Below are 53,789 nucleotides of genomic sequence, written 5' to 3'. Positions count from 1 at the left end.
CTCTTCCTCCGTCAGGGCCAGATAGCGCCAGGCGCGCACCGCCTCGGCCTCGGCCGCGGGCGCGCGGCCCGCCTCGGTCAGCGCCGCCATCAGCGCGAGGCTGCCGGTGCCGGTCTGCGGCGCGCCGGCCGCGAAGAAGGCAAGGACATCCCCGGCCGACTCACCCTCCAGAATCGTCGCCTCGGCCTTCTTTCGCAAGAAGGTCAGCCCGGGCCAGTCGGGGCGGCGCTCCAGAAACGCGACATAGTCGGCGAAGGTGACACTGCCGGTAGCCGCGCGCAGGCGCTGCCATTCCAGGATGTCGGAGGAGATCGGCCCCGCCACCCGCGCCTGCCCCATCGCCACCGGCCAATCCCCCTGCGCCGCGGCGATCAGCGCCTGCCCGAGGGCGGCGGGATCTTCGGCCGAGCGGGTGATTTCCAGCACCAGCGCGGGAGAGGGAGGCGCCGCGGGCGGCGGCAGCGCGGCCCGGGTGGGCGCAGTGCTGGCAGCGGTCGAGGAGTTGGGCGGCGCAGCGTCCTGCGCCTGCACCGCTGGCACGGCAAGGCCAAGCGACAGCGTCGCGGCAAGGACATGGCTGCGGGTCACGGCGGTGCGGATCATCTGAACTTTGGCTGCTGCTTCTTGGTTTGGCACAATCCTACCGGGCACACCGCCAGCCACAACACACAAACTTGGCAAGTGCGCGCCGGGTCGCTAGGTTCCGCCGCGATCTCACCCGGCCGAGTCAGCGACTGACCCGGCCCAACCATATGGAGCGTGTCATGTTCAAAGGGTCCATCCCTGCCCTGGTCACGCCGTTGAAGAACGGCGCAGTGGACTATGACACGCTCAAGAAGCTGGTCGAATGGCATATCGCCGAAGGCTCCAGCGGCCTTGTGCCGGTGGGCACGACCGGCGAGTCGCCGACGCTCACCCACGAGGAACATGGCGCGGTGATCGAGGCAGTGGTCGAGGCGGTGGCGGGCCGCATCCCGGTGATCGCCGGGGCCGGGTCCAACGCGACAGCCGAGGGCATTGGCCTGATCCAGCACGCCGAGGCGGTCGGCGCCGATGCCGCACTGGTGGTGACGCCCTATTACAACAAGCCGACGCAGCGCGGGCTGATTGCGCATTACACCGCGATGCATGATGCCAGCGCCCTGCCCATCATCATCTACAACATCCCCGGTCGGTCAGTGGTGGACATGTCGCCCGAGACGATGGGAGAGCTGGCCAAGCTGCCGCGGATCGTCGGCGTCAAGGACGCGACCGGCAAGCTGGAGCGGGTGAGCCAGCAGCGCATCACCTGCGGGCCGGAGTTCATCCAGCTGTCGGGCGAGGATGCGACGGCGCTTGGCTTCAACGCGCATGGCGGGGTGGGGTGCATTTCCGTCACCGCCAACGTCGCGCCGCGGCTTTGTGCCGAGTTCCAGGCGGCGACGCTGGCGGGCGACTATGCGCTCGCGTTGGAGTACCAGGACCGGCTGATGCCGCTGCACGAGGCGATCTTCATCGAGCCGGGGCTGGTCGGCGCGAAATACGCGCTGTCGAAGCTGGGCCTGTGCAGCGAGGAGGTGCGGCTGCCGCTGACCGGCCTCTTGGATGCGACCCGCGCCCGCATTGATGCGGCGATGCGCCATGCGGGGCTGATCTAGCGGCGGGCGGGGACGCGGGGGGCCAGCCCCCCGCACCCCCCGGCCGGGGAGGGGCGCGCCCCTCCCCGGCACCCCTCTGCGGATATTTGGACCAGAACGAATGGGGAGGGGCACTGGACAGGGAAGCTGTCACCCCCTATCTCGGGCCGATCATGGCCGTACAGCACGATCCAAACTCCAAAGTCATCGCCGAAAACCGCCGCGCGCGGTTCGATTACGCCATCGAGAGCGATCTCGAGGCCGGGATCATGCTGCTTGGGTCGGAGGTGAAATCGCTGCGCAAGGGCCAGTCGAACATCGCCGAGAGCTACGCCAGCGTCGAGGGCGGCGAGCTGTGGCTGATCAACAGCTATATCGCGCCCTATTCGCAGGCCGGCGTCTTCGGGCATGAGGAACGGCGGCGGCGCAAGCTGCTGGTCAGCCGCAAGGAGCTGTCGCGGCTGTGGCAGGCCGTGGGGCGCGAAGGGATGACCCTGGTGCCGCTGGTCATGTATTTCAACGACAAGGGCATGGCCAAGCTGAAGATCGGCGTCGCCAAGGGCAAGAAGCTGGCCGACAAGCGCGCGACCGAGGCCAAGCGCGACTGGGACCGGCAGAAATCCCGGATCATGAAGCAGGGGCATCAGTGATCCGGCGGCACCCGTGATCCGGCTGGCCGGATATCGCTACAGCATCTACACAAGGATCGCCCGGCTGGCCCTGATCGAGAAGGGCGTGGCGCATGAGCTGGCCGAGACCGACCCGTTCGCCGACCCTCCTCCTGCAGACCTGCTCGCGCTGAACCCGTTTGGCCGGGTGCCGGTGCTGGAGCATGAAGGCTTCACGCTCTACGAGACGGCGGCGATCCTGCGCTATGTCGATGCGGCCTTTCCCGGCCCGGCTCTGGTGCCGTCTGACCCGCGCGCCGCGGCGCGGATGGCACAGGTGATCGGCATTGCCGATGCCCATGCCTACTGGCCGCTGGTGCGGCAGGTCTATGCGCAGCTGGTGTTCCGGCCCTATGAGGGCCTCGCGCCTGACCCGGCCGAAGTGGCGGCAGGCCTTGCCACCGCCGGGCCGGTGCTGGAAGCGCTGGAGGCGATTGCCGCCGAAGGGCTGCAACTGGCGGGCGGGCCGCTGTCGCTGGCCGATCTGCATCTGGCGCCGATGATCGCGGCCTTCGCCTCTTCGCCCGAAGGGGCGGCGCTGCTGGCGGCGCGGCCGGCGCTGGCCGGATGGTGGCAAACGATGGCGCAGCGGCCAAGCATGATCGCCACCCGCACCGGGCGCTGAGCCCGCCCTCCCCGCTTGCCCGGCAAAGCCTCCCGCGATAGACGGGAACGGATTTCAGGACCAAGTGACGGGAAGGGCAAGCCATGGACGATCCGAAGACTCTGGTATCCACCGACTGGCTCGACGCGCATCTGCGCAATCCCGATCTGCGCATCCTCGATGCCTCGTGGTATCTGCCGGCAATGGCGCGCGATGCGAAGGCCGAGTTCGGGGCCGGCCATATCCCCGGCGCGCGCTTCTTCGACATCGACGAGATTTCCGACCAGCGCTCGGAACTGCCGCACATGTTCCCGCCGGTGGAGAAGTTCATGAGCCGGATGCGCGCGATGGGCATCGGCGACGGGCATCAGGTGGTGATCTATGACGGCGCTGGCATCTTCTCGGCGCCCCGCGTGTGGTGGACCTTCCGGCTGATGGGCAAGACCGATGTCGCGGTGCTGGATGGCGGGCTGCCGAAATGGAAGGCCGAGGGCCGGATGATCGAGGATCTGCCGCCCTTCGTGCGCGACCGGCACATGACCGTGCAGCGCCAGGCGCAGCTGGTGAAGGATGTGACGCAAGTCGCCGCTTCCTCGAAGCTGGGCGATTGGGAAATCATCGACGCCCGCAGCGAAGGCCGCTTCCGGGGCGATGAGCCCGAACCGCGCGCCGGGCTGCGGCAGGGGCATATCCCGAACTCCAAGAACCTGCCCTTTGCCCGCCTCATGAACGCCGATGGCACGATGAAGGCCCCCGATGCGCTGAAGGCGGAGTTCGTGGCGGCGGGGGTCGATCTGAAGAAACCGGCCATCACCAGCTGCGGGTCGGGCGTGTCGGCGGCGATCCTCAATCTGGCACTGGAGCGGATCGGGCACCGGGATCATGCGCTCTATGACGGCTCCTGGGCCGAATGGGGCATGTATGGCGACCTTCGGGTGGCGAAAGGATAGCGGATGCTCTCGAACCTCAAGCCGCAGGCGGCGGACAAGATCCTGGCGCTGATGGGCCAGTTCAAGGCCGATGAGCGCGCCGGCAAGATCGACCTTGGCGTCGGCGTCTACAAGGATGCCACGGGCCTCACGCCGGTGATGCGCGCGGTGAAATCGGCCGAGCAGCTGCTGTGGCAGGCCGAAACCACCAAGACCTATGTGGCGCTGGCCGGCGATCCGGCCTTTGGCGCGGCGATGGCCGGGCTGATCCTGGGCCCGGACTATCCGGGCGCGCGGCTGGCGGCGGCGGCCACCGTCGGCGGCACCGGCGCGATCCGGCAGGCGCTGGAGCTGATCCGGCTGGCGAACCCGCAGGCCACCGTCTGGCTGTCGGATCCGACCTGGCCGAACCATCCCTCGATCATCTCCTATCTGGGGATGAAGCAGGCCACCTACCGCTATTTCGATGCCGAGACCCGCGGCGTGTCCTTTGCCGCGATGCTGGAGGATCTGGGCCGCGTCGCCCCGGGTGATGTCGTGCTGCTGCATGGCTGCTGCCACAACCCGACCGGCGCCAACTTGACCCTGCCGGAATGGGCCGAGGTCGCGAAAGTGCTGGAGCGGACCGGGGCGATCCCGCTGATCGACCTGGCCTATCAGGGCTTTGGCGACGGGCTGGAGGCGGATGCCGCCGGCACAAGGCTGATCGCCGAGGCGCTGCCCGAAGTGCTGATCGCCGCCTCCTGCAGCAAGAACTTCGGCATCTACCGCGAGCGCACCGGCGTGCTGCTGGCGCTGGCGCCGGACACGGCCGTGCGCGACCTGACGCAAGGCACGCTCGCCTTCCTCAACCGCCAGAACTACAGCTTCCCGCCCGATCATGGCGCGCGGCTGGTGACGATGATCCTGGGCGACCCGGCATTGCGGGCCGAGTGGGAAGCAGAGCTGGAAGAGGTGCGGCAGGCGATGCTGGGCCTGCGCGAGGATCTGGCGCGCGAGCTGCGGGACCGCTCCGGCTCTGACCGCTTCGGCTTTCTGGCGCAGCACCGCGGCATGTTCTCACGCCTTGGGGCGACGCCCGAGCAGGTGGAGCGGCTGCGGGCCGAGCATGGCATCTACATGGTCGGCGACAGCCGCCTGAACATCGCCGGGCTGAATGCGGCGACGGTGCCGGTGCTGGCGCAGGCGATTTTGGACTGCGGGATCTGAGAGCTGCCTTCATCTGAATTGCAAAGGGCCATCCGTCGGGATGGCCCTTTTGCTTTCCTCTGCGGCACGAAAAAAGGCGGGGCCGAAACCCCGCCTTCAGGAAGCGCGCAGCGGGAGGAGGTGCCGCGCGGGAGTATCTGGCCGGCCCGGCACAAGGCCGGGCCCGCGCGATCAGCTGTGATAGGCGCTTTCGCCATGCGAGGTCTGGTCCAGACCCCGACGCTCGTCATCCGCCGAGACCCGCAGGCCGCCGGTGAGCATCTTGGTGATGTAGAGCAGGACCAGCGAACCGACGCCGCTCCAGACGATGGTGATGACCACGCCCTTGATCTGCGCCATGACCTGCGAGCCCATCGTGCCGGCTTCGGTGATGAAGCCGGTGCCGCCCAGCGATTCCGCCGCCAGGATGCCGGTGCCGATGGCGCCGACGATGCCGCCGATGCCGTGGATGCCGAACACGTCGAGGCTGTCGTCATAGCCGAACTTGTTCTTCACGACCGCCACGAAGAAGTAGCAGGCGCCGGAGGCGACGAAACCGAGGACCATCGCGCCCATCGGGCCGGTGGTGCCACAAGCCGGGGTGATGGCGACGAGGCCAGCCACCAGACCCGAGGCAGCGCCGAGGCCAGAGGCCTTGCCGCGCGCCATGACTTCGATCAGGCACCAGGCCAGGATCGCGGCGGCGGTGGCCAGGAAGGTGTTCAGCACGGCCAGCGTCGCGCCGGCAGTCGCCTCGAGGTTGGAGCCGGCGTTGAAGCCGAACCAGCCAACCCACAGCATCCCGGCGCCGACCATGGTCAGCGTCATCGAATGCGGGGCCATCATGTCCTTGCCGAGGCCAAGACGCGGGCCAACGACGATCGCCGCGACCAGTGCCGCAATACCGGCGTTGATGTGAACCACGGTGCCGCCGGCAAAGTCGATGGCGCCCATGTTGAAGATCAGGCCCGCAGCATCCCAGACCATATGCGCGACCGGGAAGTACACGAAGGTCGCCCAAAGTGCCGAGAACAGCAGCACCGCCGAGAATTTGATCCGCTCGGCAAAGGCCCCGATGATCAGAACCGGGGTGATGGCCGCGAAGGTCATCTGGAAGGCAATGAAGATGTATTCCGGCAGCACGATCCCGTCAGAGAAGGTGGCGGCGGTGCTGTCCAGCGTGACGCCGGAGAGGAACATTTTCGCCGTGCCGCCCCAGAACGGCGAGGTGCCGCCGCCGAAGGCGAACGAGTAGCCGTAGATGACCCAGATCACCATCATCAGCGCCGCAACCACGACCGACTGCATCAGCACCGACAGCATGTTCTTGGTGCGCACGAGGCCGCCGTAGAACAGCGCCAGGCCGGGCACCGTCATGAACAGCACCAGCACCGAGGAGATGATCATCCAGGCCACGTCGCCCTTTTCGATGATCGGCGCGACTTCGGCCACCGCTTCCACGGCGGCTTCCGCGGCGGGGGCCGCGTCCTGCGCAAAGGCAGGCAGGGCCGCGCTCAGCGCAAGCAGCGCCGCCAGGCCCGAAAGTTTCTTGAAGTTCGACATCTTGTTGCTTCCCCTGTTCCCTGGCTCTCAGAGCGCGTCGTCGTTGATTTCGCCGGTGCGGACGCGCACGGCCTGTGCCACGTCGAGCACGAAGATCTTGCCGTCGCCGATCTTGTCGGTCTTGGCGGTCTTCTGGATCGTGTCGACGACCTGATCGGCCAGGGCATCGCTGACCACGATCTCCAGCTTGACCTTCGGCACAAAGTTCACGGCATATTCGGCGCCGCGGTAAATCTCGGTGTGACCGGATTGCGAGCCGAAGCCCTTGACCTCGGTCACCATCATGCCGCGCACGCCGATAGCGGTGAGCGCTTCGCGCACCTCCTCGAGCTTGAACGGCTTGATGGCTGCGATGATGAGTTTCACGTTCGTTATCCCTTCCTTTGGCAGCGCCTCGTCGGGAGGCGCCAAGGCCAACCCACGGCCGCAGAAGGCCGCTTTCACGCCGCCGTTACAAGGAATCGCACTGCCTGCGCGGGGTGCGACACAAGCGTATTTGCACAAAATTTGCACAATTTATGCGAAGCGGTGAAACTTTGTGCAGAACGCAAACCGAATCGTGAAGCCAAACCGCTCCACAACCGGGCGCGCTGCCTGTATTGTCCGAGGCAAAGAAACGACAGTCGGGCCCAGCCCGGACTCGTATAAAGTGAAGGCCGGGCAATCGCCCGCGCGTGGCAGAAGTATCGGGCAGGTGGGCGCAAGATGACGGGATCGGGCGGGAAGAAGCCACCATTGGTGGCAGACCGGCGTTATGGCGCGGTGCGGGGCACGGCCGCGAAGCCGACTGCGAAGCCTGCAGCCAAGGCGCCTGCCAAACCGGCGGCGCAAAAGGCACGGACCCGGGCGTCAGCGCGGCGGCGGTCCTCGAATCCCGTTGTGCGGCTGGTCGGCGGGTTGTTCCGAACGGTCTGGCGGGTGATCTGGGGAATCGGCTGGCGCGTCACCGCCCTGGTGGCGGCCGGGCTCGGCATCGTCACCTGGTATCTCTACACCCAACTCCCCCCCGTCGAAACGCTTCTCGATGCCCGCGCCCGCGGCTCTGTCACCATGCTCGACAATACCGAGCAGGTCTTCGCCTGGCGCGGCGAGACGTTCGGCGGGCAAGTCACGTCTGACACGGTCTCGAAGCACCTGCGCAACGCGGTGATAGCAACCGAGGACAGGCGCTTCTACCGGCATTTCGGCATCAGCCCCCGCGGCATCGCCAGCGCCGTCCGCATCAACCTGTCCGAAGGCCGCGGCGCACTGGAGGGCAATGGCGGGTCCACCATCACCCAGCAGGTTGCCAAGCTCCTGTGCCTCGGCGTGCCGTACGACGCCAGCCAATGGGAGTCGGAAGCCGCCTATGAGGCCGACTGCCGCGACTCCACGGTCTGGCGCAAGCTCAAGGAAGTGCCGTTCTCGATGGCGATGGAGGCGAAGTACGGCAAGGCCGACGTTCTGACCATCTACCTCAACCGCGCCTATCTGGGCGCCGGTGCCCGTGGCTTCGAGGCGGCGGCGCAGCGTTATTTCGGCAAGTCGGCGGCGAATGTCACCCCGGCCGAGGCGGCGATGCTGGCGGGCCTTCTGAAGGCGCCCTCGCGCTATGCCCCCACCGCCAACCTGCAACGCTCGCAGGAGCGCGCCAACCTGATCATCGGGCTGATGGAGGATCAGGGCTACCTCACCAAGGCCGAGGCCGATGATGCCCGCGCCAACCCCGCCCGCCTGTCCGAGGCGGCGGCGCAACAGGCCGGCGGCTACTTCGCCGACTGGATCATGGAATCGGGCCCCGATTTCCTGACCCGCGACACGACCGAGGACGTGATCATCCGCACCACGCTCGACAAGCGCCTGCAATCCGCAGCCGAAGGCGCGCTGGCCTACGTTTTCGAGACCAAGCTCAAGGAGGGCTCCAACGCGCAGGCGGCCATCGTGGTGATGTCGGCCGATGGCGCGGTCCGGGCAATGGTCGGCGGGCGCAACACCGCCGCTGCCGGCAGCTTCAACCGCGCGACGCAGGCCAAGCGGCAGACCGGATCAACCTTCAAGCCCTTCGTTTATGCCGCCGCGCTGGAAATGGGCTACCCGCCAAGCTCGACCGTGATGGACGAACCGCTGACCATCAACATCCCGGGCTCTGGCCCCTGGTCACCGCAGAACTACGAAAAGGGCAAGTATCGCGGCCAGATCGACCTGCTGACCGCACTGGCGCAGTCGGTCAACACCTCGACCGTGCGCGTGCAGGAAGCCGTGGGCCGCGACCTCGTGCGCAAGATCGCCACCGACCTTGGCTTTGCCCATGACCTTGCCGACGGGCCGGCGCTGGCGCTCGGCGCCTCGGAATCGACGCTGATCGAGATGACCGGTGCCTATGCCGGCTTCCTGAACGGCGGCACCGCGGTGAAGCCCTACGGCATCCTGGATCTGCGCCTGAAGGACGACGAGGTGCCGCTGATGGGCCAGGATGGCGGCTTTGGCCAGCGGGTGATCTCGGAAACCGCTGCCCGGCAGCTGGTCTACATGATGAGCCAGGTGATCGAGCGCGGCACCGGCGGGCGCGCCAATCTGGGCGACCGCCCGGCAGCAGGCAAGACCGGCACCACCTCGGCCGCGCGCGACGCGTGGTTCATCGGCTTCACCGCCGATTACGTGACCGGCGTCTGGATGGGCTATGACGACAACACCCCCCTGTCGGGCGTGACCGGCGGCGGCCTGCCGGCCGAGATCTGGCGCGAGGTGATGGTGCGCGTGCATGAGGGCCTGCCGATCCATGAACTGCCGATGGACCGGCCGACGCAGGCCTACGGCCAGGCCCCCCAAACCCCCGCCCCCGACCAGCAGCCTGTCCCGGGCGCCGAATGGCAGGCCCAGACCGCGCCGATGCCGCAGCAGCAACCCCAGCCACAGCGCCAGCGAGAGCCGGATGTGGCAGAGCAGATCCTGATGGAGGTTCTAGGGGGGCTTCTGGGGCGGAACTGAGGGGCGGGCAGAGTGTCAGGGTGCGGAGGGGCTATACGCCCGGCACCGCCAGCGACTAGGATCCTTAGCCGGGGCCCTTGGCGAGGCAAGCGGGCGCGCCCATAGTATTCTGGACTGCATGGTCGGCTAATGGGGACAAAAGATGCCCACATCTCCTCCGTCCCTCAAAGTCGAACCGACCGGTGAAAGCGCCGTGTATTGCGATTGTTGCGGCAATCAGAGCCGCACCATCTGGGGGTTCGTCCACGAAGGCGAAGGCGCCATTGCAAGCTACTTCCTCCAGTGGACGGTTGGAGCACCGCTTTCGACCCACCCCGCCAACTTCGACCTGATCTATGGCGCTTGGGGCGAGGGCGAGGGCGAGGGCGCCAGCAAGATGGACCGATACGCGGTGTCCATGGTCTACTTCGAGGGTGATTCGGGACCGGCCATTTCGGTCATCGATGCGGCCGACCGCCCCGTTGCAAAAAGTGAGCTCGTAGGCACGGTGCTCAGCCGCGATTGCATCATCGGAACCCCGCTGGCGCAGCGTGTGTTCGCAATTTTCGATGCGGTCCTGCTGCAGGACGAGCGTCTAGGCGGACATTGAGGGGGGCTTCTGGCCCCGGAAGGCTTGTCCACGCCCGGTCCTTCATGCACGAGGATCGGCATCCAGTTGTGACACATCGCCTCGTAGATCTGCACGGGAACCATGCCCCACCCCGCGCGTTTCTTGCCGACACCTTCCGGGGCCATGACCGGCCGGGTCTTCCTCGGCCTTATCCCCTGCCTGATGCACGATCGGCCCTTCGTGCAGGGCGTCACCGCCTGCGCGAACACTGCACCGCGTCGGCGCCGGCGTGGTGTTCTCAAACCCTGGGCAGGCAAGGAGCGACCAATGGCCAAATTCGTGATCGTGATGGGCGCCGCGCCCCATATGAAGCTCCTGGCCTCGGGCGAGGACTTCTCGACCTCCGGCACCCCGATGGCCTTCGACAGCCATGACGCGGCCTATGCCTACCTGCTTGAGCATACCGAGGATGCGCCCCTGAAAGGCGTCCGCGGTGAGATTGTCGAAGACCTGTCGCTGGAAGCCCAAGCCCCCGAATAGCAAAGGGCGGAGGTCACCCCCCGCCCCGCAGATCCGTCAAGCCAGTGCCGTCACCCCATCGCGGGCAGGTCGGCGATCAGCTGGTCGAGATTGCCGCGCCGCGCATCCAGCAGCGCGCCGATTTCGGTGCGCTCCGAGGCCAGCATGTTGACGCCCTCGATGATGATGTTGAAGAACAGGTCGCGCCCCGAGCGGTCCGACACCTGGAAGCGCACCTCGAACGGCGCCTCGCCGCGCAGATAGGCGGTCGAGATGACCTCGTAGAAGCTTTTCACCTGCTGCGCGCCGGTGACCTCGATCTTGCCGCCGATGAACTCGCGGAACCGCCGCCCGTACTTGCGCGAGATGTAGGTCTGGAACGCCTTGGTAAAGGCCGCCATCTGCGCCGGGCTCGCCTGCCGCGCCGCAACCCCCAGGGCGCTTTGCGCGATGATCGCCACATCGGCATAGCGCGCGAAGATCTGCTCGAACGAGGCGAACATCGCCGTCTCGCTCTGGCCCGAGTTGATCACGCCATTGATCTCGCCCACCGCGCGGTCGATCATCGCCCGCGCTTCGGCGGTGTTCAGCGCCAGCGCCCCACGCGGCGCCAGCGCCGCAAAGGCCACGCCGCCAGCCAGCAGCACCATCACCGAGCGCCGGGTCAGGCTGCGGGGGGCATCATTCCTGGGCATTGATGTCATCATAGGGATCATAGCTGTTGCTCTCTGCCTCGGTGCCAAGCTCGAACCGGCGGTTCTGAAGATACAGCAGCCGGGCCTGCGCATAGCTATCCGCACTTTCGTACAGAAGGGAGTCGATGGTGTCCGAATAGCGGTAGCGATCACCGACAAGTGAAAGACCCTTCGCGCCCAGAACATAGTCGGATTCGGGGCTGTTGATCGCCGCACCGACCGGGTCGAAAACGAAGTCCACCACCGCCCCGATCGTGTCGCGCACCGTCGAGGGCCCGCGCAGCGGCGTTTCCATATAGGGCCCCTCGCCGACCCCCCAGACATGCAGCGTCTCGCCGAAATCGGTGTCGTCCTCAGCCAGTCCCATCTCGGTGGCCGGATCGAGGAAGCCGGCCAGCCCGAAGGTGGAGTTGACGAGGAACCGGAAAGCGTTCTTGCCCGCAGGCTCGATCCGGCCCTGCAGCAGGTTGTTGGCAACCGCCGCCGGCAGGCCCAGATTGTCCGAGAAGTTGCTGATTCCGCCACGCACCGGCCCCGGCACCACTGTGCCGTAGACCTGCGAGGCGGGACGCAGCACCACCCGGTCCACGCCCTTGTTGAACCCATGCACCCGGCGGTTATGCGCCTCGGCCGGGTCGTTGAACCCGGCATCGCGGCTGGCAACCTCGGCGCCTCCGCAGGCGGACAGCGCCAGCGCCGAGGCCAGAACGACGGCCAGCACGGCCGGCTTGCGCCCGCGCCGCGCAGCGGGGTGTCCAGCGGGGGCAGTGCCGCGGGTCAGGGCGGCATCGGCGAAGGGGGGCAAACTGGTCAAAGGAAATCTCAATGCATTGGAGGGCATGTTCGCAAGATAGTGGCAGATACGGCGAAGCCCAGCCCCAGCCGCCGCATTGCAGCGGCGCTTGTGGCAATCGGGTGACAAACCCGGCGACCTTTCGGCGGATCGCCGCCGGATCGGGCAGGCACTGGGCGGGGCGGCAAGGCGTTCGGATGGAGCGGGGCAGCATGGCAGAGGAGGCAGCACCGAAAGGGCCGGGTGCGGCATTGGCCGAAAGCCGCGGCGCCCTGACAGTCGCCATGCTGTTCTCGGCTGCCGGCAACCTGCTGCTTCTGACCGGGCCAATCTTCGTGATGCAGGTCTATGACCGGGTTCTGGGGGCGCAATCGGCGGAAACGCTGGCCGCGCTCGGCCTGATCGCTGCGGCCTGCTTCACCGGGATGGTGGCGCTGGAGGCAGCGCGCGGCCGGATCATGGCCCGCATCGGCGCCAGGCTGCGCGCCAGGCTGGAGCCGGGGGTTCTGGGCGCCGCACCCGGCGCCGCCGCCGATCTTGAGGCATTGCAACGGGCGCTGTCGCTCCCCGCCGCCGGGGCGCTGATGGACCTGCCCTGGGTGCCGATCTTCCTCATCCCGCTCTTTGCCTTTCATCCGCTACTGGGGGGCCTCGCGATGGCCGGCGGCGCGCTGCTCGTCGCCATTGCCGTCAGCAACCGCGCCGCGATTCGCACCCCCCTCGCCACCGCCCAGGCCGATGCCGCGGCCGAAGCGCAGATGGCCGCCCGTCTTGCCGCCGAGCCCGAAACGCTCGCCGCGCTCGGCCTGCGGCCCGCGGCGCTGGCCCGCTGGCAAGGCGCGCGCGACACGGCGCTGCGCAGCGCGCTGCACCTGTCGGACCGTGCAGGGTTTCACGCCGCGCTGGCGCGGGGCGCCCGGCAGGCGATGCAATCGGTGCTGCTGGCCGCCGCCGCCTGGCAAGTGCTGCGCGGAGAAATCGGCGCCGGCGCCTTGTTCGCAAGCTCGGTGCTGACGGCGCGGGCGCTGGCCCCGATCGAGCAGATCGTCGCCGGCTGGCCCGCCCTGCAACAGGCGGCCGAAGGCTGGGCCCGGCTCTGTGCCGCCCCGCATCCGGCCGCTCTCGCTGCGCCGCCGATGGTGCTGCCCCGCCCCCCCGCCACGCTCGACGTGCGGCAGCTTGCCGTGGTGCCCCCAGGTGAGCCCGGCCCGGTGCTGCGCGGCGTCTCGTTCCGGCTCGAACCGGGGCAGGCGCTCGGGGTGATCGGGCCTGCCGGCGCGGGCAAGACCACGCTTTTGCGCGCGCTGACCGGCGCCTGGCCCGCCGCCGCCGGCTCGGTGCAATTTGGCGGTGCCACGCTGCAGCAATACGGCCCCGACCTCGCCAGACTGGTCGGCTATCTCTCGCAGCGCGTCCCCCTCTTCGAAGGCGACCTTGCCGCCAACATCGCCCGGCTCGATCCGGCGCCGGACCCCGACAAGGTGATCGCCGCCGCCCGCCGCGCCGGCGCGCATGAGATGATCCTGGCCATGCCCCACGGCTATGACACACAGGTCAAGGATGGCGGCGCGCCGCTGTCTGGCGGGCAGATCCAGCGGATCGCCCTCGCCCGCGCGATGTTCGGCAACCCGCTGCTCCTGCTGCTGGACGAACCCGATGCCGGGCTCGATGCCGATGGCGAGCAGGCCCTGACCGCCGCGCTCCGCGCCCATCGCGCCGCGGGCGGCATTGCCGTTCTCAGCACCCACCGCACCGCCGCGATCCGCGAATGCGATCTGCTGCTGGTGCTGGAACATGGCATCCCCCGCGCCTTCGGCCCACGAGAGGCTGTCCTGCGACAGGCGCTGGCAAAGCCGACCTCCAAACGCGCTGCGGGCTCTGCAGCATGAGCCGCAATGACCGCGCCCGTGCCATCAGCGGCGCGTTGAAGACGAGCACTGTCGGCGCCTTGTCCCCGCCGGCTCAGGCCGCCGCCGTCATTGCCCCCGGCCGGGCCGAGGGGCAGCAGAGCCCGCAAGTAGGGGCGCATCCCGGCGGCGGCATCCTCGCTGCGATGTGGGCCGAACCGGCCAGGATCGACGCTTGCACCGGGCCCCGCCCCGCCGTGATCCACGATCTGGAACAGGTGCTGAAGGCGGTGCTGATGCGCGCCTTCAGCCCGTGCGAGGCGGCGCTGCGGCAGACACTGGCAAGGCCACTCCCCCAGATTCGCCGAAGGCCTCGCAGCATTGGGCGCGGCCAGCCCACCATCCCCCACGGCCCGGCGCGGGCCGGCGGGCTGACGCTTGTGCCGCCGGCGCCCGGTTTCGCCGCATGGCCCACGCCGCCCCGGCACTCCGGCGCCATCATCGGCCTTTGCCGGGTCGAGTCGCGGCGACGTCCACTCTTGCCGCAGCAAGGCGTCATCACCCCGAACCTGCTGCCAAGGGCGATCCCGGTACGGCCGCGGCGCCACGCGCTCACCCTGCCACCGCACAGGCGACTCAGCGGACTTGCACCGCCGAGAGCCGCTGCTGCAGGCCTGTCAGCCCGCGCGCGCCCGCACCCTCCAGCCCCTCCCACGGCAACCGCTGGCCCGAGGCTCCTCCCGCGAACAGGGGCCCAGCATGAGGCGCGATGACCCTGCCCTTGCCATCCGCGGCGCGGTGCTCTCTGGCGTACTGGTGCTGGCGCTGCTGGCCGGCAGCTTCGGTGCATGGTCGGTGCTGGCACCCCTCTCGGGCGCGGTCATCGCTCCCGGCCGGGTTGAGGTGCAGCAGCGCCCGCAGGTGGTGCAGCATCCCGATGGCGGTGTCGTTGCGGAGATTCTGGTGGCCGAGGGCGATAGGGTAGCGGTGGGCGCGGTGTTGATCCGCCTCGACGGCGCCGCCCTGCGATCCGAGCTTGCCATCGTCGAGGCGCAATATGTCGAACACCTCGCCCGCCGCGGCAGGCTGGAGGCAGAGCGCGCAGGCGCCCCCACCCTCACCATGCCCGCTGAGCTTGCCGCCCTCTCCCGCCCTGACCTTGCGCCCCTGATTGACGGCCAGTCCCGGCTCTTCGCCGCCCGCGCCGAAACCGCTGCTGCCGAAGCCGCCCTGCTCGACCGCCGCGCCCGCCAGATCTCTGCCCGCAGCGCAGGCATCGCCGCCGAACGCGCCGCGCTGACCCGCCAGCAAGCACTGATCGCCGAGGAACTGGCCGGCCAGCGCATCCTGCTGGGCCGCGGCCTTGCGCAATCGGCCCGGGTTCTGGCGCTGGAGCGTGAGGCCGCGAGGCTCGAGGGGCGCGCAGGCGAACTCGCCGCCGCCGCCGCCGAGGCCGAGGCCCGCCACAGCGAGACCCTGATCGAGGCGCTGCGGCTTCAGGCCAGCCGGCGCGAGGAAGCCGAAGCAGGCCTGCGCGACCTTGCCGCCAGCGAGATGGAACTGGCCGAGCGGCGGCAGGCGCTGCTGCTGCGCCTCGGTCAGCTTGACCTGCGCGCCCCCGCTGCCGGCATCGTCCATGCCCTGCAGGTGACCACTCCCCGCGCCGTGATCCGCCCGGCCGAACCCGTGCTGCACCTGATCCCGCAAGACCGGCCGCTGCTGGTGGCACTGCGGATCCCGGCGGGCAAGATCGGCCATGTCCAGCTCGGCCAAGCCGTCAGCCTGCGCCTGCCCGGCCCCGGTGCCGGCACCGCGCCCAGCCCCACCGGCCGCATCGCCCGCATCTCGCCCGACGCCCTGCAGGACAGCGCCGAAACCCCCGCCTTCTTCCGCGCCGAGGTGGAGGTGACCCCCGGCCCCGGCACCGAATCGCTGACCCCCGGCCTGCCGGTAGAGGGTTTCATTGCCACCCGCCCGCAGCCACCGCTGGCCTTGCTGCTGGACCCGCTGACCCGCTACTTCGGCCGCGCCTTCCCGGCGGGCTGACACATTCCGGGGTTCCGCCCGGCCCCGCCCGGCGCTAGCCTCCGCCGCAACGCGACTCGCAAAGGACAAGCCATGACCGGAACCATCGAAGCCAAACTCAAAACCCTTGGCCTGACCCTGCCCGACGCCCCCGCCCCGGCCGCCAATTATGTGCCCTACGTGCAGGTGGGCGATCTCGTCTTCGTCTCGGGCCAGATCAGCCAAGGCCCCGACGGGCTCATCACCGGCAAGCTGGGCGACGACCTGACGGTTGCCGACGGCGTGGAGGCTGCCGGGCGCTGCGGGCTCTCGCTGCTGGCCCAGGCCCGCGCGGCCTGCGGCGGCGATCTGGACCGGATCGTGCGGGTGGTCAAGCTGACCGGCTTCGTAAACTCCACCCCCGATTTCACCGACCAGCCCGAGGTCATCAACGGCTGCTCGAACCTGATGGTCGAGGTTCTGGGCGATGCCGGCCGCCACGCCCGCGCCGCGGTCTCTGCCCCCTCGCTGCCCCGCGGCGTGGCGGTGGAGATCGAAGCGATCTTCCAGGTCCGCTGATGCCCGCGCCCCTGCACCCGGATTTCCTGCGCTTGCCCATCGCCCACCGTGCCCTGCATGACCGCGCCGCCGGTCGGCCCGAGAACAGCCATGCCGCCATCCGCGCCGCGGTGCAGGCGGGCTATGGGATCGAGATCGACCTGCAGCCGTCCGCCGAAGGCGTGCCGATGGTGTTCCACGATTACGACCTGAAGCGCCTGACCGGCCAGCCCGGCCCCATCCGCAGCCGCAGCGCCGCCGATCTTGGCGCGCTGCCCCTGCTGGGCGGCGAGGACGGCATCCCGACCCTCGCCGAGGTGCTGGCGCTGGTCGCGGGTAAGGTGCCGCTGCTTGTCGAGATCAAGGACCAGGACGGCGCGATGGGCCCGGACACGGGCGGGTTCGAGGCGACGGTGGCCGAGGTGCTGGCGGGTTACGAAGGCCCGCTCGCAGTCATGTCCTTCAATCCCCATGCCGTCACCGCCTTCGCCGCCGCGGCCCCCGATGTCGCGGTCGGCCTGACCACCAGCGCCTATGACCCCGCCGATTGGGCGCCCCTGCCCGCAAGCGTGTGCGACCGCCTGCGCGAGATCCCGGATTACACCAGCAGCGGCGCCAGCTTTATCTCCCACGAACATGGCGACCTGTCCCGCCCCCGCGTGGCAGAGCTGCACGCATCCGGCGCAGCCATCCTGTGCTGGACGATCCGCAGCCCCGAGGCCGAGGCAGCGGCCCGAACTGTCGCGCAGAACATCACCTTCGAGGGCTACGCCGCGCCATTCCCCGCTTGACGCCGCGGCGCGGCACCCCACCTGTGAGGGCATGAACGGCCCAGCAAACGCCTTGGTGGAAATCACCGTCCTGACCGGCATCGACGGCCTCCCCGCCGCCGAATGGGATGCCTGCGCCTGCCCCGAGGCCGGAGACGGCCGCCCCGCCGACCCCTTCACCACCCACCGCTTCCTGCACGCGCTCGAAGCCTCCGGCTCCGTCGGCCCCGGCACCGGCTGGACGCCCCGCCACCTCGTCGCGCGCAGCGAAGGTCGCGTGATCGCCGTCATGCCGCTCTACGCCAAATCCCACAGTCAGGGCGAATACATCTTCGACCATGGCTGGGCCGATGCCTGGGAACGGGCGGGCGGCAGCTATTACCCCAAGCTGCAATCGGCGGTGCCCTTCACCCCCGCCACCGGCCGCCGCTTCCTCACCGCGCCGGGCTTTGAAGCCACCGGCGCCGGCGCGCTCGTGCAGGCCACCGTGCAATTCGCCGCCGAAAACCAGCTCTCCTCGGCCCATATCACCTTCTGCACCGAGGCCGAGGCGCTGGCCGGCGCCGAAATGGGTCTCCTCCACCGCATCACTCAGCAATTCCACTGGGAGAATCGCGGCTATGCCGATTTCCCCGCCTTCCTCGCCGACCTCTCGTCGCGCAAGCGCAAGACCATCCGCAAGGAACGCGAGCGCGCGCAAGACTTCGGCGGCAGCATCCAAGCCATGACCGGCGACGCGCTCCAGCCCCACCACTGGGATGCGTTCTGGGAGTTCTACCAGGACACCGGCAGCCGCAAATGGGGCCGCCCCTACCTGACCCGCGCCTTCTACGACATCGCGCAGGATACGCTGCGGGACGATATCCTGCTGGTGCTGGCCGAGCGCGAGGGTCAGCCCGTCGCCGGCGCGCTCAACTTCATCGGCCGCGATACGCTCTTTGGCCGCTACTGGGGTGCCATCGAGGATCACCCCTGCCTGCATTTCGAATGCTGCTACTACCAGGCCATCGACTGGGCCATCGCCCAGCGCCTTGCCCGGGTCGAGGCCGGAGCGCAGGGTGAACACAAGCTGGCCCGCGGCTATCTGCCCAGCCCGGTGCATTCGCTGCACTGGATCGGCGATCCCGGCTTCCGCAAGGCGGTGGCGCAATATCTGCAGGCCGAACGCGCCGCGGTGGATGAGGAAATCGAGGTGCTGACCGGCTATGGCCCGTTCCGGCGGACCGGCGCCGAGGCCGACTGAAAACCCCGCGCCGCCGCGCCCGGTTTGCGCTAGCATCGCCGCAAACAACGGAGACTCACCATGCCCGGCAAGCTGACGCTTTACACCAACCCGATGTCGCGCGGCCGCATCGCCCGCTGGATGCTGGAGGAGGTTGGCGAGCCCTATGACACGGTGGTGCTGGCCTATGGCGAGGACGGAATGAAATCGCCCGCCTATCTGGCGATCAACCCGATGGGCAAGGTGCCCGCCATCACCCATGGCAGCCGCACCGTCACCGAAGGCGCCGCCATCTGCGCCTATCTCGCCGATGCCTTCCCGCAGGCGGGCCTCGCCCCCGCCCTGCCTGACCGCGCCGACTATTACCGCTGGCTGTTCTTCACCGCCGGCCCGCTGGAGGCCGCAGTGACCAACCACGCCGTCGGCTGGGACCCGGACACCGAGCGCAGCCGCATGTTCGGCTATGGCAGCTATGACGCCGCCGTGGGCGCGCTCGACGCGCTGCTGACCGCGCAGGCCTATGTCACCGGCGAGGCCTTCACCGCCGCCGATGTCTATGTCGGCGCCGCGGTCAATTGGGGCCTCGGCTTCGGCACCCTGCCAAGGCGCCCCGCCTTCGAGGCCTACGCCGCCCGCGTCACCAGCCGCCCCGCCTACCTGCGCGCCACCGCGCTCGACGACGCGCTGATGCCGAAGGCAGACGCATGACCGCCCCGCTCACCGAGGCCGAACGGCAGGAGCACCTCCCCGCCCTTGGCGAGAGCGGCTGGGGCGCCATCCCCGAACGCGACGCGATCCGCAAGATCTGGAAGTTCCGCAGCTTCTCGGAGGCCTGGGGCTTCATGTCCCGCGCGGCGCTGGCGGCGGAGAAAGCCAACCACCACCCGGAATGGTCCAACATCTACAACGTCGTGGACGTGACGCTGACCACCCATTCCGCGGACGGGCTCTCGATGCTCGACATCGACCTCGCCCGGAAGATGGACAAGCTGGCCGGGGACGCGGCAGAGGTGCAGCGCGACCACTCCGAGCCGGTGGAATGCCTGTGCAAGCTGCATCATGGCGGCAAGGCACCCGGCTAACGGGGAACCCTCCCCCCTCCCCCGCGTTCGGGCCCCGACTGCCACGCTGCGCGAACGGGGGACTTATGGACGGCTTCAACCTCAACGGCTTCGTCACCGATGAACGGGTGACCCTCGCCATCGCCATGGCGCTCAACGTCATCTATGCCATCGTCATCTTCGCCGTCGCCCTCACTGTCGCCGGCTGGGCCCGCCGCCGGGTCGAGGCCTTTGCCCGCCGCCACCCCCGTGTCGATGCCACCCTCTTCGGCTTCCTCGGCAATGTGGTGAAATACACCATCATGGTCATGGCGCTGATCTTCGTGCTCAGCCGCTTCGGCATCCAGACCGCTTCGCTGGTCGCGGTCATCGGTGCCGCCGGCCTCGCCATCGGCCTCGCGCTGCAAGGCACGCTGTCGAACCTCGCCGCGGGGGTGATGCTGGTGATGTTCCGCCCGTTCCGCGTCGGCGACTATATCGAGGCCGGCGGCCAGGCCGGCACCGTCCGCGAAATCTCGCTCTTCTACACCGAGATGGCGAGCTATGATGGCCTGCAGATCATCCTGCCCAACGGCGATATCTGGTCCTCGGCCATCAAGAACTACAGCACCAACCCGACCCGGATGATGGACCTGACCATCGGCGTCTCCTACGGCAGCGACCTGCAGACGGCGCAGGAGGTGCTGGAGCGGATCGCGCATTCCGACCCCCGCGCGCTGCAAGACCCCGCCCCCTTCGTCAAGGTCAAGGAACTGGGCGCCAGCTCGGTCGATTTCGTCTTCCGGGTCTGGGCCAATCGCGCCGACTGGTGGGCGCTGAAATGCGACCTCACCCGCCGGATCAAGGAAGAGTTCGACGCCGCCGGCGTGGACATCCCCTTCCCCACGCAGACGCTGGTCTACGACCCCGCGCCCAAGCCCGAGGACGGCCCGCGCCCCCTGCTCATGGAATAAGGGCGCCGCACCCGGCGCCCCAAAGTCAGATCGCGTCCAGCATCGCCTCGCCGCCCGAGATCTCGCACTGGCCCGGCGACGCTTCCCTGTGCAGCACCTTCACCACCCCGTCCTCGACCAGCATCGCATAGCGGGCCGAGCGGTTGATGAGGCCGACCGGCGGCGCCGTGAAACCCATCCCGATCGCCGTGGTGAACGTGCTTTCCGCATCCGCCAGCATGGTGATCCCGGCCTCGGCCGCGCCGGTCACCTCGCCCCAGGCCTTCATCACGAAAGGATCGTTGACCGAGATACAGATGATCTCGTCCACGCCCTTCTCGTCGAACTTCGCCTTGCTACGCACGAAGCTCGGCACATGCGCCGTGGTGCACACGCCGGTATAGGCGCCCGGCACCGCAAAGATCACCACCTTGCGGCCGGCCAGCTTCGCGGCCAGATCGACCTGTTCCGGCCCATTGTCGCCAACCTGCAGCAGCACCGCCTCCGGCAGCTTGCTTCCCTCGGAAATCGTCATGTGGCACTCCCTCGCGCGTTGTGTTTCCCTGTCCCCCGGTTATAGGCTCGCCCCCGCTTCCGGACCAGCAAAAGGCGACGAATATGGCAGGCATCGTGCCGGGGATCATCATTGTGGGGGCCGGGCAGGCCGCAGCCTCGCTGGCCGCCAAACTGCGCGCCCTTGGCTACAGCGGAGACCTTGCGCTGATCGGCGACGAGCCCGTCCCACCCTACCAGCGCCCGCCCCTCTCCAAGGGCTACCTGCTGGGAGAGATGCCGCTGGACCGCCTCGCCCTGCGCGCCCCCGCATTCTGGGCCGATCAGGGCGTAACGCTGCACCTTGGCGCCCCCGTCACCGCCATCGACCCGGCAGCCAAGACGGTGACCTACGGCACCCAGACGCTTCCCTACAACCAGCTCGCCCTCACCACCGGCGCCCGCCCCCGCCGCCTGCCCCCCGCGCTTGGCGGCGATCTGGCCGGCGTCTTCGCCGTGCGCAACCTGGCCGATGTCGATGCCATGGCCCCGCTCTTCCGCCCCGGCGCGCGCCTGCTGATCGTCGGCGGCGGCTATATCGGGCTCGAGGCTGCGGCCGTCGCCGCCAAGCTCGGCCTGAGCGTCACCCTGATCGAGGCCGCCCCCCGCATCCTCGGCCGCGTCGCCAGTGCCGAGACGGCGAACTGGTTCCGCGCCCTCCACCAAGGCCACGGCGTCACGATCCGTGAGGGCACCGGCCTCGACCGCCTGCTGGGCGACACCCATGTCACCGGCGCCCTGCTGGCCGATGGCACCGAGATTCCCGCCGATTTCGTGATCCTCGGCATCGGCGTGCTGCCCGAAACCGCGCTGGCAGAGGCCGCAGGCCTGACCACCCTCAACGGCATAGCGGTGGATGCCGAGGGGCGCACCTCCGACCCCGCCATCTGGGCGGCCGGCGATTGCGCCTCCTTTCCGCTGCCCGGCGATGCCTCGGGCGCAAGGCTGCGGCTCGAAAGCGTCGGCAATGCCATCGACATGGCCGAATGCGTCGCCGCCAACATGCTGGGCGCGGCGCAAGCTTACGTCCCCAAGCCGTGGTTCTGGTCCGACCAATATGACGTGAAACTGCAAATCGCCGGGCTGAACACCGGCCATGACCGCGTCATCACCCGCCCCGGCACCGGCAATGGCATCTCCTTCTGGTACTACGCCGGCGACACGCTTCTGGCGGTCGATGCCGCCAACGATCCCCGCGCCTACATGATCGGCAAGCGCCTGATCGAGGCGGGCCGCTCCCCCGCGCCCACCGCCATCGCCGACCCCGCCACCGACCTGAAGGCGTTGCTATGAGGATCATCGGCGGCGAAAAGCGCGGGCTGAAACTGGCCGAAGTCGGGCTTGGCGACGATGCCGCGCATCTGCGCCCCACCACCGACCGGGTGCGCGAGTCGATCTTCAACCTCCTGATCAACGGCGCCCATGTCGCCGCCGCTGGCGGCAACCCGATCCCCGGCGCCCGGGTGCTCGACCTCTTCGCCGGCACCGGCGCGCTGGGGCTGGAGGCGCTCAGCCGCGGCGCCTCGCACGCAGCCTTCGTCGATGACGGCACCGCCGCCCGCGCGCTCCTCCGCCGCAACATCGAGCTGACCCGCGCCATGGGCGTCACCGATGTCTGGCGCCGCGATGCCACCAAGATGGACCCCAACCGCGGCCCGCGCTTCGACCTCGTGTTCCTCGACCCGCCCTATGGCAAACGCCTCGGCGAGGCCGCCCTCGCCTCCTGCATCGCCGGCGACTGGCTCGCCCCCGGCGCGGTCGTGGTCTGGGAGGAAAGCACCCCGCCGCTGCCCCCCGAAGGCTTCACCCTGCTCGACCAGCGCAAATACGGCGACACCACCGTCACCCTTCTGAAAGCCCCCGAATGACCTTTGATGCTGTTCTCTTCGACTGCGATGGCGTGCTGGTCGACAGCGAGCCGATGACCTTCGCGCTTCTGGGCGAGGATCTGGCCCGCTTCGGCCTGCCGCTGTCGCACACCGAAATGGAGCACCTGTTCATCGGCGGCACCATCGTCGGCGTCGGCCACCGCGCGACCCAGATGGGCGCCCGCCTCCCCGAAGGTTGGGTGGCCGATTTCTACGAACGGCTCTACGCCCGCCTCGCCACGGGCACAGACCTTGTGCCGGGCATCGAGGCCGTGCTGGACCGGCTCGACGCCGCAGGCCTGCCCTATGCCGTCGGCTCCAACGGCACCGGCCACAAGATGCAGGTGACCCTCGGCCAGCACCCCGGCCTCTGGGCGCGGCTGGAAGGGCGGATGTTCTCGGGCCAGGATCTCGGTTGCCCCAAACCCGCCCCCGGCCTCTACCTCCACGCCGCCGCAGCACTCGGGGTGGACCCGTCCCGCTGCGCGGTGATCGAGGACAGCGCGACGGGGGCGCGGGCTGCGAAGGCGGCGGGCATGGCCTGCTTCGGCTACGCCGCCACCGGCAGCGGCGAGGGTCTGACGGCAGAGGGCGCGACGGTGTTCACCTCGATGCAGGATCTCCCTGCGCTTTTGGGGGTATAACAGCGCCTTTTGCGGCGCCACCCCTGCAGAAAATCATGCGCATGACATATGCATGGTTTCTGCATGGGTTCTGCATGGGTTCTGTATGCCGCCTAGACCGGAATCGCGGTCGTCTGCTGAACCGTGCGCAGCGCAAAGGACGAATGCATCTGCGCCACCCCCGGCAGCCGCGCCAGATGCTGCCGGTGGATGCGCGCAAAATCCTCGGTATCCTGCGCCACCACCTTCAAAAGGTAATCCGCCGTGCCCGCCATCAGATGGCATTCCAGAACGTCCGGCACTTTTTTCACTTCGCGTTCAAAGGCTTCCAGAACCTCATCCGCCTGCCCCTGCAGGGTGATCTCGACAAACACCGTCGTCGGCCGCCCCAGCCGCCGCGCATTCAGCAGCGCCACATAGCTGCCGATGAACCCCTCTTCCTCCAGCCGCTGCACCCGCCGATGGCAGGCCGAAGGCGACAGGTTCACCCGCTCCGAAAGCTCGGCATTGGTGATCCGCCCCTGTTTTTGCAGAACAGTCAAAATCCGCCGGTCCGTCGCGTCAAGATCCATATTCGTGCAACTTTCTGTCGTCAGATAAGGGTTTCATCGAAGATTACGCGCAAGCCACCCCCCGCGCCACCCCTTCTTTTCAAAGCATCCCCCCCTGATCTGCGCCAGACTTAACCCACAGTTAGTCAAGGTTACTCAGGGAGGAGAGACCATGAAGATCGGCTGCCCCAAGGAAATCAAACCCCAGGAATACCGCGTCGGCCTGACCCCCGACGCCGCCCGCGAGGCCAAGGCCCAAGGCCATGATATCGCAGTGGAAACCAGTGCCGGCCTCGGCGCGGGCTTCACGGACGAGGATTACACCGCCGCCGGAGCCCGCATTATCGACACCGCAGAGGAGATCTTCGCCTGGGCCGACCTCATCATAAAAGTTAAGGAACCCCAGCCCGCCGAGCGCAAAATGCTCCGCGAAAACCAGGTCCTCTTCACCTACCTCCACCTCGCCCCCGACCCGGACCAGACCCGCGACCTCCTCGCCTCCGGCGTCACCGCAATCGCCTACGAAACCGTCACCGACCGCGCCGGCGGCCTGCCGCTGCTGGCCCCGATGTCCGAAGTCGCCGGCAAACTCGCCCCGCAAGTCGGCGCCTGGACCTTGCAAAAAGCCAATGGCGGCCGCGGCGTCCTGCTCGGCGGCGTCCCCGGCGTCACCCCCGCCCGCGTTACGGTGATCGGCGGCGGTGTCGTCGGCACCCACGCCGCCCGCGTCGCTGCCGGGATGGGGGCCGAGGTGACGGTGCTCGACCGCTCGCTCCCGCGCCTGCGCTATCTGGATGATGTGTTCGCCGGCCAGTTCCGCACACTCTATGCCAGCGCCGCCGCCACGGCCGCCGAGGTCGCCGCCGCCGATCTGGTCATCGGCGCGGTGCTGGTTCCGGGTGCCGCCGCCCCGAAACTGGTCACGCGCGAACAGCTGAAGACCATGAAGCCCGGCGCCGCCATCGTCGATGTCGCCATCGACCAGGGCGGCTGTTTCGAAACCTCGCGCGCCACCACGCATCAGGATCCGATCTACGAGGTGGAGGGGATCATGCATTACTGCGTCGCCAACATGCCCGGCGCCGTGGCCCGCACCTCCACATTGGCGCTTGGCAACGCGACGATGCCCTTCCTGCTGGCGCTGGCCAACAAGGGCTGGCGCCGCGCCTGCGAGGAGGATGAACACCTGCTCGCAGGCCTCAACACCCATGCCGGCCACCTGACCTATGCGGCGGTGGGCCGGGCGCTTGGGATCGACGTACTCTCGCCCCGGCTTGCGCTGAAGGCCTGAAACGGTCGCTCCCCGGCCCGGGGAGCGACCCCCGCCTCAGGCGGCGCGCGACTTCAGCAGATCGCGGATCTCGGCGAGCAACTGCTCGGACGAGGGCGCGACGGGCTTCTCCTCCGGCGGCGCCTCCTCGGCCTTGCGGGCGGCGGTTTCCTTGACGCGGTTCACCAGCTTGACCAGCAGGAACACCACGAAAGCGACGATCAGGAAGTTGATCACCGCAGTCAGGAAGGCACCATAGGCGAACACCGCAGCGCCCGCTTCACGCGCAGCGGCAAGGCTGGCGAACTCGCCCTCACCCAGATTGACGAACAGGTTCGAGAAGTCGATCCCGCCGGTCACCACACCGATGATCGGGTTGATCAGATCGGCAACCATCGAGCTGACGATGGCGGTGAACGAGGCCCCGATGATGATGCCCACCGCCATGTCCATGACATTGCCGCGGGCGATGAAGTCCCTGAACTCTTTCAACATTCCACTGTCCCTTTGTCTTGTCCCACCGGCAGCGGCCCTCCTTCATGTGCAGCCGCGCAGTCAACGCTAGCAGATTGCGCACCGAGAGGCGGGTTCTTTTCGCGCGGCCGCGTCCCTACGTTCAAGGCTGATGCCGAGCCCCCACAGCCCCCGCACAGGAGCACCGATGACCGACCTCTCCGCCTTCCCGATCACCCGCAAATGGCCGCCGCGCGACCCCTCCGCAATCCAGCTCTACTCGCTGCCAACCCCGAACGGCGTGAAGGTCTCGATCATGCTGGAGGAGGTGGGCCTGCCCTATGATGCGCATCTGGTGTCCTTCGACACGCAAGATCAGATGAGCCCGGAGTTCCTGTCGCTGAACCCCAACAACAAGATCCCGGCAATCCTCGATCCGTCTGGGCCGGACGGCCAGCCGCTGCCGCTGTTCGAAAGCGGCGCGATCCTGATCTATCTGGCCGAGAAGTCGGGCAAGCTGCTGCCCACCGGCCCTGCGCGCTATGAAGTTCTGCAATGGCTGATGTTCCAGATGGGCGGCGTCGGCCCGATGTTCGGCCAATACGGCTTCTTCCACGCCTTCGCCGGCAAGGAGATCGAAGACCCCCGCCCGCGCCAGCGCTATGCCGATGAGGCGAAGCGGCTTCTGGGGGTGATGGAACGGCAACTCGAGGGACGCGACTGGATCGCGGGGGACTATTCCATCGCCGACATCGCCATCGCTCCTTGGCTCTGGGGCGCGCGGAAATACTACAAGATGGATGCGGAAGTGGAGTGGGGCTCGCTGACCAACGTCCCCGCCTATCTCGAGCGTTTTCTTGCCCGCCCCGCCGTGCAGCGCGGGATGGAGCAGCCGCCGCGCTGAGGCAATCGGCGAGGGGGGCGCTGGCCCCCGACGGGCCTTGCGGCCCTCCCCCCGGGATATTTGGAAAAGGCGAAGGGGCAGGCGCGCGTCTGCCCCTTCTTGCTGGCGGAAATATCCCACGGGGGTGCGGGGGTGTGAAACCCCCGCTGCGCCCTCAGCCGCGCAGGCTGCCGCCGGTTGCCTTGGCCACCTTCTCGATGATCTTGGCCGAGACCGCCGCGATCTCTTCCTCGGTCAGGGTGCGCACCTGCGGTTGCAGCCGCACGGTGATCGCCAGCGATTTCTTGCCCGCGCCCATCTGCGCCTCGGCCTTGTCGCCGCTGAACTGGTCGAAGACCCGCACGCTCTCGATCAGCGCCTTGTCGGCGCCGGCAGCGGCGTTGACGAGGGTCAGCGCCTCGACCCCGGCATCGACCACGAAGGCGAAGTCGCGGTCCACCGCCTGCAGGTCGGCCAGTGCGAGGGCCGGCCGGGTCGGGGTTTTCACCTTGGGGAAAGGCGCGGCTTCGAGGAACAGGGTGAAGGCGACCGCAGGCCCCTTCACATCCATCGCGCGCAGCACCTTGGGGTGCACCTCGCCGAACACGCACAGCACCTTGGGGCCAAGCGCCATCGCACCGGACCGGCCCGGATGTCCCCAGCCCGGGCCCTTGCGGGTGATCTGCACCTTGGCGGGCGCGCCAATGGTCGACAGCACCGCCTCGGCATCGGCCTTGGCGTCATAGATATCCACCGGGCGGCGGCTGGCGAAGGTGTCGCGCGGGGCGCTGGCGCCGATCAGCAGGCCCGTCGCCTGCAGGTGCTGCTCGCCCGGCTCGCCGCCGTGGAAGGCGGGGCCGACCTCGAACAGCGCCAGATCGGCAAAGCCGCGCGCCTGGTTGCGCGCCGCCGCGGCCAGCAGGCCGGGCAGCAGGTCGGGGCGCATATGGGTCATTTCCGACGAGATCGGGTTCTCGATCCGGCACGCCTCGGCCCCGCCGCCGAACAGCTCGGCGCTGCGGTTGTCGATGAAGCTGTAGGTGACGCATTCGTTGTAGCCAAGCGCCGCCAGCATCCGCCGCGCCGCGCGCTCGCGCACCTGCATCGGGGTCAGGATCGTGCCCGGCACCCCGGCATCGCCGCGCAGCAGGGGCTTGCCGACCAGCTTGGTCAGCGAGGCGATGCGGGCGACTTCCTCGATCAGGTCCGCCTCCCCCAGCACATCGGGGCGCCAGCTTGGCGGGGTCGCCATGTCGCCGTTCAGCGTGAAGCCAAGCGCCTGCAGCGTGGCGCGCTGCTCGGCCTCGGGGATCTCCATCCCCACCAGGCTGACCACGCGGGCCGGGTCGAGGCGGTAGGCGCGGGTGGTATCGGGGGCAGCACCCGCGACGACCACATCCGAGGCCTCGCCGCCGCAGAGGTCGAGGATCATCCGCGTCGCCAGCTCGATCCCGTCCGCGGTGAAGGCCGGGTCGATGCCGCGTTCGAACCGGTAGCGGGCATCGGAGTTGATGCGCAGCGCGCGGCCCGTGGTGGCGGTCAGGATCGGGTCGAAGAACGCGGCCTCCAGGAACACCTCGGTCGTTTCTGCGGAACAGCCCGACGCCTCGCCGCCCATCACGCCGCCGAGGCTCTCCACCCCGGCATCATCCGCGATCACCGTCATCCCCGGCCGCAGGGCATAGGTCTTGCCGTCCAGCGCCGTCAGGCTCTCGCCCTCCACCGCCCCGCGCACCACAAGGCCGCCCTGCACCTTGCCGGCATCGAACACATGCAGCGGGCGGTTCAGGTCGAAGGTGAAGAGGTTGGTGATATCCACCAGCGTCGAGATCGGCCGCAGCCCGATGGCGATCAACCGGCGTTGCAGCCAGTCGGGGCTGGGGCCGTTGGTCACACCGCGGATCACCCGGCCGATGAAATGCGGGCAGGCCTTGTCCGCCACTTCAGGCGCCAGCGTCACCGAGACCGGGCAGGGGAAGGCGCCCGGCACCGGCACCACGTCCAGCGGTTTCAGCGTGCCAAGGCCGCGCGCCGCAAGGTCGCGGGCGATGCCGCGCACGCCAAGCGCATCGGGGCGGTTCGGCGTGACCTTGATATAGACCATCGGGTCATTCAGCCCGGCATAGTCGATATAGCGCTGGCCGACCTTGGCATCCTCGGGCAGCTCAATGATGCCCTCATGATCGTCGCTGACCTCCAGCTCGCGGCCCGAGCACATCATGCCCTGGCTCTCGATGCCGCGGATCTTGCCGACCTGGATGGTGGTGTCGATCCCCGGCACATAATCGCCGGGCTTGGCCACCACGACGCGGATCCCCGCCCGCGCGTTCGGCGCGCCGCAGATGATCTGCCGCTCGCCCTCATCCGTCTGCACGGTGCAGACGCGCAGCTTGTCGGCATCGGGGTGCTTTTCGGCGGCGGTGATATAGCCGATGGTGAAGCGGCCCAGCTTTTCCTCGGGGTTCTGCACCTCCTCGACCTCGAGGCCAAGATCGGTGAGCGCATAGAGGATCTCGTCGAGGCTTGCGCTCGTGTCGAGATGGGATTTGAGCCAGGAGAGGGTGAATTTCATGGAATGCTTGGTCCCCAAAAATCTAGCGCCCACCCCACCAACAATGCAGTCAAGACACTGACCAAGATGGTGGGGACATTGTTCAAGAGTTGCTGCCACCAGAGATTGGGGAGGCGCTCACTTCTCTTCCGATCCAGATACTCGCGGCCGGCAAGCGAGATGAGGTACCCGACTGAACACCCGTATCTCGGATCGTCTTCCTCTTCGTAAAACGATGCTGCGGGGTACTCGCTGGATGCGAAACCTTTCTGGATAGCTACATCAATATAGAACCTACGCTCCGCCGGCCCGTTCAGCGGAAGCTTCCGCTTCTTTATCGCCGCTATCTCGTTCAAAGATGCTTGGCGCGATGCTGCTGCCGGATCGCTTTCTAAGTACTCAAGCAGCGCGATGAGCTTGCTCTGGCTATATTTGACTTTGGCTGCGCTGACGGCACCGTTCACCTACTCAACCCCCCAAACACCGACGGCATGTCCAGCGCAGAGAACCCATAGTGCCGCAGCCAGCGCAGGTCGCTCTCGAAGAACGCGCGCAGGTCCGGGATGCCGTATTTCAGCATGGCGATCCGGTCTATGCCCATGCCGAAGGCGAAGCCCTGCCACTCGGCCGGGTCCACGCCCGCGGCCGACAGCACCTTGGGGTGGACCATGCCCGAGCCCAGGATCTCCATCCAGCTGTCGCCCTGGCCGATCTTCAGCTGGCCGCCTTCCCAGGAACAGCGGATATCCACCTCGGCCGAGGGCTCGGTGAAGGGGAAATGGCTGGCGCGGAAGCGCAGTTCGACTTCGGGCACCTCGAAATAGGTGCGGCAGAACTCCTCCAGCACCCATTTGAGGTTGGCCATGCTGATATCGCGGTCGATGGCGAGACCCTCGACCTGATGGAACATCGGGGTATGGGTCTGGTCCATGTCCATGCGGTAGACGCGGCCGGGGGCGATCACCCGGATCGGCGCGCCCTGCGCGGCCATGGCGCGGATCTGCACCGGGCTGGTATGGGTGCGCAGCACATGCGGCGGGCGGTCGTCGCCTGTCGCGCGGGCCATGAAGAAGGTGTCATGCTCCTGCCGCGCCGGGTGTTCGGGCGGGATGTTCAGCGCGTCGAAGTTGAACCAGTCGCTTTCGATCTGCGGCCCCTCGGCCACGGCAAAGCCCATGTCGGCAAAGATCGCGGTGACCTCTTCGGTCACCTGGCTGACCGGGTGGATGGTGCCCATGCGGCGGGGGCGGCCCGGCAGGGTCACGTCCAGCCATTCGGCGCGCAGGCGTTCATCGAGCGCGGCATCGGACAGTGCGGCCTTCTTGCCGCGCAGGGCGGCGTCGATCTCATCCTTCAGCAGGTTCAGCGCGGCGCCAGTGGTCTGGCGCTGCTCGGGCGTCATCTGGCCAAGCTCGCGCATCTTCAGGCTGATCTCGCCCTTCTTGCCAAGGGCGGCAAGGCGCAGATCCTCGAGGGCTGCCTCATCCCCCGCGGCGGCGACGCCTTCGAGATACTTGCGCTTGAGAGCGTCCAACCCGTCCATGTTCCATCTCCGGCACTGTGCGGCGCTTTGCTAGCACAGAGGACAGGGGATGCAAATGCGAGGATGGTGAAAACCCCGCCCCGGGATAAGGGGCGGGGTGCAGGGGTCACTTCCAGATTTCGGTATCCACGCCGCGCGCGATGGCGGGATGCTCGCCGACATGGAATTTGGGCATGGTGCCGGCCTTGCGCTGGCGCAGATAGTCATTGGTCAGCGCCGACACGGTGCCCGACAGCGCCACGATGGCGATCAGGTTGATGGTCGCCATCAGGCCCATCGAGGCATCGGCGAAGTCGAACACCGTCGCCACCGTCTGCAGCGCGCCCCAGATGACCATCGCCAGCGCCGCGACGCGCAGCACCGTCAGGCCGGTGTTGTTGCCCTGCCCAAGGAAGACCATCGCGTTTTCGGCATAGGCATAGTTGCCGATGATCGAGGTGAAGGCGAAGAACAGGATCGCGATCGCCACGAACCAGCCGCCCGCGACGCCGAAGTGATGGACCAGCGCCTGTTGCGTCAGCGCCGTCCCGGTAACGCCCGATCCCGGCTCAAGCACGCCCGAGAGCAGGATCATGACGGCAGTGGCGGTGCAGACGAGAATGGTGTCGATGAACACCCCAAGCGCCTGCACGAAGCCCTGCGAGGAGGGGTGATGCGGGTCCGGCATCGCCACGGCGGCGATGTTGGGGGCAGAGCCCATGCCCGCCTCGTTGGAGAACAGGCCCCGCTTGATGCCGTTCAGCGCCGCGGCTGCGACGCCCCCCGCGATACCGCCCGCAGCCTCGGTCAGGCCAAAGGCGCTGGCGAAGATCTCGGCAATGACACCGGGCACGGCAGAGAGGTTGGTCAGCATCACCCAGATCGCCAGCAGCAGATAGGCGCCCGCCATGAACGGCACCACCACCTCGGCCACCGAAGCGATCTTCTTGATGCCGCCGAAGATGACGACGCCCGCGACCGTGGCGATGATGATCCCGACCAGCCATTTCGGCACCCCGAAGGCGCCTTGGAACGCGTCAGCGATGGAGTTCGCCTGCACCGCGTTGAAAACGAGCCCGAAGGACAGGATAAGGCAGACCGAGAACACCGCGCCCAGCCAGGGCAGGCCGAGGCCCTTGGAGATGTAGAAGGCCGGCCCGCCGCGATACATGCCGCTGGGGCCGTGGGTCTTGTAAAGCTGCGCCAGGCTGCTTTCGGCATAGGCGGTGGCCATCCCGACCAGCGCTACCATCCACATCCAGAAGATCGCCCCTGCCCCGCCGAGGTACAGCGCCACGGCCACCCCCGCGATATTGCCGGTGCCGACGCGCGAGGCCAAGCTGATGGTCAGCGCCTGAAACGGGGTGATCCCGTTCTTGTCGGCCGCGCTCGACCCGGTCACGCAGCGGAACATCTCGATGAAATGGCGGAACTGCACGAAGCCCAGCCGGACGGTGAAATAGGCGCCCACGGCCAGAAGGCCATAGATCAGGATATACCCCCAGAAGATGGTGTTCAGAAAGCCGATGAGTGCCGTCATGCGATGTCCCTTCGTTGCCGCGGCCATCTTTTGCGGTGGCCTGAGGGAAAGCCTGCATGGAAGGCGCGGCCGGCTCAACAGAATTTACATATCCGTCACATATGATTCCGGGCGCCCACGCAGCAAAAAGCCCCGCTGGCGGGCGCCAACGGGGCTTTTCGGGTGTTTTGTCAGCGCCGGGCGCAGATCAGGCCGGGATGGCGGCCTTGGCTTGGGCGGCGATGGCGTTGAACGCCTCGGGCTCATGCACGGCCAGATCGGCCAGCACCTTGCGGTCCACTTCGATGCCGGCAAGCGCCAGACCGTTGATGAAGCGCGAGTAGGTGAATTCCGGGTCGAACAGCCGCACGGCGGCGTTGATCCGCTGGATCCACAGGGCGCGGAAGTTGCGCTTGCGCACCTTGCGGTCGCGCGTGGCGTATTGCTGCGCCTTGTCGACAGCCTGGGTGGCGGTGCGGAAGTTGCGGCTGCGCGCGCTGTAATAGCCGGCGGCCTTCTTGATCACCTTGCGGTGACGGGCATGGGTGACCACACCAGATTTAACACGGGACATCTGTCTGGCTCCTTACCGGTCGTAGGGCATGTATTTCTTGACGATCTTCGCGTCGGACGCGGACAGGATCATGGTCCCGGTCACGTCACGAATGAATTTCGTCGAGCGTTTGATCATGCCGTGCCGCTTGCCGGCGGGGCCAGCCTTCACTTTGCCAGAGGCAGTGAAGGAGAACCGCTTTTTCGCAGCGGATTTGGTCTTCATCTTGGGCATTTCCATCTCCTCTTTCGAGTTTGGTTATCCGCGCGACTCGGCATGCCACTTCGGCCGGTCCCGCGTGTAGAGGGCGCCCTATAGACGGGGCCCGGGGCTGTGACAAGGGGAAAGCTGATATTCCTGCTGACCGGGGCCGTCAGCGGATCGCGCGGGCCACCACATGCGTCACGACATCGGGGATATCTTCGATCTTGTATCCACCGGGTTTCGACATCACCGCAAACGCTATGAGCCCGCCCCCCAGCAGGAAGGCAATCGCAGCCGCGCGCGGCGGCCGGCTGTCGGAAAAGGCGCTGACCAGTGCCGGCACCCCAAGGGCCACCAACACGAGCCCCACAACAAGAAGAACGTCACTGTCCATCACTGACCCCTGAACACGGGACCGCCACCCTTGCGGCGGCCCCGGTATCCATCATTCGGGATCGGTGCGGAAAATCAACCGCTCGTCACAGGGGGCAACGCGCAGGATGTTGGTGGTGCCTTGCACGTTGAAGGGCACACCGGCGGTCACCAGGATCTGGTCAGCCTCGGTCGCAAAGCCCTCGGCCCGGGCCGCACGGGCGGCGCCGACCACGGCCATCTTGAAGCGGTCCACCGGCTCGCAATAGGCGCAATGCACGCCCCAGGTCAGGCACAGGCGCCGCAGCACCGATTGCACCGGGGTCAGGGCGATGATCGGCACCCGCGGCCGCTCGCGCGCCACAAGGTTCACCGTCTTGCCGCTTTGGGTGTAGCAGCAGATCGCCTTGATGTCGGTGGTCTCGGCCAGTTCACGCGCCGCGGCAACGATCCCGTCGGCGACAGTCTTGCGCACCGCCTTGCGGCTGGCCTCGATCACCTCGCGGTAGGTCGGGTCGGTCTCGACCGACTGGGCGACGTTGTCCATCGTCGCCACCGCCTCGATCGGGTAGCGCCCGGCGGCGGATTCGGCCGACAGCATCACCGCATCGGCGCCCTCATAGATCGCCGCCGCCACGTCCGACACTTCGGCACGGGTCGGCATCGGGCTTTCGATCATCGATTCCAGCATCTGCGTCGCCACGATCACCGGCTTGCCAGCCGCGCGGCACTTGCGCACCAGCCGCTTCTGGATTGGCGGCACGGTATAGACCGGCAGTTCCACCCCCAGATCGCCGCGCGCGACCATGATCCCGTCCGACACGGCCAGGATCTCATCGAACTTGTTCAGCGCCGCCGGTTTCTCGATCTTGGCGAGGATCGCCGAGCGCCCTCGCGCCAGCTCGCGCGCCTCGGTCACATCCTCGGCGCGCTGCACGAAGGACAGCGCCAGCCAATCGGCCCCAAGGTCGCAGACAAATTCCAGATCGGCGCGGTCCTTGTCCGACAGCGCCGCTAGCGGCAGCACCACGTCGGGCACGTTCACGCCCTTGCGGTTGGAGATCGTGCCGCCGATGGTGACGGTGCAATTGGCAAAGTCCGGCCCGCAATCGTTGACCTTCATGGCGATCTTGCCGTCATTGATTAGCAGCGTCGCGCCGGGCTGCAGCGCCTCGAAAATCTCGCGATGCGGCAGGCAGACGCGGTGGCCATCGCCCGGCTCTTCGTCGAGGTCAAAGCGGAAGGGCTGCCCTTCTTCCAGCTCAGCCGCGCCGCTGGCGAAGGTGCCAACCCGCAGCTTCGGCCCCTGAAGGTCGGCCAGCACGCCAATCGGGCGGCCGGTATCGGCCTCGATCTGGCGGATGATGTCATAGCGCGCCTTTTGCTCGGCATGGGTGCCGTGGCTCATGTTCAGGCGGAACACGTCGGCCCCGGCCTCGAACAATGCGCGAATGGTCTGGTAATCGCTGGAGGCCGGCCCGAGGGTCGCCACGATCTTCACTTTACGAAGGCGTCTCATTCAGCCTCGTCCCCTGTCTTTTTGCATTTTCCATGTGGGCCATACACCTTATGGCCCAGTTTTGCTGCGCTCGCAACTGGCGCATGGCTCCGGCTTGGCCTAAACCGGGCAGAGCACAGGATCACGACGATGACCCATATCCCTTATGAAATCATTGGCGAAGCCCGGCCCTCGCGCTGGCTCGTCACTTGCGACCACGCTGCCAACACCGTGCCGGTAGAGGTGGGGGGTGGCAACCTTGGCATCGCCGCCGCCGACATGGCGCGCCACATTGCCTATGATGTGGGCGCCGCAGGGCTGACGCGCCACCTTGCCGAGCGGCTGGAGGCCCCGGCGATCTTGTCGGACTTTTCTCGGCTGGTGATCGACCCCAACCGTGGCGAGGATGACCCAACACTGTTGATGCGGCTTTACGATGGCACCATCATCCCCGCCAACCGCCACGCGGATGCGGCAGAGGTGGAGCGGCGGCTAAATGCCTATCACCGCCCCTATCACGCCGCCTATGCCACCCTTGCCGCGCGCCGCCCCGACACAGTGATCTGCGCCGTGCACAGCTTCACCCCGCAGCTGAACGGCCGCCCGCCGCGGCCTTGGCAGGTCGGCATCCTGCATTCGCATCTGGATGGCCGTCTGGCGCTGCCGCTGATCGCGCGACTAGAGGCCACCGGCCTCTGCGTCGGCGACAACGAGCCCTATCTGGGCCATCTCGACGGCGACGCCATCGACCGCCACGCGCTGCAACCGGGTCGGCTCAACGTGCTGATCGAGGTGCGCAACGACCTGATCGCCACCGAAGCCGGCCAGATCGAATGGGCCGACCTTCTGGCCCCGATCCTGCAAGCCAGCCTCGCCGATACCGGACTGTAACGGAGGATACCATGGACGACGCCACCCGCACCGAGCTTGAGGCCGCCGCCTTCCGCGCCCTGCGCGCGCATCTGATGGAGGCCCGGCCCGAGGTTCAGAACATCGACCTGATGAACATGGCCGGATTCTGCCGCAACTGCCTGTCGCGCTGGTATCAGGAGGCGGCGACCGAACGCGGCATCGACATGACCAAGGATCAGGCGAGAGATATCTTCTACGGCATGCCCTATGCCGATTGGATCGCCGCGAACCAGACCGATGCAGACCCCGCAAAACAGGCAGCCTTTGCCGAGGCGATCAAGGCGCATCAGGGTTAAGCCCGGCGGGCATTCCGGCGCCCCACCCGTCCCGCTCCTAACTATCGTTGCTCCGGTCGCAACAGTCGCACCCACCTGCCCCGACTGTCGGCCACGCCAACCCCGAACGCGGCACGCCTGGCGTTTCGTCGCTTGACTCCCTGCCCATCCCACCCAAACCCTTGACACACGGTTAACGGGTAAATGCCTGTCCCGCGCCACTTTTCCCGTGAGGGGGTCTGAATGCTCGGTCTTGAAGTCATGTCGCTGTTCTTGCTGGGCCTTCTGGGTGCGGCGCTTCCGGCTGCCGGTTCGGCTGATGACGACGACGAGGACAAGGACACATCGGAAGACGACGCTGCCGACGCCGCCGCCCGCGCGCCTGCTGCCGACGACATCGAGGAGGAGGGCGAGGGCACATCGTTGCTGGACTATGCTGCGGCCGACACGGATCTGCCCGAGGCCGACCCTGCGGCGGCTTCTGCCGAAGAGGCCGAGGATCCTTGGCTGCAAGAAGCCGAAGACGCCGCCTATGAGGACGAACTGGACGAGACCGAGGACGATCTCGAGGCTGATGCCGGCGCCGATCTGGACGTTCTGGCCGCCATCGCCCGGCTGACCGCCGCAAGCCCGCCTGCCGCAGTGGACGAGACTGATGAGGCCGAGGACGACGACGCCTCATTCGAAGCACTTCTCGCCACCATCACGCCCCAGCCGTCTGACGAAACCGCCGAAGACACGGGCGCCGACGAGGACGAGGATAGCGAGGACGCAGCCGCGTTCGCCCCTGCCGACGCCAGTTCAGAGCCTACAGGCGATATCGATGAAGAGCCTGACGCGGACGATGCGGCAGAGATCGACGAGGATGACGACGAGGTCCAGGCAGAGGCGCCCGATGACCTCTCAGTAACCACCATCGTCGACTATCAGCCCGGGTCTGACCAGATCGAGATCACCATCTTCGCGCCGCCACCGGACACGGCAGTGGACGTGGTCCTGCAGACGACGCCGGATGGCAACGGCACCGAGGTGCTGATTGCCGGCAAGCTGCAGGCGATCCTCGATGGCGTGCTGCCGGGCGATGTGGACGCGAACGACCTTTATATCGAGTTTGCGGGGTAAGGGGGCAGCGCCACCGCGCCGCCCCTCACCGGTTCAGATCGCCGACTTGCGGCTTTCGTCCAGATAGATCTCGCGCAGCCGCACGGCCACCTTGCCCGGCGCGCCGGTGCCCAGCTTGGCGCCGTCAATCTCGACCACCGGCATCACGAAGGCGGACGCCGAGGTGATGAACGCCTCATCCGCGCCCTTCGCCTCCTCCACGGTAAAGCTGCGTTCCTCGACCTCCATCTGCGCCTCGCGGGCAAAGCGCAGCACGGCGGCGCGGGTGATGCCGTGCAGGATCTCGGATCCCAGATGCCGGGTGATGATCTTGCCGCCCTTGACGATATAGGCGTTGTTCGAGGTGCCCTCGGTCACGAAGCCATCCTCGACCATCCAGGCATCATCGACGCCGGCCTTCTTGGCCATCATCTTGCCCATCGACGGGTAGAGCAGCTGCACCGTCTTGATATCGCGCCGGCCCCAGCGGATGTCCGGCACGGTGATGACCTTGATCCCCGTCTTCGCCGCCGGGTTGTCGGCCAGCCCGGGCTTGGACTGCGTGAACAGCACGATGGAGGACGGCACCTTCGCCGGATCGGGAAAGGCGAAATCGCGGTCGCCCGCCGAGCCGCGGGTGATCTGCAGATAGACCATACCGTCGGTGATCGCGTTCTGCGCGACCAACTCGCGGTGGATCGCCAGCAGCTCCTCCATCGTCACCGGGCAGGCCATGTCCAGCTCTGCCAGCGAGCGTTCCAGCCGCGCGGCGTGGCCCGCGAAGTCCAGCAGCTTGCCGTCCAGCACGCTGGTCACCTCATAGACGCCATCCGCCATCAGGAAGCCCCGGTCGAAGATCGAGATCTTGGCCTCTTCCTCGGGCAGGTAGCTGCCATTCACATAGACGATGCGGCTCATTGCTTGGGTTCCTCTTGTTGTGCCGAAATGCGGTGCGGTCAGCCCCACAGGGCCGCGGCTGGCGGGTGAACCCCGGCCTCGTCATAGCGCAGCGCATTCTCGCGGTCTTCGGCCAGAAGCAGCGGCCCGTCAAGATCGGTGAAGCCCGCGCCCTGCGCCAGCAGCACCGCCGGCGCCATCGCCAGGCTCGATCCGACCATGCAGCCGACCATCACGCCATAGCCCTGCACCTGCGCCATGCTGCGCAGCGCCAGCGCTTCGGTCAGCCCGCCGGTCTTGTCCAGCTTGATGTTCACGAAGTCATACTTGCCGGCGATCTCGGCCAGCGAGTGGCGGTCATGGCAGCTTTCATCGGCACAGACCGGCAGCGGGCGCTCAATCTCGGCCAGCATCTCGTCGGCGCCGGCGGGCAGCGGCTGTTCGACCAGCTTCACCCCCATGCGGATCAGATGCGGCGCCAGATCCTTGTAGATCTCGGCGGTCCAGCCCTCATTCGCATCGACGATGATCGGCGTATCCGGGGCTCCCGCCCGCACCGCCGCCAGCCGCGCCATATCGTCGGGCGTGCCCAGCTTGATCTTCAGCAGCGGGCGATGCGCGTTCTTCGCCGCCTGTGCCCGCATCGTCTCGGGCTCGGCCAGCGACAGGGTATAGGCGGTGATCATCGGCCCCGGCGCGGGCAGGCCCATCAGGTCCCAGACACGGCTGCCGGCCCGCTTCGCCTCCATATCCCACAGCGCGCAATCCACCGCGTTGCGGGCGGCGCCGGCGGGCAGCAGGCCTTGCAGCTCATCCCGGGTGAAGACCTCGGGCAGGCTGGCAATCTCATCCGCCACGCTCTCCAGGCTCTCGCCATAACGCGCATAGGGCACGCATTCGCCCCAGCCAGCATGATCGCCATCCGTGATCCGCACCGTCAGCACCTTCGCCTCGGTCCGGCTGCCACGGCTGATGGTGAAGACCTCGGCCAGACGGAAGATATCGGGGGTGACGGTGATCTGCATGATGGTCTCCTTTAGGCCCGGCGCGATCCTTCCGCGAAAGACCGGGCGCCGCAACCCCCGGCGTGGTCGGGGGCGGTCTCCGTAGCGAAGGCCATCGCCTTCGCCAAGCGCCAACATATCATGTTGCACCGGACGGGCCCCCAAAGGGCCCGGCCAGCGGCTCTGGGTGAACGGTTCCGCACGGACGGGGCGAGGCACTGCCTCGCCTTTTTCCGCCCGAACCGGACCGGCTAAGCCCCAGTTCAGATCGCCGCCAGCGCGTCCACCAGATTCGCCGCACCAAACCGGAAAGGGTCGGTCGCGGGCAGGCCCAGCCTCGCCTCGACATCGGCCAGATACGCCCGCGCCTCGGCTTCCGGCATGTGCTGGGTGTTGATCGCATAGCCCACCGCCACGCAGGCCGGGTTCGCCACCCGCGCCAGCAGCAGCGCCGCATCGCGCACCTGCTCCAGCGTCGGCAGCGTATAGTCCGGCAACCCGCGCATATGCGCCCGCGTCGGCTCGTGGCAGATCACCAGCGCATCGGGCTGTCCGCCATGGATCAGCGCCAGCGTCACGCCCGAGTAGCTGACATGGAACAGGCTGCCCTGCCCCTCGATCAGGTCCCAGTGATCCGGGTCATTCGGCGGCGTCAGGTACTCGACCGACCCGGCCATGAAGTCGGCGATCACCGCATCCAGTGGCACCCCGTCGCCGGTGATCAGGATCCCGGTCTGCCCGGTGGCGCGGAAGCTGGCCTTCAGCCCGCGCGCCCGCATCTCCTTCTCGACGCACAGCGCCGTATACATCTTGCCGACCGAGCAATCGGTGCCCACGGCCAGCATCCGCTTGCCGGCGCGCTTCTTGCCATTGGCGATGGGATACTCCACCTCGGGCACCCGCACGTCATGCAGCTTGCGCCCGAACCGCGCCGCGGCCTCGACCAGCACCGGCTCGTCCCGCAACAGGTTGTGCAGGCCCGAGGCAAGGTCGAACCCCTCGGCCAGCGCATCGACCAGCACCTTGATCCATTTGTCGGAAATCACGCCGCCGCGGTTGGCGACGCCGACCACCAGCGTCTTGCAGCCGGTAGCCTTGGCCTCGGTCAGGTCCATGTCCGGCAGGCCCAGATCGGCCTTGCAGCCCTCCATCCGGAACTGGCCGACCGCGAATTCCGGGCGCCAGTCCTTGATGCCCTGCGCGACCTTCGCGGCAAGCTGGTCGGCGGCATCGCCGAGGAACAGCAGATAGGGGGTCTCGATCATGGCCATGTGCGGTCTCCATCCGTTCGTTGTGGGAGAGACTAGCTGTCCCCCCGGAAATGTCTTGGGCTTTTCGCCGCCCTGCAGCGGCCCTCATGCAAGTTTCTGCGGCATCTGAGCGCTTATGCCGAAGATTTCGGCGTCGGGCGCCGCAGCGCCGCATTCCAACCATCCCCGCGCTGCACTTGCAAAAGCGGGTTGAAAGCCGCCGCGCAACATTATACCCAATGCGCAGCGCAATTTGACACATCCTTGCGAAAGGCCCCGCATGAGTTTCCGCATCCAGCCCGCCGCTCCCGCCCGCCCCAACCGCTGCCAGCTGTTCGGCCCCGGCTCGCGCCCTGCGATCTTCGAGAAAATGGCGACCGGCGCCGCCGATGTCATCAACCTCGACCTCGAGGATTCGGTCTCCCCTGCCGACAAGCCGCAGGCCCGTGCCAACATCATCCAGGCGATCAACGATATCGACTGGGGTACCAAGTATCTGAGCGTCCGCATCAACGGGCTCGACACCCCGTTCTGGTACCGGGATGTGGTCGAGATCCTCGAACAGGCGGGCGACCGCATCGACCAGATCATGATCCCCAAGGTCGGCTGCGCCGCCGATGTCTATGCGGTGGACGCGCTGGTGACGGCCATCGAGCGCGCCAAGGGCCGCAAGAAGCCGATCAGCTTCGAGGTCATCATCGAATCGGCCGCCGGCATCGCCCATGTCGAAGAGATCGCCGCCTCCAGCCCGCGCCTGCAGGCGATGAGCCTCGGCGCCGCCGATTTCGCCGCCAGCATGGGGATGCAGACCACCGGCATCGGCGGCACGCAGGAAAACTACTACATGCTGCATGAAGGCGCGCGGCACTGGTCCGATCCCTGGCATTGGGCTCAGGCCGCCATCGTCGCCGCCTGTCGCACCCACGGGGTGCTGCCCGTCGATGGCCCCTTCGGCGACTTCTCGGATGACGAGGGCTTCCGCGCACAGGCCCGCCGCTCGGCTACGCTCGGGATGGTCGGCAAATGGGCGATCCACCCCAAACAGGTCGCCATCGCCAATGAGGTTTTCACCCCCTCGGCCGAAGCCGTCGCCGAAGCGCGCGAGATCCTGGCCGCGATGGAGGCCGCGACGGCCCGCGGCGAAGGCGCCACAGTCTACAAGGGCCGGCTGGTCGATATCGCCAGCATCAAGCAGGCCGAGGTGATCGTACGGCAGTCAGAGATGATCACCGGCTGACCGTCATGAATCGTTGACAATCTGCCCGCAAAGCGTGCAGATTTTGACTATCGAAGCCCCCAGCGGGTCGCTTTGAAAAGGACGCCCGAGTCGTGCATCAGGGGAGGGGAGGCCCCGCACGGCAACAACGGGATGATGCGCGCCTCGGACTCCTGGTCCGGGGCGTTGCTGCTTTCCGGGGCAGGACGATGCGCCAAACAAATGCTGATTCATGAATGTGTTTGATCTGAATCAACGTCAGGGACGTTATCTCATCACACAGATTTGGGGCCATGATCGGCCATCAAACAGGATCCCCACCGTGAAAAACCTCATGCTCTCCGCCGCCCTCGCGCTGGCCTTGCCAGTCTCTGCCCTTGCGCAACAACCGCTGAGCCCGCAGGAAAAAGGCCTATCGGCCCCCATCATCGCGCTGACCCCGGTTCTGGCGAAAAACGCCGACGCGCTGATGCTGGATGAGGCGCAAAAGGCCGATCTGAAGGCGTTCATGGCGACGATGCCCGCCAAGCGCATGGCGTTCGAAGATGAAACCGCGGCCCTGCGCAAGGAGCTGCAAGATGCTATCGCGACGGGCGCCCCGGTGGCTGAACGCGAAGCCTTGGCGGCGAAGATCGGCGCCAATGAAACCGCCTTGCTGGTCATGCGCTCGAACTGCGCCGACCACTGGCGCGGCGTGCTGACGCCCGAGCAATTCGCCCAACTGCTTGTCCTGGCCGAACCCAAGTAGGCGCTCCCCCTCAAGGCCCTCGCTCACGGCGGGGGCCCTCGCACCACCGTGATCCCCGCCGCCGACCGAGTTGCAATTGCGGCCCCGGGACGGCATATATCCGGGGCACAGTGCAAGGGGCCTCCCATGAATTACCTTGAGTTCGAGAAACCGCTCGCCGAGATCGAAGGCAAGGCCGAAGAGCTTCGGGCGCTGGCGCGCAAGAATGAAGAGATGGATGTTGAAAAAGAGGCCGTCGCGCTCGACCGCAAGGCCGACACGCTGCTGCGCGACCTCTACAAGGACCTGACCCCCTGGCGCAAATGTCAGGTGGCGCGGCACCCCGACCGCCCGCATTGCAAGGACTATATCGAGGCGCTGTTCACCGAATACACGCCGCTGGCCGGTGACCGGAACTTTGCCGATGACCATTCGGTCATGGGCGGCCTCGCCCGCTTCAACGACACGCCCGTCATGGTGATCGGCCATGAGAAGGGCAACGACACCAAGAGCCGGATCGAGCGCAATTTCGGCATGGCCCGTCCCGAAGGCTATCGCAAGGCGATCCGGCTGATGGACATGGCCCATCGCTTCGGCCTGCCGGTGATCACGCTGGTCGACACCCCCGGCGCCTATCCCGGCAAGGGCGCGGAAGAGCGTGGCCAGTCCGAGGCCATCGCCCGCACCACGCAGAAATGCCTCGAACTCGGCGCCCCGCTGATCGCCGTGATCATCGGCGAGGGCGGATCGGGCGGCGCGGTCGCCTTCGCCACCGCCAACCGCATCGCCATGCTGGAGCATTCGATCTACTCGGTGATCTCGCCCGAAGGCTGCGCCAGCATCCTGTGGAAAGACGCCGAGAAGATGCGCGAGGCCGCCGAGGCTCTGCGCCTGACCGCGCAGGATCTGCTGAAGCTGGGCGTGATCGACCGCATCGTGAAAGAACCCGTCGGCGGCGCGCAGCGCGGCCCGCGGGAGGCGATCGACGCGGTCGGCAAGGCCATCGAGGCGATGCTGAAAGAGCTGTCCGGCAAGAAGCCCGAGGCCCTCATCAAGGACCGCCGCCAGAAATTCCTCGACATGGGTAGCAAGGGCCTCGCCGCCTGATGCCCGCGAGCCCCTGGGTTCTGGTTCTGATCGCCGGCCTGCTGGAGGTTGGCTGGGCGCTTGGGCTGAAATGGTCCGACGGCTTCACAAAGGCGCTGCCAACGACGCTGACGATCATCGGCGCGTTGGCCAGCTTCTTCCTGCTGGCGCAGGCGATGAAGTCCCTCCCCGTGGGCACCGCCTATGCGGTCTGGACGGGCATCGGCGCGCTTGGCACCGCCACGCTTGGCATGGCGCTGTTTGGCGAGCCGGCCACGCTGATGCGCATCGCCGGCGTCGCGCTGATCGTGTCGGGGATCATCGCGCTGAAGCTGGCCTGACGGCGCCCATCCGCTCCAGATCTGCGGCCAGCAGCGCGGCGTTGCGCTGGTGGCTCTTGAAGGCGAAGTCAAAGAGGTCGCCGGCCACCGGCACGATGCCCACCGCCCAGTCGAGGACGGCATTCCCCGCCATCCGCGCAATGGTGCGGCGCCGCGCCCCGGCCTGCACCGCCTCGGAGATCATCCAGCCCGACACGGCAAGGCCGACGGTATCACCCACCCCCGGGATCAACCCGATGAGGCCGTCGAGCCCGATGCGGTACGACGTGCCCGGCACCCGGTAGCGCGCATCCATCAGCCGCGCGACACGCCGGATGCGGTCCAGCCGGGCCTGCTGCTGGTGGATATAAGTGTGCTGCGTGGTTTCCATCCCCAGCAGATGGGGACGCGCGGTGACCGCATCAACCTACCACATCGTCTTGGCCGCGCGCCCCGGCCATTCGGCGTCATACGCCGCCCCGCCAACGGCGCCGGCGGTCATCGCCGCAAGGATGTGCCCTGGCGTCGGCAGCCCGGCGCTTTCGTCCTGTCCTGCCCAAAGGCGCGAGCGCAGCAGCGCCCGGGCGCATTGGAAATACACCTCTTCCAGCGCGATCACCGTCACCGTACGGGGCGCCTTGCCCGCGCGGGCAAAGCTGTCGCACAGCCCGGCATCCGCCGTCACCCGCGCCCGCCCGTTGACCCGGACAACGTTGACAGAACCGGGGATCATGAACATCAGGCTCACCCGCCCATCGCGCACGATGTTGCGCAGGCTGTCGATCCGGTCATTCCCGCGCCAGTCGGGCAGTGCCAATGTCCGCTCATCCACCACCCGCACCACCGGGCCATCATCGCCGCGCGGGCTGGCATCGGTGCCCTCGGGCCCGACGGTGGACAGGACGCAGAACCGCGAGCGCTCGATCCACGTCCGATATTCCGGGATCAACCAGTCCGCCACCTTGGTGGCTGCAGTGGGCAGCACCGCGCCGTAGATCGCTTCCAGATCACCCACAGCCGTCAGATAGTCCATGCCAGTCCCCGCTCAGTGCCGTTCTCAGTGCCGTGTATATCCCGCCTCGGCCATAAGCCGGTCAGATGACGCTTCCACGACAGTTTCCAGTTCGGCCATGAACTCCGGCATCGGCTTGCCCGGAGCAATCATCGGCAGGAACTCCACCACCGCCAGCCCCGGCTTGCGCAGGATGCCCTTGCGCGGCCAGAACAGGCCGACATTAGTGCCCGCCGGCACGCAGGGCTGCCCGAGCTGCTCGTAAAGGATCCCGGTGCCGGGCTTGTAGGGCATCTCTGCCCCCGGCGCGACGCGGGTGCCCTGCGGGTAGATGATCAGCTGCCCCGGCTCTGCCGCGCCGCTGCGCACATCGGCCAGCATCTTCGAAATCGCCGGCCCGCGCTTGCCGCGATCCACCGGCACGCAACCGATCTTCACCGCAAACCAGCCCAGGATCGGGGCGCGCAGCAGCTCTTTCTTCATGATGAACTTGGGCCGCGGCACCACGCTGACGATCAGGATGATATCGAAAAAGCTCTGATGCTTCGAGGCAATCAGCGCCTCGCCCATCGGCACCTCGCCGCGGATTTCGGACCGCAGGCCCAGCATCCAGCGCGCGCTCCAACGTACCCAACGGCACCAGCAATGCACCGCATCAAAGGCGGCCACGGGGCGGAACGGCACCTGCGGCGCGAACCACAGCGCCATCAGCGCCATCATCGGATAGATCTGCGCCACGAACAGCAAGGACCGGAGCCATTGCAGCGCCGCCATCACATCAGCCCCTTCAGCGCCCGCAGCGCCGCAGCGCGCGTGGCGGCAAAGGCCACCCCCGCCGCCATCAGCGGCAGCAGCACCGGCCAGATCCATTCGCCGCCCTCGAAGCTTAGGCCGGTCAGGAACCCGCCCGCGTCATCGCCCGCCGGGATCAGCGCCACGGCGATCATCGCCAGCGCCGCACCCACCGCCGCACCGCCCGCCGCGCGCAGGGTGAAGCGGCGCACGAAGGCCCGCGCGATATAGACATCGCGCGCCCCGACCAGCCGCAGCACCCGGATCACCTGCCCGTTCGCCGCCAGCGCCGCCTGCGCCGCCAGCGTGATCATCGCCGCCATCGCCGCGCCGATCAGCAGCAGCGATCCGGTAGCCAGCGTCTTCATCCGCCCCGCGGCTGCCACCAGCGGCCGCCGCCAGCGGTCATGGTCATCCAGCACCGCCCCCGGTGCCTCGGCCTGCAGCCGCAGCCGCAGCCCCTCGGCATCAAAGCCGCTGCCGCCCTCCACCAGCTCGATCAGCGCCGGGATCGGCAGCGTCTCCACCGGCAGATCCGGCCCGAACCACGGCGCCAGCAGCGCCTGTGTCTCCTCCGGCGGCAATTGCCGGGCGGATGCGATGCCCGGCGTCGTCTCCAGCACGCCCATCACGGCTGTGACCTGCCGGTCGATCTGGTCCTGCGGCGCCGACACCCGGATCGTCGCCGATTGCGCCAGCGCATCGGACCAGCGATCCGACAGGCGCCCTGCCGCAAAGGACAGCGCCAGCGCGAACACCGCCAGAAACGCCATCGCCGCCGCCGCAAACACCGTCAGCCGCGCGGTAAAGCCCGAGGGCGGCACCACCCGGTCCGATTGCAGGTCCGAGGCGAGGAAGGCGCGTGCCAGAACCAGATAACGCTTCACAGATCCGCCCCCGCCAGATGCAGCCGCCGGCCCTTGATCCGCAGCACCCGCGCCGCGACCTGCGCCTTGGCGCTGCGGATCAGGTTCATGTCATGGGTGGCGATCACGATGGTCTTGCCCATCCGGTTCAACTCGACCAGCAGCGTCAGCAGTTTCAGCGACATCTCCCAATCCACGTTGCCAGTGGGCTCATCGGCCAAGATCACGTCGGGCGCCATGATCACCGCCCGCGCCAGCGCCGCCCGCTGCCGCTCCCCGCCCGACAGCGCGGGGGGCAGACTGTCCATCTGCGCCTTGAGCCCGACCCAGGCCAGCAGCTCGATCAGCTCGCGCGTGTCGATCTCGCGGTCGGCCACCGTCAGCGGCAGGGCGACATTCTCGGCCAGCGACAGGTGGTCCAGAAACTGGCAGTCCTGATGCACCACACCCACCCGCCGCCGCAGCAGCGCTATATCGTCGCGCGTCATCGACCGAACGTCATTGCCAAAAGCGATGACCTGCCCGGCAGAGGGCATCAGTTCGGCATAAAGCAGTTTCAGGAAGGTCGTCTTGCCCGCCCCCGACGGCCCCGTCAGGAAGTGGAAAGAGCCTGGCGCCAGCTTCAGCGACATTTCGGTCAGCAGCTCGCCGCTGCCATAGCCATAGCTGACATTCTCAAGCTCGATCACTGGTCTCTCCACCCCTCGGTGCGGTTCTGCGGAAGTGCCGACAAATGCTTGGATAACCGCCATTTGCTTGCTACAACACTCTGAACACGTTGACCAGAACGGCTGATTGCGCCGCAAGGGCCGGCACCGGGGCACCCGCGGAAAGGCGCCGGCCGGCAGCATCAGCGGCAAACAGGGGCAGGTCGGGGAACATCAATGCGGCTGACATGCCCGAACTGCGCGGCGCAATACGAGGTCGATGACCGGGTGATCCCGGCCGCCGGGCGCGACGTGCAATGCTCCAACTGCGGGCAGGCCTGGTTCCAGCCCCCCGCCGGCGCCGAGTTTGCCGAAACGCCCGAGCCCGAGGCCGATCTTCCCTTCGAGAATGCCGCCTTCGCCGCAGAGCCGCTGCCCGAAGCGCCCGCCGAAGCCGATGACCTGCACGAGCCGGAAGACCCGGCATGGCCCGACCTTGCCTCGGACCTCGACCTCTCCGGCAGCCCCGACCTCTCGACCGAAGCCGAGGCCGCCCTCGCCGCAGCGCTGGATGACACGCCCGAACCCACGCTTGTGGACGAGCCCGAGAGCTGGCCCGCCGATGAATGGACCGAGGATCAAACCACCCTCCCCGCCGCGACCGAGGTCGCAGAGCCGATGCCTGCCGCCGGGCTGGCCGCCGCGGCAATGGCCGCCAACCCTCCGCCCGCCCGCCCCGAGGGAGAGCTGCGCCGCCGCAGCATCGACGAGGCCGTGCTGAGCGTGCTGCGCGAAGAGGCGGAACGCGAGGTCCGCGCCCGCCGCGGGGAAACTCCGGGCCTCGAGACACAGGCCGAACTGCCGCTGGCGCCGGCCACGCCGCCGCGCCGCGAACGTCCCGCGCCGGTCATTGAACCCGCCGATGCCACCGAACGCGGCGCCACGCTACGCGGCGAGGATCCCGAGCTGGAGGCGGAAATCGCCGCCGCCAACCGCCCGCCCCGGCGCGAGCTGCTGCCGGACATCGAGGAAATCAACTCCACCCTGCGCGCCACCTCCGAACGGGGCCGCGAGGCCGCCGCCGTGGACGCGCCCGAAACCCTGCGCCGCCGGCGCAGCGGCTTCCGCCTCGGCTTCGGCCTGTCGCTGTCGCTGGTGCTGGTGTTGCTCAGCGTCTATCTCAGCGCCCCGCGCCTTGCCGCCCAGCTTCCCGGCGCGGCGCCGGCGTTGGCCAGCTATGTCGGCGCCGTGGACCGCGGCCGCATCTGGCTCGACCGCACCGTCGCCACGCGGATCGAGGCGCTGTCCACCTCGGACTGACGCGCGGGCGGCTCAGAACCTGTCCAGCAAGCGCCGCAAGTAATCCAGCTCCAGCTCCGGCCGCTCCTGCTCGCCCGCGCGGCGGCGGATTTCGTCCAGCAGATCGCGGGCGCGGCGATAGACATCCTCGCCCTGCAGCATGTTGTCATCCGACCCGCTGCGCCCTGACTGGCCGATGGTTCGCCCCAGCGGGTCGCGGTCGCCGCCGGCGCCTTGCTGGGCCTGCCGCTCCTCGCCGGGCCCCGGCTCACCTGGCCGACGCTCACCGCGCTGTTCGGCCAACGCCTCGCCAAGGCTACGCATCCCCTCGCGCAGCTCCTCGATCGCCTCGGCCTGCCGGTCGATGGCGCTGCCGGTATCGCCCTCGCGCAGCGCGCGTTCGGCCTCGTCCATCGCCCGCCCGGCGCGATCCAGCGCGCCCCGCGCGGCATCGCCGCTCTCGGTGCCCTGCCCCGGAAGCCCGCCCTGCTGCCGCTCCAGCTCATCGCGCAGCGCCTGCTGGCGGTCTGCGAGGCTGCCCTCGCCTTGGCCCTGACCTTCTTCGCCCTGCTCACCCTCGCCGGGCTGCTGGCCTTGGCCCTGCTCGCCCTCGCCCGGCTGCTGCCCCGGCCGGCCACCCGGATTGAACTGCTCCTGCAGGTCGCGGAAGGTCTCGTCCGACAGGCCCTGCTGGTCGCGCAGCGTTTCCGACAGGTCCTGCATTGCCTGCCCGCCGGGCATGTCGCCCTCGCCGCCTTCGCCTTGGGTCACACGCATGTTCTGCATCATGCGGTTCAGCTGCTCCAGCAGCTCCTGCGCCTCGGCCATGCGGCCCTCTTCCATCAGGCGCTGGATCTCGTCCATCAGCGCCTGCAGCTGGTCGCCGGTGATCTGCTGGCCCTCGCCCTGCGCCATCTGGTCGCCGGGCTGCTGCTCGCCCTGCTGCGCCAGCTGGCGGATATAGGCATCGGTGGCCTCGCGCAGTTCCTGCATCAGCTCGGCGATCTCCTCGGGCGAGGCGCCGTTGCGCATCGCCTCCGACAGCCGCTCCTGCGCCCGCTCCATCCGCTCCAGCGCGTCCGACAGGCCGCCATCCTCGACCAGAACCGCGATTTCCCACAGCGCCTCGGACAGCTCATCGCGCAAGGCGGGGTCCAGCGGCCCCTCGGCAATCCCCGCCTCCAGCCGCCGCATCGCCACGCGCAGCATCAGATAGGCGCGCTGGTTGCGGAAGAAGCCCTCGGGCCGGTGGCTGATCGTGCGCAGCACCTGCAAGGTGCGCGGCGCATTCTCGGCCGACCACAGCAGGTCGCGCCGCATCTCGATTACCGCCGCCGCCAGCGGATCGAAGAACCGCCGCCCCGGCAGCGGCAGTTCGCGCGTTTCCGACTGGCCGATCTGGCCGAGGCCGTCCTCCACCGTCAGCGACAGCTTCACCGGCAGGTTCGCCCAAGGGTGCTTGGAGGCGTTCTCGATCAGCAACTCGGTGAACTCCGCCCGGTTGCCAGAGATCGGCAGCGGCAGGTCGAGCACATGCGGCTCGCGCGGTTCAGGCTCCGTGGCCAACCCGAAGCGGCGGTCCACCGCCTCAAGGTCCAGCACGAACTCCGCACGGCCAGAGGCGATCTGGAAGTCATCCCGCGCGCTGAACGGCTGGGTCATCTCGCCATCCGCCTCGCGCTCGATATCCCCCGCAAAGGTCACGCTTGGCGCGGCATCGGGCAGCACCGTCACCGCAATCTCGCGCCCGCCCGGCCCGTCTATGCGGACGGTGCCGGTCTGCGCGGCGGCGAACTCGGCGGACCTCGGCCCATCTTCGGACTGATCGGCCACCGGGGCCTCCCCCGTCGATACCGTCTCGTCCAGCGTAATGGCCCCGGCAGAGCCATAGAAGCGGAAGGTGAACAGGCTCCCTTCCGGCACCTCCAACGCCGCCGCCTCGATGGCGTTGAGGTAGAGGCTCGGCCGCCCGGTATAGGCCGGGGGTTCCACCCAACCCTCCCAGCTTGGCCCGGCGGCGGCCTGCGCGGGCGAGCCGCCCGCAGCGATGGTGGCAACCTCGCCCACCCGGCCCGGCGCGCCGAAGATCAGCGCCATCACGAAGCCGGTCAGAGCGATGTAGCGCAGGCCAAAGCGGTCCCGCGAGGCCAGCCGCAGATCGGGCGCCGCTGCCCGCGCCGCCGCTGCCCGCGCCGCCATCCGCTGCAAATGCGCGCGCCAGACGGCGGCCGAGGCGGCATCCCCGGCCCCAAGCGCCTGCGCATCGGTCAGCGCCGCCAGCGGATGCCCGGGCAAGGTGCCATCCAGCCGCGCCATCGCCTCGGCACGGCTCGGCCAGCGGAAGTTCCGCAGCCCCAGCACCAGCGCGGCGACCAGCCCGACCGCCAAGGCCACGGCCAGCCCCCACAGTGCGCCCTGCGGCAGATGATCCTGCAGGCCGAAGGCAAAGGCCGCCGCCACCGCCAACAACAGCGTCGAGACCGGCCAGAAGCAGCGCGCCAGCCGCTCGGCCGCGAGTCCAGCCCGGGTCAGCCGCAAGGGCCGGGCGATGCGCGCCAGCGCCTGCGCGGTGATCGTGTCAGGGTCGGTCATGCCGGGTGTCGGTCCGCGTCCGGGGCCGAATGCGCAGGATTGCGCGTCACAGCCATTCGGGGATGGTATCGCGGTTGAGGATTTCGTCAAACGTCGGGCGGGCCCTTATGACGGCGAAGTGATCCCCGCGCACCAGAACCTCGGGCACCAGCGGCCGCGTGTTGTATTCGCTCGCCATCACCGCGCCATAAGCGCCGGCAGAGCGGAAGGCGACCAGATCCCCCGCCGCCAGCGCCGGAAGATCGCGGCCCTTGGCGAAGGTATCCCCCGTCTCGCAGACCGGCCCCACCACGTCGAAGGGCTGCGCAGCCGCGCCAGCGCCGGGCTCCACCACCGGCACGATGTCATGATGCGCGCCATACATCGACGGGCGCACCAGATCGTTCATCGCGGCATCGAGGATCAGGAAATCCCGCCCCTCCCCCGCCTTCACATAGATCACGCCCGACACCAGCAGCCCGGCATTGCCCGAAATCAGCCGCCCCGGCTCGATCTCGATCTCGCATCCCAGATCGCCCACCGTCCGCTTGATCAGCGCGCCATATTCCACTGGCAGCGGCGGTGCCTCGTTGGAACGCGTGTAGGGAATCCCCAGCCCGCCCCCCAGATCCAGCCGCCGGATATCATGCCCATCCGCACGCAGCGCCAGCGTCAGGTCGGCAACCTTGAGATAGGCCTGCTCGAACGGCGCCAGATCGGTCAGCTGGCTGCCAATATGCACATCGACCGCGCAGACGTCGATCCCCGGCAACGTCCCCGCCAGAGCATAGACCTCGCGCGCCCTCGCAATCGGGATGCCGAACTTGTTCTCGCTCTTGCCGGTGGCGATCTTCTCATGCGTCTTGGCATCGACATCCGGGTTCACCCGCAGCGCGATCGGCGCCACCCGCCCCATCCCCGCCGCGACCTCGGACAGCGCCATCAGCTCCGGCTCCGACTCCACGTTGAACTGCCGGATGCCGCCCTCCAAGGCCAGCCGCATCTCTGCCTTCGTCTTGCCCACGCCCGAGAACACGATCCGCTCCCCCGGCACGCCCGCCGCCTTCGCGCGCAGGTATTCCCCGCCCGAGACGACATCCATCCCCGCGCCCAGATCCCCCAGCACCTTCAGCACCGCGACATTGCTGTTCGACTTGACCGCGAAGCACACCAGATGCGGCATCGGGTCCAGCGCCTCGGTAAACAGCCGGTAATGCCGCTCCAGCGTGGCGGTGGAATACACGTAGAACGGTGTGCCCACCGCCGCGGCGATCTCGGGGATCGGCACATCCTCGGCATGAAGGATGCCGGAACGATACAGGAAATGGTCCATCAGCTCACCCGTCCGCTGCGCAGGAAAAGATAAAGCGGCAAGCCGCAGGAGACCCCGATGCACACCGTGGCCGGCAGCGCCAGCAGCGCGATCCAGTTTCGCCGCACCCAGATCTCGGCCAGTGCCCAGACGATCAGGGCAATGGCGGCGATCATCAGGTCCCAGACCATGCCGGTGGTGGCGGCATTCACGAACCAGGCGTCGATCATGCCGCCAAGGCTCCAGCCGTTGGCCGAGAGCCAGTCCAGATAGTGCCGCATCGGCAGCACCGCACCGGCCACCGCAAGGGCAAGATAGATCAGACGCAGCAAGGACATGGCCGGGGCACCTGCAGGGGGTTCTGGGACGGGTCTAATGCATCGGCTGGCGCAAGGAAAGCGGGGTACTCCGGCGGAAGCGCACCGGCTAGAAGGTCCGCGCCTCTTGCCCGGAATCAAGGCGCTTCAGCGCCGCCGGGCAGCGCCCGTCCGCCCCCTCGGGCGGGCGCTTCTCAACTGTTCCGCGCAGAACTCCGGTGGAGTTACGCCGCACCATAAACCGCCTAGAACAGCCGTTGCAGCGCCTACCCGGCGGACGGGCGCCGCCCTCTGACGGTATTCACCCCCGCCCCGTCACCCCGAACTGCGCCGTCCCGCTCACCGTCACCCCCGGCTCAGTCCCCGACGGAGCCACCGGCGGCCCATCCGCCCCGCACGCCGCCAGCGCCAGCAGCGCCAGCACAACCATCCGTTTCATCACAACTCTCCCAGCCGCTCGCGCCATCGCGCCACCTGCGCGCGCACCTGATCCGGCGCGGTTCCGCCATAGCTTTGCCGGCTGGCGACCGAGTTGTGAACCCCCAGCACCGAATAGACCTGCTGGTCGATCCCGGCATGGGCCGACTGCATCTCGGCCAGCGTCAGCTCCGGCAGGTCACACCCCTTGCCCTCGGCCAGCGCCACCAGCGCGCCGGTCACGTGATGCGCCTCGCGGAACGGCAGGCCCAGCTCGCGCACCAGCCAGTCGGCCAGGTCGGTCGCCGTCGAAAAGCCGCTCGCTGCCGCCTTCTCGAGGTTCTCGACCCGCGCCGTCATGTCGCGTACCATCCCCCCCATCGCCGCCAGCGCCAGCATCAGCGTGTCGGCGGCGTCGAAGACCTGCTCCTTGTCTTCCTGCATGTCCTTGGAATAGGCCAGCGGCAGCCCCTTCATCACCGTGAACAGCGCCACCGTCGCCCCCAGGATCCGCCCGATCTTGGCCCGGATCAGCTCCGCCGCATCGGGGTTCTTCTTCTGCGGCATGATCGACGACCCGGTCGAGAACCTGTCCGACAGCGCCACGAAGCGGAACTGCGCCGAGGACCAGATCACCAGCTCTTCGGCAAACCGGCTCAGGTGCATCGCGCAGATCGAGGACGCCGCCAGAAACTCCAGCGCGAAATCGCGGTCGCTGACTGCATCAAGGCTGTTGGCCATCGGCCGATCGAAGCCAAGCGCCTCGGCCGTCATGTGCCGGTCGATGGGGAACGAGGTGCCGGCCAGCGCCGCCGCCCCCAAGGGGCTCTCGTTCATCCGCGCCCGCGCATCGGCAAACCGGC

At 67.9% G+C, this 53,789-nt stretch carries 58 protein-coding genes (2 of these 58 only partly in view); 29 read left to right on the top strand and 29 right to left on the bottom strand.

What is annotated here, in order from left to right:
• Window positions 1–603: the beginning of a lytic transglycosylase domain-containing protein gene (locus tag Q8S30_RS15090; protein WP_305666847.1), read on the bottom strand. Its footprint begins 1,476 nt before the window's first position; the window shows 603 of its 2,079 coding nt (coding positions 1–603); it begins with the start codon at window positions 601–603; its stop codon lies off the left edge, out of view.
• Window positions 604–764: 161 nt separating this feature from the next.
• Between Q8S30_RS15090 and dapA the strand changes: the two genes are divergently transcribed.
• From dapA to Q8S30_RS15065, 5 genes are all read left to right on the top strand, one after another.
• A complete protein-coding gene (gene dapA, locus Q8S30_RS15085; RefSeq protein WP_305666846.1) occupies window positions 765–1,637 on the top strand; it encodes a 4-hydroxy-tetrahydrodipicolinate synthase in 873 nt (290 codons plus the stop codon).
• Between the two features lie 152 nt (window positions 1,638–1,789).
• Window positions 1,790–2,266 carry an SsrA-binding protein SmpB gene (gene smpB, locus Q8S30_RS15080; protein ID WP_161342942.1) on the top strand — a complete coding sequence of 159 codons (477 nt, stop codon included), beginning with the start codon at window positions 1,790–1,792 and terminating at the stop codon, window positions 2,264–2,266.
• 13 nt (window positions 2,267–2,279) lie between these two features.
• Entirely contained in the window at window positions 2,280–2,909 is a 630-nt protein-coding gene (locus tag Q8S30_RS15075; RefSeq protein WP_305666845.1) for a glutathione S-transferase family protein, read from the top strand.
• A gap of 83 nt (window positions 2,910–2,992) precedes the next feature.
• On the top strand, window positions 2,993–3,838 hold the full coding sequence (gene sseA, locus Q8S30_RS15070) for a 3-mercaptopyruvate sulfurtransferase (protein WP_305666844.1): 846 nt from the start codon (window positions 2,993–2,995) through the stop codon (window positions 3,836–3,838).
• A gap of 3 nt (window positions 3,839–3,841) precedes the next feature.
• Window positions 3,842–5,026 carry an amino acid aminotransferase gene (locus Q8S30_RS15065; RefSeq protein ID WP_305666843.1) on the top strand — a complete coding sequence of 395 codons (1,185 nt, stop codon included), beginning with the start codon at window positions 3,842–3,844 and terminating at the stop codon, window positions 5,024–5,026.
• 171 nt (window positions 5,027–5,197) lie between these two features.
• Here Q8S30_RS15065 and Q8S30_RS15060 read toward each other — a convergent pair whose 3' ends face one another.
• Window positions 5,198–6,568 carry an ammonium transporter gene (locus Q8S30_RS15060; protein WP_305666842.1) on the bottom strand — a complete coding sequence of 457 codons (1,371 nt, stop codon included), beginning with the start codon at window positions 6,566–6,568 and terminating at the stop codon, window positions 5,198–5,200.
• 27 nt (window positions 6,569–6,595) lie between these two features.
• Window positions 6,596–6,934 (bottom strand): P-II family nitrogen regulator, encoded by a 339-nt coding sequence (locus Q8S30_RS15055; RefSeq protein ID WP_161342932.1) that lies wholly within the window; start codon window positions 6,932–6,934, stop codon window positions 6,596–6,598.
• Between the two features lie 339 nt (window positions 6,935–7,273).
• On the opposite strand from Q8S30_RS15055, the gene Q8S30_RS15050 reads away from it, so the two are divergent.
• The 3 genes from Q8S30_RS15050 to Q8S30_RS15040 all read left to right on the top strand — a co-directional run bounded on the left by Q8S30_RS15050 (window position 7,274) and on the right by Q8S30_RS15040 (window position 10,625).
• A complete protein-coding gene (locus tag Q8S30_RS15050) occupies window positions 7,274–9,535 on the top strand; it encodes a transglycosylase domain-containing protein (RefSeq protein WP_305666841.1) in 2,262 nt (753 codons plus the stop codon).
• Window positions 9,536–9,677: 142 nt separating this feature from the next.
• Window positions 9,678–10,124 carry a hypothetical protein gene (locus Q8S30_RS15045; protein WP_305666840.1) on the top strand — a complete coding sequence of 149 codons (447 nt, stop codon included), beginning with the start codon at window positions 9,678–9,680 and terminating at the stop codon, window positions 10,122–10,124.
• A 288-nt stretch (window positions 10,125–10,412) separates the two neighbouring features.
• Complete coding sequence (locus Q8S30_RS15040; protein WP_305666839.1) at window positions 10,413–10,625, top strand: hypothetical protein; 213 nt, start codon at window positions 10,413–10,415, stop codon at window positions 10,623–10,625.
• 50 nt (window positions 10,626–10,675) lie between these two features.
• Here the strand turns inward: Q8S30_RS15040 and Q8S30_RS15035 are convergent, their stop codons facing one another.
• Both Q8S30_RS15035 and Q8S30_RS15030 read right to left on the bottom strand, forming a co-directional pair.
• Window positions 10,676–11,299: a phospholipid-binding protein MlaC gene (locus Q8S30_RS15035; RefSeq protein WP_305666838.1), complete on the bottom strand. Its 624-nt coding sequence runs from the start codon at window positions 11,297–11,299 to the stop codon at window positions 10,676–10,678.
• A complete protein-coding gene (locus tag Q8S30_RS15030) occupies window positions 11,286–12,113 on the bottom strand; it encodes a VacJ family lipoprotein (RefSeq protein WP_305666837.1) in 828 nt (275 codons plus the stop codon). Before Q8S30_RS15030 ends, Q8S30_RS15035 begins: the two co-directional genes overlap by 14 nt.
• Before the next feature lie 191 nt (window positions 12,114–12,304).
• Here Q8S30_RS15030 and Q8S30_RS15025 point away from each other — a divergent pair, with 191 nt between their 5' ends.
• The 8 genes from Q8S30_RS15025 to Q8S30_RS14990 all read left to right on the top strand — a co-directional run bounded on the left by Q8S30_RS15025 (window position 12,305) and on the right by Q8S30_RS14990 (window position 20,507).
• On the top strand, window positions 12,305–13,981 hold the full coding sequence (locus Q8S30_RS15025; RefSeq protein ID WP_305666836.1) for a type I secretion system permease/ATPase: 1,677 nt from the start codon (window positions 12,305–12,307) through the stop codon (window positions 13,979–13,981).
• Between the two features lie 717 nt (window positions 13,982–14,698).
• Window positions 14,699–15,985, top strand: coding sequence for an HlyD family type I secretion periplasmic adaptor subunit (locus Q8S30_RS15020; protein ID WP_305666835.1), 1,287 nt, complete (start codon window positions 14,699–14,701; stop codon window positions 15,983–15,985).
• A gap of 72 nt (window positions 15,986–16,057) precedes the next feature.
• A complete protein-coding gene (locus Q8S30_RS15015) occupies window positions 16,058–16,522 on the top strand; it encodes a RidA family protein (RefSeq protein WP_305666834.1) in 465 nt (154 codons plus the stop codon).
• Complete coding sequence (locus Q8S30_RS15010) at window positions 16,522–17,292, top strand: glycerophosphodiester phosphodiesterase family protein (protein WP_305666833.1); 771 nt, start codon at window positions 16,522–16,524, stop codon at window positions 17,290–17,292. The genes Q8S30_RS15015 and Q8S30_RS15010 overlap by 1 nt, the downstream gene beginning before the upstream one ends.
• A gap of 31 nt (window positions 17,293–17,323) precedes the next feature.
• Window positions 17,324–18,514 (top strand): GNAT family N-acetyltransferase, encoded by a 1,191-nt coding sequence (locus Q8S30_RS15005; protein WP_305666832.1) that lies wholly within the window; start codon window positions 17,324–17,326, stop codon window positions 18,512–18,514.
• Between the two features lie 60 nt (window positions 18,515–18,574).
• A complete protein-coding gene (locus Q8S30_RS15000; protein WP_305666831.1) occupies window positions 18,575–19,201 on the top strand; it encodes a glutathione S-transferase family protein in 627 nt (208 codons plus the stop codon).
• A complete protein-coding gene (locus tag Q8S30_RS14995; protein ID WP_371135531.1) occupies window positions 19,198–19,575 on the top strand; it encodes a 4a-hydroxytetrahydrobiopterin dehydratase in 378 nt (125 codons plus the stop codon). Before Q8S30_RS15000 ends, Q8S30_RS14995 begins: the two co-directional genes overlap by 4 nt.
• Window positions 19,576–19,640: 65 nt before the next feature.
• The gene (locus Q8S30_RS14990; protein ID WP_305666830.1) at window positions 19,641–20,507 is read left to right on the top strand and encodes a mechanosensitive ion channel family protein; all 867 of its coding nucleotides are present in this window, start codon (window positions 19,641–19,643) and stop codon (window positions 20,505–20,507) included.
• 25 nt (window positions 20,508–20,532) lie between these two features.
• Here the strand turns inward: Q8S30_RS14990 and Q8S30_RS14985 are convergent, their stop codons facing one another.
• Window positions 20,533–21,021 (bottom strand): peroxiredoxin, encoded by a 489-nt coding sequence (locus tag Q8S30_RS14985; RefSeq protein WP_305666829.1) that lies wholly within the window; start codon window positions 21,019–21,021, stop codon window positions 20,533–20,535.
• Window positions 21,022–21,116: 95 nt separating this feature from the next.
• Here Q8S30_RS14985 and Q8S30_RS14980 point away from each other — a divergent pair, with 95 nt between their 5' ends.
• The 3 genes from Q8S30_RS14980 to Q8S30_RS14970 are packed head-to-tail and all read left to right on the top strand — an operon-like array spanning window position 21,117 to window position 23,550.
• Window positions 21,117–22,331: an NAD(P)/FAD-dependent oxidoreductase gene (locus tag Q8S30_RS14980; RefSeq protein WP_305666912.1), complete on the top strand. Its 1,215-nt coding sequence runs from the start codon at window positions 21,117–21,119 to the stop codon at window positions 22,329–22,331.
• Window positions 22,328–22,906: a 16S rRNA (guanine(966)-N(2))-methyltransferase RsmD gene (gene rsmD, locus Q8S30_RS14975; protein WP_305666828.1), complete on the top strand. Its 579-nt coding sequence runs from the start codon at window positions 22,328–22,330 to the stop codon at window positions 22,904–22,906. The genes Q8S30_RS14980 and rsmD overlap by 4 nt, the downstream gene beginning before the upstream one ends.
• Window positions 22,903–23,550 carry an HAD family phosphatase gene (locus Q8S30_RS14970; RefSeq protein ID WP_305666827.1) on the top strand — a complete coding sequence of 216 codons (648 nt, stop codon included), beginning with the start codon at window positions 22,903–22,905 and terminating at the stop codon, window positions 23,548–23,550. Before rsmD ends, Q8S30_RS14970 begins: the two co-directional genes overlap by 4 nt.
• 92 nt (window positions 23,551–23,642) lie before the next feature.
• Here Q8S30_RS14970 and Q8S30_RS14965 read toward each other — a convergent pair whose 3' ends face one another.
• Window positions 23,643–24,101: an Lrp/AsnC family transcriptional regulator gene (locus tag Q8S30_RS14965; protein ID WP_305666826.1), complete on the bottom strand. Its 459-nt coding sequence runs from the start codon at window positions 24,099–24,101 to the stop codon at window positions 23,643–23,645.
• Between the two features lie 151 nt (window positions 24,102–24,252).
• Between Q8S30_RS14965 and ald the strand changes: the two genes are divergently transcribed.
• Window positions 24,253–25,371, top strand: coding sequence for an alanine dehydrogenase (gene ald / locus Q8S30_RS14960; protein WP_305666825.1), 1,119 nt, complete (start codon window positions 24,253–24,255; stop codon window positions 25,369–25,371).
• Window positions 25,372–25,407: 36 nt separating this feature from the next.
• Here ald and mscL read toward each other — a convergent pair whose 3' ends face one another.
• The gene (gene mscL / locus Q8S30_RS14955; protein WP_305666824.1) at window positions 25,408–25,845 is read right to left on the bottom strand and encodes a large conductance mechanosensitive channel protein MscL; all 438 of its coding nucleotides are present in this window, start codon (window positions 25,843–25,845) and stop codon (window positions 25,408–25,410) included.
• Window positions 25,846–26,011: 166 nt separating this feature from the next.
• On the opposite strand from mscL, the gene Q8S30_RS14950 reads away from it, so the two are divergent.
• Window positions 26,012–26,707, top strand: coding sequence for a glutathione S-transferase N-terminal domain-containing protein (locus tag Q8S30_RS14950; protein WP_305666823.1), 696 nt, complete (start codon window positions 26,012–26,014; stop codon window positions 26,705–26,707).
• Between the two features lie 154 nt (window positions 26,708–26,861).
• Here the strand turns inward: Q8S30_RS14950 and pheT are convergent, their stop codons facing one another.
• The 8 genes from pheT to pyk all read right to left on the bottom strand — a co-directional run bounded on the left by pheT (window position 26,862) and on the right by pyk (window position 34,926).
• Entirely contained in the window at window positions 26,862–29,258 is a 2,397-nt protein-coding gene (gene pheT, locus Q8S30_RS14945; RefSeq protein WP_305666822.1) for a phenylalanine--tRNA ligase subunit beta, read from the bottom strand.
• On the bottom strand, window positions 29,255–29,701 hold the full coding sequence (locus Q8S30_RS14940) for a hypothetical protein (RefSeq protein WP_305666821.1): 447 nt from the start codon (window positions 29,699–29,701) through the stop codon (window positions 29,255–29,257). The genes pheT and Q8S30_RS14940 overlap by 4 nt, the downstream gene beginning before the upstream one ends.
• Window positions 29,698–30,780, bottom strand: a complete 1,083-nt coding sequence (pheS, locus tag Q8S30_RS14935) for a phenylalanine--tRNA ligase subunit alpha (RefSeq protein WP_305666820.1) — start codon at window positions 30,778–30,780, stop codon at window positions 29,698–29,700. Before pheS ends, Q8S30_RS14940 begins: the two co-directional genes overlap by 4 nt.
• Window positions 30,781–30,886: 106 nt before the next feature.
• A complete protein-coding gene (locus Q8S30_RS14930) occupies window positions 30,887–32,299 on the bottom strand; it encodes a sodium:alanine symporter family protein (protein ID WP_305666819.1) in 1,413 nt (470 codons plus the stop codon).
• A gap of 187 nt (window positions 32,300–32,486) precedes the next feature.
• A complete protein-coding gene (gene rplT, locus Q8S30_RS14925) occupies window positions 32,487–32,852 on the bottom strand; it encodes a 50S ribosomal protein L20 (RefSeq protein ID WP_066815426.1) in 366 nt (121 codons plus the stop codon).
• 12 nt (window positions 32,853–32,864) lie between these two features.
• Entirely contained in the window at window positions 32,865–33,065 is a 201-nt protein-coding gene (gene rpmI, locus Q8S30_RS14920) for a 50S ribosomal protein L35 (protein WP_161342873.1), read from the bottom strand.
• Window positions 33,066–33,204: 139 nt separating this feature from the next.
• Complete coding sequence (locus Q8S30_RS14915) at window positions 33,205–33,429, bottom strand: hypothetical protein (RefSeq protein WP_305666818.1); 225 nt, start codon at window positions 33,427–33,429, stop codon at window positions 33,205–33,207.
• A 51-nt stretch (window positions 33,430–33,480) separates the two neighbouring features.
• On the bottom strand, window positions 33,481–34,926 hold the full coding sequence (gene pyk / locus Q8S30_RS14910; protein ID WP_305666817.1) for a pyruvate kinase: 1,446 nt from the start codon (window positions 34,924–34,926) through the stop codon (window positions 33,481–33,483).
• A 129-nt stretch (window positions 34,927–35,055) separates the two neighbouring features.
• Here pyk and Q8S30_RS14905 point away from each other — a divergent pair, with 129 nt between their 5' ends.
• From Q8S30_RS14905 to Q8S30_RS14895, 3 genes are all read left to right on the top strand, one after another.
• Window positions 35,056–35,796, top strand: coding sequence for an N-formylglutamate amidohydrolase (locus Q8S30_RS14905; RefSeq protein ID WP_305666816.1), 741 nt, complete (start codon window positions 35,056–35,058; stop codon window positions 35,794–35,796).
• Window positions 35,797–35,807: 11 nt separating this feature from the next.
• Entirely contained in the window at window positions 35,808–36,113 is a 306-nt protein-coding gene (locus tag Q8S30_RS14900; protein ID WP_305666815.1) for a DUF1244 domain-containing protein, read from the top strand.
• 222 nt (window positions 36,114–36,335) lie between these two features.
• The gene (locus Q8S30_RS14895) at window positions 36,336–37,214 is read left to right on the top strand and encodes a hypothetical protein (protein WP_305666814.1); all 879 of its coding nucleotides are present in this window, start codon (window positions 36,336–36,338) and stop codon (window positions 37,212–37,214) included.
• Window positions 37,215–37,247: 33 nt separating this feature from the next.
• Here the strand turns inward: Q8S30_RS14895 and Q8S30_RS14890 are convergent, their stop codons facing one another.
• The 3 genes from Q8S30_RS14890 to dgcN form a co-directional block, all read right to left on the bottom strand.
• A complete protein-coding gene (locus tag Q8S30_RS14890; protein WP_305666813.1) occupies window positions 37,248–38,111 on the bottom strand; it encodes a D-amino-acid transaminase in 864 nt (287 codons plus the stop codon).
• Window positions 38,112–38,149: 38 nt separating this feature from the next.
• Complete coding sequence (dgcA, locus tag Q8S30_RS14885; protein ID WP_305666812.1) at window positions 38,150–39,115, bottom strand: N-acetyl-D-Glu racemase DgcA; 966 nt, start codon at window positions 39,113–39,115, stop codon at window positions 38,150–38,152.
• 242 nt (window positions 39,116–39,357) lie between these two features.
• Window positions 39,358–40,359: an N-acetyltransferase DgcN gene (gene dgcN / locus Q8S30_RS14880; protein WP_305666911.1), complete on the bottom strand. Its 1,002-nt coding sequence runs from the start codon at window positions 40,357–40,359 to the stop codon at window positions 39,358–39,360.
• Window positions 40,360–40,624: 265 nt separating this feature from the next.
• Between dgcN and Q8S30_RS14875 the strand changes: the two genes are divergently transcribed.
• The 4 genes from Q8S30_RS14875 to Q8S30_RS14860 all read left to right on the top strand — a co-directional run bounded on the left by Q8S30_RS14875 (window position 40,625) and on the right by Q8S30_RS14860 (window position 43,714).
• Window positions 40,625–41,581 carry an L-malyl-CoA/beta-methylmalyl-CoA lyase gene (locus Q8S30_RS14875; protein WP_305666811.1) on the top strand — a complete coding sequence of 319 codons (957 nt, stop codon included), beginning with the start codon at window positions 40,625–40,627 and terminating at the stop codon, window positions 41,579–41,581.
• A gap of 211 nt (window positions 41,582–41,792) precedes the next feature.
• Entirely contained in the window at window positions 41,793–42,308 is a 516-nt protein-coding gene (locus tag Q8S30_RS14870) for a Spy/CpxP family protein refolding chaperone (RefSeq protein WP_305666810.1), read from the top strand.
• Between the two features lie 126 nt (window positions 42,309–42,434).
• Window positions 42,435–43,394: an acetyl-CoA carboxylase carboxyltransferase subunit alpha gene (locus tag Q8S30_RS14865; protein ID WP_305666809.1), complete on the top strand. Its 960-nt coding sequence runs from the start codon at window positions 42,435–42,437 to the stop codon at window positions 43,392–43,394.
• On the top strand, window positions 43,394–43,714 hold the full coding sequence (locus Q8S30_RS14860; RefSeq protein WP_305666808.1) for a multidrug efflux SMR transporter: 321 nt from the start codon (window positions 43,394–43,396) through the stop codon (window positions 43,712–43,714). The genes Q8S30_RS14865 and Q8S30_RS14860 overlap by 1 nt, the downstream gene beginning before the upstream one ends.
• On the opposite strand, the gene Q8S30_RS14855 is transcribed toward Q8S30_RS14860, so the two are convergent.
• From Q8S30_RS14855 to Q8S30_RS14835, 5 genes are read right to left on the bottom strand one after another with little or no spacing between them, the layout of a single operon-like run.
• Window positions 43,692–44,084, bottom strand: coding sequence for a DUF4112 domain-containing protein (locus Q8S30_RS14855; RefSeq protein WP_305666807.1), 393 nt, complete (start codon window positions 44,082–44,084; stop codon window positions 43,692–43,694). The genes Q8S30_RS14860 and Q8S30_RS14855 overlap by 23 nt on opposite strands.
• Window positions 44,085–44,120: 36 nt before the next feature.
• On the bottom strand, window positions 44,121–44,726 hold the full coding sequence (locus tag Q8S30_RS14850) for a pyridoxamine 5'-phosphate oxidase family protein (protein WP_305666806.1): 606 nt from the start codon (window positions 44,724–44,726) through the stop codon (window positions 44,121–44,123).
• A 24-nt stretch (window positions 44,727–44,750) separates the two neighbouring features.
• Window positions 44,751–45,479 carry a lysophospholipid acyltransferase family protein gene (locus Q8S30_RS14845; protein WP_371135530.1) on the bottom strand — a complete coding sequence of 243 codons (729 nt, stop codon included), beginning with the start codon at window positions 45,477–45,479 and terminating at the stop codon, window positions 44,751–44,753.
• Window positions 45,479–46,384 (bottom strand): ABC transporter permease, encoded by a 906-nt coding sequence (locus tag Q8S30_RS14840; RefSeq protein WP_305666804.1) that lies wholly within the window; start codon window positions 46,382–46,384, stop codon window positions 45,479–45,481. The genes Q8S30_RS14845 and Q8S30_RS14840 overlap by 1 nt, the downstream gene beginning before the upstream one ends.
• Window positions 46,381–47,052 (bottom strand): cell division ATP-binding protein FtsE, encoded by a 672-nt coding sequence (locus Q8S30_RS14835; protein WP_305666803.1) that lies wholly within the window; start codon window positions 47,050–47,052, stop codon window positions 46,381–46,383. The genes Q8S30_RS14840 and Q8S30_RS14835 overlap by 4 nt, the downstream gene beginning before the upstream one ends.
• A 195-nt stretch (window positions 47,053–47,247) precedes the next feature.
• Here Q8S30_RS14835 and Q8S30_RS14830 point away from each other — a divergent pair, with 195 nt between their 5' ends.
• Window positions 47,248–48,330: a zinc-ribbon domain-containing protein gene (locus Q8S30_RS14830; protein ID WP_305666802.1), complete on the top strand. Its 1,083-nt coding sequence runs from the start codon at window positions 47,248–47,250 to the stop codon at window positions 48,328–48,330.
• Window positions 48,331–48,342: 12 nt separating this feature from the next.
• Here Q8S30_RS14830 and Q8S30_RS14825 read toward each other — a convergent pair whose 3' ends face one another.
• From Q8S30_RS14825 to argH, 5 genes are all read right to left on the bottom strand, one after another.
• Window positions 48,343–50,901 (bottom strand): TIGR02302 family protein, encoded by a 2,559-nt coding sequence (locus Q8S30_RS14825; RefSeq protein ID WP_305666801.1) that lies wholly within the window; start codon window positions 50,899–50,901, stop codon window positions 48,343–48,345.
• A gap of 46 nt (window positions 50,902–50,947) precedes the next feature.
• A complete protein-coding gene (lysA, locus tag Q8S30_RS14820; RefSeq protein WP_305666800.1) occupies window positions 50,948–52,213 on the bottom strand; it encodes a diaminopimelate decarboxylase in 1,266 nt (421 codons plus the stop codon).
• On the bottom strand, window positions 52,213–52,530 hold the full coding sequence (locus tag Q8S30_RS14815; protein WP_305666799.1) for a DUF2834 domain-containing protein: 318 nt from the start codon (window positions 52,528–52,530) through the stop codon (window positions 52,213–52,215). The genes lysA and Q8S30_RS14815 overlap by 1 nt, the downstream gene beginning before the upstream one ends.
• 280 nt (window positions 52,531–52,810) lie before the next feature.
• Entirely contained in the window at window positions 52,811–52,948 is a 138-nt protein-coding gene (locus tag Q8S30_RS14810) for a hypothetical protein (protein WP_305666798.1), read from the bottom strand.
• A protein-coding gene (argH, locus tag Q8S30_RS14805; RefSeq protein WP_305666797.1) for an argininosuccinate lyase crosses the window boundary here: on the bottom strand, window positions 52,948–53,789 show its 3' portion. 571 nt of this gene lie beyond the right edge of the window; only the last 842 of its 1,413 coding nucleotides appear in the window; its start codon lies beyond the right edge, outside the window; its stop codon occupies window positions 52,948–52,950. The genes Q8S30_RS14810 and argH overlap by 1 nt, the downstream gene beginning before the upstream one ends.

Source organism: Frigidibacter sp. (genome assembly GCF_030695035.1).
GTDB lineage: Bacteria > Pseudomonadota > Alphaproteobacteria > Rhodobacterales > Rhodobacteraceae > Frigidibacter.
The sequence above is the reverse complement of the archived record's forward strand: the minus strand, read 5'-3'. Positions and strand labels throughout refer to the sequence as shown.

What these genes read in the sequence shown, in the direction of transcription:
- Q8S30_RS14860 (WP_305666808.1), top strand. Translation starts at nt 43,394, where the DNA reads ATGCCCGCGAGCCCCTGGGTTCTGGTTCTGATCGCCGGCCTGCTGGAG.
- Q8S30_RS14915 (WP_305666818.1), bottom strand. Translation starts at nt 33,429, where the DNA reads ATGGACAGTGACGTTCTTCTTGTTGTGGGGCTCGTGTTGGTGGCCCTT.
- mscL (WP_305666824.1), bottom strand. Translation starts at nt 25,845, where the DNA reads ATGTTGAAAGAGTTCAGGGACTTCATCGCCCGCGGCAATGTCATGGAC.
- rpmI (WP_161342873.1), bottom strand. Translation starts at nt 33,065, where the DNA reads ATGCCCAAGATGAAGACCAAATCCGCTGCGAAAAAGCGGTTCTCCTTC.
- Q8S30_RS14895 (WP_305666814.1), top strand. Translation starts at nt 36,336, where the DNA reads ATGCTCGGTCTTGAAGTCATGTCGCTGTTCTTGCTGGGCCTTCTGGGT.
- Q8S30_RS14985 (WP_305666829.1), bottom strand. Translation starts at nt 21,021, where the DNA reads ATGACGATTTCCGAGGGAAGCAAGCTGCCGGAGGCGGTGCTGCTGCAG.
- Q8S30_RS14855 (WP_305666807.1), bottom strand. Translation starts at nt 44,084, where the DNA reads ATGGAAACCACGCAGCACACTTATATCCACCAGCAGCAGGCCCGGCTG.
- Q8S30_RS15015 (WP_305666834.1), top strand. Translation starts at nt 16,058, where the DNA reads ATGACCGGAACCATCGAAGCCAAACTCAAAACCCTTGGCCTGACCCTG.
- dgcA (WP_305666812.1), bottom strand. Translation starts at nt 39,115, where the DNA reads ATGCAGATCACCGTCACCCCCGATATCTTCCGTCTGGCCGAGGTCTTC.
- dapA (WP_305666846.1), top strand. Translation starts at nt 765, where the DNA reads ATGTTCAAAGGGTCCATCCCTGCCCTGGTCACGCCGTTGAAGAACGGC.
- Q8S30_RS15040 (WP_305666839.1), top strand. Translation starts at nt 10,413, where the DNA reads ATGGCCAAATTCGTGATCGTGATGGGCGCCGCGCCCCATATGAAGCTC.
- Q8S30_RS15045 (WP_305666840.1), top strand. Translation starts at nt 9,678, where the DNA reads ATGCCCACATCTCCTCCGTCCCTCAAAGTCGAACCGACCGGTGAAAGC.
- rplT (WP_066815426.1), bottom strand. Translation starts at nt 32,852, where the DNA reads ATGTCCCGTGTTAAATCTGGTGTGGTCACCCATGCCCGTCACCGCAAG.
- Q8S30_RS14850 (WP_305666806.1), bottom strand. Translation starts at nt 44,726, where the DNA reads ATGGACTATCTGACGGCTGTGGGTGATCTGGAAGCGATCTACGGCGCG.
- Q8S30_RS14825 (WP_305666801.1), bottom strand. Translation starts at nt 50,901, where the DNA reads ATGACCGACCCTGACACGATCACCGCGCAGGCGCTGGCGCGCATCGCC.
- Q8S30_RS15000 (WP_305666831.1), top strand. Translation starts at nt 18,575, where the DNA reads ATGCCCGGCAAGCTGACGCTTTACACCAACCCGATGTCGCGCGGCCGC.
- dgcN (WP_305666911.1), bottom strand. Translation starts at nt 40,359, where the DNA reads ATGATCGAGACCCCCTATCTGCTGTTCCTCGGCGATGCCGCCGACCAG.
- Q8S30_RS14870 (WP_305666810.1), top strand. Translation starts at nt 41,793, where the DNA reads ATGAATGTGTTTGATCTGAATCAACGTCAGGGACGTTATCTCATCACA.
- Q8S30_RS14900 (WP_305666815.1), top strand. Translation starts at nt 35,808, where the DNA reads ATGGACGACGCCACCCGCACCGAGCTTGAGGCCGCCGCCTTCCGCGCC.
- Q8S30_RS15020 (WP_305666835.1), top strand. Translation starts at nt 14,699, where the DNA reads ATGAGGCGCGATGACCCTGCCCTTGCCATCCGCGGCGCGGTGCTCTCT.
- Q8S30_RS14815 (WP_305666799.1), bottom strand. Translation starts at nt 52,530, where the DNA reads ATGTCCTTGCTGCGTCTGATCTATCTTGCCCTTGCGGTGGCCGGTGCG.
- Q8S30_RS14965 (WP_305666826.1), bottom strand. Translation starts at nt 24,101, where the DNA reads ATGGATCTTGACGCGACGGACCGGCGGATTTTGACTGTTCTGCAAAAA.
- Q8S30_RS15050 (WP_305666841.1), top strand. Translation starts at nt 7,274, where the DNA reads ATGACGGGATCGGGCGGGAAGAAGCCACCATTGGTGGCAGACCGGCGT.
- Q8S30_RS15035 (WP_305666838.1), bottom strand. Translation starts at nt 11,299, where the DNA reads ATGCCCAGGAATGATGCCCCCCGCAGCCTGACCCGGCGCTCGGTGATG.
- Q8S30_RS14995 (WP_371135531.1), top strand. Translation starts at nt 19,198, where the DNA reads ATGACCGCCCCGCTCACCGAGGCCGAACGGCAGGAGCACCTCCCCGCC.
- Q8S30_RS15025 (WP_305666836.1), top strand. Translation starts at nt 12,305, where the DNA reads ATGGCAGAGGAGGCAGCACCGAAAGGGCCGGGTGCGGCATTGGCCGAA.
- rsmD (WP_305666828.1), top strand. Translation starts at nt 22,328, where the DNA reads ATGAGGATCATCGGCGGCGAAAAGCGCGGGCTGAAACTGGCCGAAGTC.
- Q8S30_RS14865 (WP_305666809.1), top strand. Translation starts at nt 42,435, where the DNA reads ATGAATTACCTTGAGTTCGAGAAACCGCTCGCCGAGATCGAAGGCAAG.
- Q8S30_RS14845 (WP_371135530.1), bottom strand. Translation starts at nt 45,479, where the DNA reads ATGGCGGCGCTGCAATGGCTCCGGTCCTTGCTGTTCGTGGCGCAGATC.
- Q8S30_RS14950 (WP_305666823.1), top strand. Translation starts at nt 26,012, where the DNA reads ATGACCGACCTCTCCGCCTTCCCGATCACCCGCAAATGGCCGCCGCGC.
- Q8S30_RS15005 (WP_305666832.1), top strand. Translation starts at nt 17,324, where the DNA reads ATGAACGGCCCAGCAAACGCCTTGGTGGAAATCACCGTCCTGACCGGC.
- smpB (WP_161342942.1), top strand. Translation starts at nt 1,790, where the DNA reads ATGGCCGTACAGCACGATCCAAACTCCAAAGTCATCGCCGAAAACCGC.
- Q8S30_RS15010 (WP_305666833.1), top strand. Translation starts at nt 16,522, where the DNA reads ATGCCCGCGCCCCTGCACCCGGATTTCCTGCGCTTGCCCATCGCCCAC.
- Q8S30_RS14930 (WP_305666819.1), bottom strand. Translation starts at nt 32,299, where the DNA reads ATGACGGCACTCATCGGCTTTCTGAACACCATCTTCTGGGGGTATATC.
- pheS (WP_305666820.1), bottom strand. Translation starts at nt 30,780, where the DNA reads ATGGACGGGTTGGACGCTCTCAAGCGCAAGTATCTCGAAGGCGTCGCC.
- Q8S30_RS14970 (WP_305666827.1), top strand. Translation starts at nt 22,903, where the DNA reads ATGACCTTTGATGCTGTTCTCTTCGACTGCGATGGCGTGCTGGTCGAC.
- Q8S30_RS14990 (WP_305666830.1), top strand. Translation starts at nt 19,641, where the DNA reads ATGGACGGCTTCAACCTCAACGGCTTCGTCACCGATGAACGGGTGACC.
- Q8S30_RS14890 (WP_305666813.1), bottom strand. Translation starts at nt 38,111, where the DNA reads ATGAGCCGCATCGTCTATGTGAATGGCAGCTACCTGCCCGAGGAAGAG.
- Q8S30_RS15065 (WP_305666843.1), top strand. Translation starts at nt 3,842, where the DNA reads ATGCTCTCGAACCTCAAGCCGCAGGCGGCGGACAAGATCCTGGCGCTG.
- pheT (WP_305666822.1), bottom strand. Translation starts at nt 29,258, where the DNA reads ATGAAATTCACCCTCTCCTGGCTCAAATCCCATCTCGACACGAGCGCA.
- Q8S30_RS14905 (WP_305666816.1), top strand. Translation starts at nt 35,056, where the DNA reads ATGACCCATATCCCTTATGAAATCATTGGCGAAGCCCGGCCCTCGCGC.
- lysA (WP_305666800.1), bottom strand. Translation starts at nt 52,213, where the DNA reads ATGGACCATTTCCTGTATCGTTCCGGCATCCTTCATGCCGAGGATGTG.
- Q8S30_RS15060 (WP_305666842.1), bottom strand. Translation starts at nt 6,568, where the DNA reads ATGTCGAACTTCAAGAAACTTTCGGGCCTGGCGGCGCTGCTTGCGCTG.
- ald (WP_305666825.1), top strand. Translation starts at nt 24,253, where the DNA reads ATGAAGATCGGCTGCCCCAAGGAAATCAAACCCCAGGAATACCGCGTC.
- pyk (WP_305666817.1), bottom strand. Translation starts at nt 34,926, where the DNA reads ATGAGACGCCTTCGTAAAGTGAAGATCGTGGCGACCCTCGGGCCGGCC.
- sseA (WP_305666844.1), top strand. Translation starts at nt 2,993, where the DNA reads ATGGACGATCCGAAGACTCTGGTATCCACCGACTGGCTCGACGCGCAT.
- Q8S30_RS14810 (WP_305666798.1), bottom strand. Translation starts at nt 52,948, where the DNA reads ATGAAACGGATGGTTGTGCTGGCGCTGCTGGCGCTGGCGGCGTGCGGG.
- Q8S30_RS14875 (WP_305666811.1), top strand. Translation starts at nt 40,625, where the DNA reads ATGAGTTTCCGCATCCAGCCCGCCGCTCCCGCCCGCCCCAACCGCTGC.
- Q8S30_RS14830 (WP_305666802.1), top strand. Translation starts at nt 47,248, where the DNA reads ATGCGGCTGACATGCCCGAACTGCGCGGCGCAATACGAGGTCGATGAC.